The following is a 47,676-nucleotide window of genomic DNA, read 5'->3' as shown; positions in this document are numbered from 1 at the left end:
CTCAAGGAACGGACGCTTCCTTTGTACTCACCCTCTCGGGCTTTCCTCCGGGCGCTTCCCTTCGGTCTTGCGTTTCCGACTCTATCAGATCCTTTCGGGCCTGACCCCCAGTCAGCGGGGCTTGCCTTCCCGGCCGTTGGGCCGTTCCGACGTCTCAAACCTTAGCGGATCCACTCGGCGATTCCCAATCGGGCCGCCGAGTCCCAATTCGAATTGAATTCGGGCATGCCGAAATCGACCCGGGAGGGAGATCGTGCTGGTGGTTTGGTTTGCCACTTTCGCGGCGGGAGGTGCTGTCGCAGAACCGTTACGGCTCGGTGGCAACCCGAAGAACTTTACGGATCGGCCAGGGGGCTGTCAAGCGCCCCTTGTCAAGATCTTTTGTTGCGCAGGCGGGCCACGCGTCAGTCGAGGTCGCTGAGGCGTCCGCCGGCGTCCGGCTGGGCGTGCTCCACCCTGCGGAGCAGGCGGGTGAGGACCTCGCCCAGCGTGGCGCGCTCCTCCGCCGAGAGGTCCTGGAGCAGGTCCTCCTCGAAGACCGACGCGAGCCGCATCGCCTCCAGCCACTTCTCCCTGCCCTCGGCGGTCAGCTCGACGATGACGCGGACGCGGTTGGACTCGTCCCGCTCCCGGGTGACCAGACCCTCGGCGACCATGCGATCGATGCGGTGGGTCATGGCGGCCGGGGTGAGGCCAAGGCCCTTGGCGAGGTCGCTGGGGCCCATGCAATAGGGGGCGCCGGAGAGGACGAGGGCCTTGAGGACCTCCCACTCGGCGTTGCTGATGCCGAGGGCGGCGGTCTGGCGGCCGTAGGCGACGTTCATGCGGCGGTTCAGGCGGGACAGTGCCGAGACGACCTTCTCGACCTGGGGGTCGAGGTCCTGGAACTCGCGCTGGTAGGCGGCGATCTGTTCTTCGAGTGTCGGTTCGCTGATGCCCGGGGTGTCGCCCATGGGCCGAGTATGGCACGGGCCCGCTTGGCGTTGAAGTCCTTCGATGTGTAGAGTTTAGCTTCGAAGTTTAGGTTCGAAGTCTTCAGATCTGCATCTGAGAGATACGAGAGAGGTGAACGTGACCAGGGCGATGGGCGCAGCGATGCGCCGGATCCACGTGGGCAACGCACTCAGCGCGTTCGGGCTCGGTTTCACCGTCCCCTACCTGTACGTCTATGTGGCGCAGGTGCGGGGGCTGGGTGCCATGACGGCGGGGCTCGTCCTCGCCGTCTTCGCCGTGGCCGCGCTGGTCGTGCTGCCCTTTGCCGGGCGGGCGATCGTCCGGCGGGGTCCGCTGCCGGTGTTGGTCGCCGCCCTGGTCACCGCGGCGCTCGGGGCGCTGAGCCTGGGGCTCGCGGGGAGTGCCGTGTCCGTACTGCTGTCGGCGGCCGCGCTCGGTGCGGGGCAGGCCGTGATGCAGCCGGCGCTCGCGACGATGATCGTCGACTGCTCCACTGCGGAGACCCGGTCGCGGGCGTTCGCGATGCAGTTCTTCCTGCAGAACCTGGGGCTGGGGGTCGGCGGCCTCATCGGTGGTCACCTGGTCGACGCTTCGAGCGTCTCGTCCTTCACTCTGCTGTTCTCGATCGAGGCGGCGATGTTTCTGCTGCTCGTCGTGGTGATGGTGACGGTGCGGATGCCGCGGGCGCCGCGGATCGAGGGGGCGCCGGGGGCTGGGTCCGCCAAGGGGAGCTGGAAGCAGCTGCTCCAGAACCGGGCCATGGTGCAGCTGTCCGTGCTGGGCTTCGTGCTGTTCTTCGCCTGCTACGGGCAGTTCGAGTCGGGGCTCAGTGCGTACGGGGTCGAGGCGGCCGGGGTTTCCACGTCGGCACTCGGGACCGCGCTTGCGGCCAACACCGCGATGATCGTGGTGGCTCAGTTCGCCGTGCTGAAGTTCGTCGAGCGGCGGAGGCGGTCGCGGGTGATCGCGGCGGTCGGGCTCATCTGGGCCGTGGCGTGGCTTGCGGCGGGGTATGCCGGGCTCGGGCACGGTAGCCAGGAGATGGCTACGGCCGCCTTCATCTCCACGTATGCGTTGTTCGGGCTGGGTGAGGCGATGTTGTCGCCGACTGTTGCTCCGCTGGTGGCCGATCTGGCGCCGGAGGGGATGGCCGGGCAGTACAACTCGGCGTTTGCGCTGGTCAAGCAGCTTGCGTTGGCCGTGGGGCCAGCTGTGGGTGGGCCGATGGGCGCTTCGCTGCATGGGCCGTACGTGGTGACGTTTCTGTTGTTCTCGTTGGGGATCACGTATCTCGCTGTGCGGTTGGGGCGGGAGCTGAGTGCGGTGCAGGATCGGCCGTGGGTGGGGAAGAGCCGAGTGGTGGCGCAGGGGACTGCGTCGGCTGCGGGGCAGGCTCAGACACCCGCTTCGGCCTGATCGGCCTCGTCCTCAAACTCCCCCAGAAGGGGCACCCCAGACGGGCTGGACTGCCCGGACCGACGGTTCAGGCAGTCTTCGGCAGTACGAACTCGCACCACACCGCCTTCCCGCCTCCCGGTGTTCTGCGTGAGCCCCAGGCCGAGGCGATGGTTGCGACGATGGCGATGCCTCGGCCGGACTCGTCGGCCGGTTCTGCCCGGCGGCGTCTGGGGAGATGGTCGTCGCCGTCCGTCACCTCGATGATCAGGCGGCGGTCGGTGCGGCGCAGCCGCAGGCGCATGGGCGGGGTGCCGTGTTGGAGGGAGTTGGCGACCAGTTCGCTGGCCGCCAGGACGCCCAGGTCGTGCAGCTCGGGCGGGAAGCGCCAGCTGGTCAGGACACCGGAGGCGAACGCACGCGCGCGGGGGGCCGCTTCGATGCCGCCGAGGAGTTCCAGGGCGGCGTTGCGGAAGAGGTCGCCGTCGGGGCCCGTGCGGGCCGGGTGCTGAAGGACCAGGACCGCCACGTCGTCGTCGTGGTCCGCTGTGACGCCTGCGCTGCGGACGAGGCGGTCGCAGATGACCTGGGGGGTGCCCGTCGCGCCGGCCAGGGCGCGTTCCAGGGAGGCGATTCCCTCGTCCAGGTCCTCGTCCCGGCGTTCCACCAGGCCGTCGGTGTAGAGGACCGCGGTGGAACCGGGGCTCAGGGGGATCGAGCCCGACGCGTGCATCCAGCCGCCGGTGCCTAGGGGCGGGCCGGTGGGTTCGTCTGCGCGTTGAACTGCGCCGTTCTCGTCCCGGACCAGGATGGGGAGGTGGCCGGCCGACGCGTAGATCAGGCGGCCCTCGTTCGGGTCGTGGATGGCGTAGACGCAGGTGGCGATCTGGTTGGCGTCGATTTCTGTTGCCAGGCCGTCGAGGAGCTGGAGCACCTCGTGCGGGGGGAGGTCCAGGCGGGCGTAGGCCCTCACCGCCGTACGGAGTTGGCCCATGACTGCCGCCGCTCGTACTCCTCTGCCCATCACGTCGCCGATGACCAGGGCCGTGCGGCCGCCGCCGAGGGTGATCACGTCGTACCAGTCGCCGCCGACCGCGGCTTCCGTGCCGCCGGGGTGGTAGGTGGCGGCGATGCGCAGATCGTCCGGTTCCTCCAGCTCCTGCGGGAGCAGGGAGCGCTGGAGGGTGACGGCCGTTTCGCGTTGGCGGCGTTCGCTGGCGCGAAGGCGTTCGGCCGCTTCCGCGTGGTCGGTGACGTCGGTGGCGAAGATGAGGACTCCGCCGTCGCCCTCGGTGACGGGCGTGCAGGTGAAGGTGTAGGAGCGGCCGTCGGGGGCCTTGCGGGACTTGAGGGTGCGCGGCTTGCCGCTGCGCAGGACCTGGTCGAGGAGCGGGAGCAGGCCCAGTTCGGCGAGCTCGGGGAGGGCCTCGCGGGCCGGTTCGCCCGGAGGGCGTACGCCGAAGGCCGTGGCATAGGTGTCGTTGACGTACGCGAGGCGGTGGTCGGGGCCGTGGACGAGGGCGACCAGGGCCGGGACGCGGTCGAGGACCTCGCGGACCGGCAGCTCGTCCACGGCGGGGATCGGCTTGGCCTCGTCGGTGAGGTGTTCGGCGCGGGCCGCGGGGACGGCACCCGGGCCCTCTCCTCGGCGGTCCTGGGCGACCGCTGCCGCGGGTTCGGTCCGCGCTGCGGCGCGGCGCTGCGTTCCGGGGAGCCGGGCGCTCCAGCGCGTGAAGTTCACGAATCCTTGCCTCGTGTCGTCGTCTTCGGCCAGCTCCGGACCCGGCCGGGGGTCTGTGGGTGACGCCCCGGGGTTGCGGCACTGTGGGGAGAGCCTTGTGGTCGGGATCGGTTCGGGGATCAGTCTGGCAGTGCGGCCGACCTGGCCGACACCCGTCTGACGCCTGCCCGGTCGGTGGAGTTCCTGGGTCCGGTCAGGACGACCCCTTCGGGTCGTCTTCCGGGTTGAGGGGATGCTTTCCACCGGCCGCGAGTTCGAACTCCGCACGGGGATGTTCGAGTGAACCGAGGGAGACGACCTCCCTCTTGAAGAGCCCGGAGAGGATCCATTCGGCCAGGACGCGGGCCTTGCGGTTGAAGGTCGGCACCCTGCTGAGGTGGTAGACGCGGTGCATGAACCAGGCAGGGTAGCCCTTGAGCTTGCGCCCGTAGACCTGTGCGACACCCTTGTGGAAACCGAGGGACGCGACCGAACCGGCGTATTTGTGGGCGTAGGTCTCCAGCGGTTCGCCGCGCAGGGCGTGCGCGATGTTGTCGCCCAGCACCTTGGCCTGGCGCAGGGCGTGCTGCGCGTTGGGGGCGCACTCCGTGCCGGGCTCGGCGGCGGTGACGTCGGGGACCGCGGCGGCGTCTCCTGCGGCCCACGCGTGCGTGGTGCCCTCGATCGTCAGCTCGGGCGTGCCCTTCAGCCTGCCGCGCTCATTGAGTGGCAGGTCGGTCGCGGCGAGGATCGGGTGGGGTTTGACGCCGGCCGTCCAGACGACCGTACGGGTGGGAAAGCGGGCGCCGTCGCTGAGGACGGCGACGCGGTCCGCGCAGGACTCCAGGCGGGTGTGCAGGCGTACGTCGATGTTGCGGCGGCGCAGTTCGGTGACGGTGTAGCGGCCCATGTCCTCGCCGACCTCGGGCAGGATGCGGTCCGAGGCCTCGACGAGGATCCACTTCATGTCCTCGGGGCTGACGTTGTGGTAGTAGCGCGTGGCGTAGCGGGCCATGTCCTCGAGTTCGCCGAGCGCCTCGACGCCGGCGTATCCGCCGCCGACGAAGACGAAGGTGAGGGCCGCGTCGCGGATCGCGGGGTCGCGGGTGGAGGAGGCGATGTCCATCTGCTCGATGACGTGGTTGCGCAGGCCGATGGCCTCTTCGACGGTCTTGAAGCCGATGCCGTGGTCGGCGAGACCGGGGATGGGGAGGGTACGCGCGATGGAGCCGGGGGCGAGGACGAGTTCGTCGTAGGAGAGCTGTTCGCTGCCCGTGCCCTCCTCCTCGGAGGCGAGGGTGGTGAGGGTCGCGGTGCGCTTGGCGTGGTCGATGGCGGTGGCCTCGCCGATGATGACCCGGCAGCGGGGCAGGACGCGGCGCAGCGGTACGACCACATGGCGCGGGGAGATCGACCCGGCGGCCGCTTCGGGGAGGAATGGCTGATACGTCATGTACGGGTCGGGAGTGACGACCGTGATCTCGGCTTCGCCCCGTCCGAGTTCCGGTTGCAGTCTCCGCTGGAGACGCAGGGCCGTGTACATCCCGACGTAGCCGCCGCCGACAACGAGAATGCGCGCACGTTCCTTCACCATCCCATGACGCACCCGACGCTTGCGTTTGTCCACAGGCTCGACCATTTGTGTGACCGGAGATCGTCGGCGCCGCGATTTGGCCGAATTGCCGGAGTGCGGGGAAGATCCGCAGGTCAGCGAGCATGCGCTGGGGGATCACACGTGGCGCAATCCGGACGTAAACGACTCGTACTCCGATCGAGGGGCGCTCCGTGCGGAACCTGCCCCTTCTGAATTGACTCCCTCTCAACTATGTTCGTGTGTCGACGGGGTGTAGGGGGATGCGCTCATCGGGTCCGTGAGTCACACAGAACGGACTCGTTGTCCGGGCTTGTTCCGCGACGCTCCGGCTTTGCAATGACGGGGAGTCTCCGGGGGGAGACGTCATTACCGGGGGATCGCTTATGCATGTTCAGGATTCTCGATGGTCTTCCGCAACCACCATCACACCGAGTGGCGGGGTGGGCGGCACGATGAGCGCGGCTGCGAGCAACGGACGCGGGGACGCGTCGCGTACGACGCCGCTGCGCGTGGACGCACAGCGCAATCTGGAGCACGTGCTGCGTGCGGCGCGCGAGGTCTTCGGCGAGCTGGGGTACGGCGCGCCGATGGAGGACGTGGCGCGGCGCGCGCGGGTCGGCGTCGGGACGGTGTACCGGCGCTTCCCGAGCAAGGACGTCCTGGTGCGTCGGATAGCCGAGGAGGAGACCTCCCGGCTGACCGACCAGGCACGTGCGGCGCTCGGTCAGGAGGACGAGCCGTGGTCGGCGCTCTCACGCTTCCTGCGCACATCGGTGGCCTCCGGCGCGGGCCGGCTGCTGCCGCCGCAGGTGCTGCGGGTCGGCGTCGCCGAGGACGGCGGCGCGCTCGACGAGGCCCGGGTGCCGCAGCAGCGGATGCAGCCGGGCGTCGGTGAACTGCGGCTGGTGCCCGACCAGCCTGCGGCGGCGCCGGTCGACCCGGTGGACGACGCGGGGGCGGCGGCGCTGCTCGACGTGGTGGGCCAGCTCGTGGAGCGGGCGCGCGCGGCGGGCGAGCTGCGGGCCGACGTGTCGGTGTCGGACGTCCTGCTGGTGATCGCGACGGCGGCGCCCTCACTGCCGGATGCGGCGCAGCAGGCGGCGGCCTCGGCGCGGCTGCTGGACATCCTGCTGGAGGGATTGCGCTCGCGGCCTCAGGCGTGAACCGGGGGGACCCGTAACGCTGTGGCGGTGACCGTGACTGCGAAGGAGTGACTTCGAAAGAGTTACTTCGAAGGGGTGACCGTTCGAGGAAGGTGCCTGCGAGGCGGGGTGCTGCACAGCCTCGCCTCGAACACCACCGCGGTGAACGCTGGTTGAGTCTTCCCCGCAGGGGCGAGGGCCGGTACTGCCTTGCGGGAAGTCCCCACGGACGAGTGGATGTCCGTACGCGTGGGTCCTGACCAAAAGCCAATATGGCACCCTGACCCGGTGTCCGGGACTGGTAGAGCTGGCGGCGGGGGCTTTCCGCGATGAGCGTTGACGGGTGGGACGAGTCACGCGGTGACGGTGACTCGGCGACTCCTCAGGTGCCGAGTCAGGGCGGACGGGCGGACCTCCCGCCGGGCGGCGACCCCGTGGAAGGGCGCCCACAGGGCCGCTCGGAGGGCAGCGTCCCGGCCCAACGCGACCGACGCGAGGACAGCGTGCTGCCTCCGCCCCGCGAGCTGCCGTCCCCCGACCTGCCGACGCGCGAACTTCCGCCGTCGGACGCCGACCTGATCAGTCGGATGCGGTCCGGTGACGACACCGCCTACGAGGAGTTGTACCGGCGCCACGCGGGAGCGGTGCGCCGGTACGCGCGCACCTGCTGTCGCGACGCCCACACCGCGGACGACCTCACCGCCGAGGTCTTCGCCCGCATGCTCCAGGCCGTACGCCGCGGTTCCGGTCCCGAGCACGCCGTACGCGCGTATCTGCTCACCTCGATCCGGCGTGCCGCGGCGGACTGGACGAAGTCGGCGCGGCGGGAGCAACTGGTCGACGACTTCGCGGTGTTCGCCGCGCAGTCCACGCGGGTCGCCGAGGTGTCCGACGACGACACGCTCGACCTGGGCGCGGACGTGCGGGCGATGCACGAGGCCGAGCAGTCCATGGCCATGCAGGCCTTCCGGTCGCTGCCGGAGCGCTGGCAGGCCGTGCTGTGGCACACCGAGGTCGAGGACGAGTCGCCGAGCGAGGTCGCCACGCTGTTCGGGCTCGACGCCAACGGCACGCGTGTGCTCGCCAGCCGCGCCCGCGAAGGGCTCAAGCAGGCCTACCTCCAGGCTCATGTCAGCGCCAGCCTCGCCAGCGACGAGGAGTGCGCCCGTCATGCCGACCGGCTCGGCGCCTACGCCCGCGGCAGCCTGCGCACCCGTGCCGAGCGGGGCATGCGCAAGCACCTGGAGGAGTGCGCCAAGTGCCGCCTGGCCGCGTTCCAGATCAAGGAAGTCGCCGGCGGTATCCCGGCCGTCGTGCCGGTCGCGGTCATCGGCTGGTTCGGCGCCGCCGGGTACGCCAAGGCGGCCGGGCTCATCGCCGGTGGCGCAGGGGCGGGTGCGGCCGGCGCGGTTGGCGCCTCCGCGGCGGGCGGCGGTTCGTCCGGCGGGGCGAGCTCCGGAGGGGGTGCGGCGGCCTCCGAGGGGCTGGGCGCGCCGTTGAAGGCCGGGATCGCGGCCGGTGTGGTCGCCGTGGGCGCGGTGGCGGCGATCGTGCTCGCGCTCGCCGGCAACGAGACGCCGGCCGACAAGCAGGACGCCAAGCAACCCCCCGTGCCCTCCCCCATCGTCGAGGAGACACCGACGCCCAAGCCGCCGGATCGGACGGAGCCGACGGAGCCGACGGAGAAGGAGCCCGCCCCGCAACCACCGGCGATCGTCCCGGCCGACCATCCCGAGGCAACCCCGACACCGGCCTCGCCACCCACTCGCACACCCAGTCCGACGCCCACGCCCTCCCCGACACCGACTCCGACCCCCACACCGACACCCACCCCCACGCCCACTCCGACGCCTCCGCCCGCCCCGGTCGACTACCGGTGGAGCGAGCTGTCGTACGACATCACCGGCGACGGCACCGAGCCCGAGATGCGGATCGGTGAGAGCAGCTGGGTGTGGCAGCGGTACGGCGTGTCGATCGGCGACGAGCGGTACGCGAACGGGGTCACCGTGCACGGCCGGTCCTCCGTCACCATCGACCTCAACCGGGAGTGCTCCGCGTACACGGCGATGGTCGGCGTCGACGACTCGACGCTGGGGCTGGGCAAGTTCCGCTTCTCGGTGTACGCCGACGGCGTCCGGTTGTGGCGGTCCGCGGCCATCGAGGGCGGGGACCCGGCCGTGCCCGTCCATGTGAACCTCACCGGGCGGGAGACCGTCCGGCTGGTGGTAGAGCCGCACGGCGCCTTCGACACCCTGCTGTTGGCGGACTGGGCTGAGTCGAAGTTCAGCTGCGTGTAGGACCGTCCAGCCGGGGGCGCGGGCTTACGGCGCCTGCTCGGCAGGGAGCCGGAGGCCGCGCACGGCCTCGGCGAGGTCGTGCAGGACGTCGTCGTGGGTGAGGGCGATGCCGCGGGTGTACTCGGCGCTGAACCGTTCGGCGCCGAGGGCGGTACGGGCGGCGGTCTCGGCCCGCTCGGCGTGCGCGCGCTCCGGCTGGAGGCGTGGATTGCCACGGCGCCAGTGCTCCGAGGCGGCGAGCAGACGTACCGCGGGCGGGTGGTCGCCGAGGCGGGTCAGCAGGTCCGCGGCGGCGTCCGTGAGCGTCGCGGTGATCACGTCGGCACAGCGCTTCTCCACGGCCAGGCGCAGAGCGTCGACCAGCCGCGGCAGACCGTGCTCCGGGCCCGACTCCGCCGTCACCGTCAGGGCGTCGGCGACGTTCAGCATCACAACGAACTGCGGCGGTGGTGTGGCGTTCTCGGTCTCCACACGTGCCGCTTCGCACAGCTCGCGCGCACGGGCCGTGTCCTTGTCGTCCAGCGCGATCTGGGCGCGCATCAGCAGCACGAACGCCCGTGAGTCCGCCACGCCGTACCGGTCGGCCACGGCGCTCGCCTCGTCCAGCAACGTCAACGCGGCCGTACGGTCGCCCGAGCGGTAGGCGATCTCGGCCAGCCGGGCGATGAGGAACGGGGTCTCGGTGTACGCACCCACCTCGTGGGCGAGGCGCAGCGCCTCCTCGTACTGCCTCTTGGCCTCCTCGAAGCGACCGCGCACCGTGGCCGTCTCGCCGGCCGCGCTGCACACCTGGGCCCGCATCCAACGGTCACCGGCCCGGCGGCTGAGGATCCGCAGCTCCGCGAGGTCGTCGTCGACGTCGGCCATGCCGCCCTGTGAGTCGACGAGCATGTGCGTGCGGAACATCAGGATGCAGCCGACCTCCCAGTCACCGCCGTACGCACGGCAGTTGGCCAGCGCGGCATCCATGACGGGACGGGTGTCCGCCGTCTCGCCCAGGAGGTAGTGGGTCAGCGGCCAGACCATGCCGGGCATGCGGGCCGCCGCCGGGCCACCCCGCGCGAAGTGGGCCCGCACGCGCTCGATGTACTGCCTGCGTCGCGCGTCCTGCCAGTGCTCCACCGGTTCGAACTCGATGGCGAGGAACAGGTGCAGCATGCGCAGGCTCATCCGTGGCACGTGCCTCGGGTGGTGCGCCTGTTCGGCCGGGGCGGCGAGGAGGGCGTCCAGCGGGGCGGCGGTGGAAGCGGTGGGACGGGCAGCGGGAGGGGGGACGGGAGGGTCCGCGGGGGGTGCACCGAGGCCTGAGGCGTCCAGGGTGGCGCACAGGTGCAGAATCCGTTCGACCCAGGCCGCGCCCTCGACACGGTAGTTGCGCAGCCACCAGAACCAGCTCATGGCGAGGGCGATGGCCGTGGCATCCGGTTCGTCGCCTGCCGTGACGGCGTGGTCGAGGGCCGCGCGGATGTTGTCGAGCTCGGTCTCCAAACGGGAGACCCACGGGAGCTGACCGGCGGACCGCAGCAGCGGGTCAGCCTTCTCCACGAGGGCGCGCACCCACGCGCGGTGCCGGTACTCGGCCGCGAGACGCGGCTCGGGGAGCTCGGCGGCGCGCTCGACGGCGTACTCGTGGATGGTCTCCAGCATGCGGTACCGCATGCCCCCGGAGCCGTCCCGCTCGCCCGGGGTGGCCACGATCAGGGACTTGTCGACCAGTGCGCCGATGAGGTCCGCGACCGGACCGGTGCACACGGCCTCCGCCGCCTCGAGGTCCCAGCCGCCCGCGAAGACGGACACCTCACGCAGCACCGTCCGCTCCCACTCGTCGAGCAGCTCCCAGGACCAGTCGACGACCGCACGCAGGGTCTGCTGGCGGGGCAGGACCGTACGGCTGCCGGAGGTGAGGAGGCGGAAGCGGTCGTCGAGGCGGTCGGCGATCTGGCGAGGGCTGAGCAGCCGCAGCCGGGCCGCCGCCAGCTCGATGGCGAGCGGCAGTCCGTCGAGGCGGCGGCAGATCTCCGCGACGGCGTCCTGGTCTCGCTCGTCGCGCAGCACCGCCTCGGCGTCGGGGCGGACGGCCGCGGCGCGCTCCGCGAAGAGGCGGTGCGCCTGGTCGGGGAGCAGGGGCTCGACCGGGCGGACCAACTCGCCGGGGATGCCCAGGGGTTCACGGCTGGTGGCGAGGATCGTGAGGCCCGGGCAGCGGGTGAGGAGGGTCTCGGCGAGGGTGGCGGCTTCGCCGATGACATGTTCGCAGTTGTCAAGGATCAGGAGTTGGCTGCGCGGGGCGCAGTACTCGATCAGCAGGGCGACCGGGTCGTCCTGCGGGGCCGTGAGCTCGTTGGTTATGAGCACGGTCTCGCGCAGACCGAGCGCATTGACCACCGCGCCAGGCACCGCCTCCGGCCGGTCGAGCGGGGCGAGCTCGACGAGCCATGCCTGGGGGAGGCCGGCGGCGGCTTCCTCGGCGAGGCGGGTCTTTCCAGAGCCGCCCGGTCCGGTGAGCGTGACCAGTCGGGCCCTGTGCAATTCGGAACGGATGGCGTCGAGTTCGAGTTCCCGGCCCACGAAAGAGGTGAGGCGGGGGCGGAGGTTGCCGGTGCGTTCGGGGGGCTGGGGGTGGGGTGGAGATGGGGGTGGGGGTGGTGGGGATGCGATGTGCGGGGCGGGTTGCGGCTGGGGCTTTGGCACGGGGTCCGGCAGGGTCTTCGTCGCGACGTTCCGCTGGGGGCCTGTCCGGAAGTCCCGTTGAGACCCCGCCCCCGGTTCCGGGGTCGCCCGTGTCAGCAGCTCTGTGTGCAGGGCCCGGAGTTCCGGTCCTGGGTCGGTGCCCAGGCCCTCGGCCAGGGAGCGGCGGGCGGTTTCGTATGCGGCGAGGGCGTCGGCCGGGCGGTCCGTGTCGCGCAGGGCGCGGATGAGGAGGGCGTGCAGCGGTTCGTCGTACGGGTGTGCCGCGGTCAGTTCCTTCAGGTCGGGTACGGCTTGCCGGCCGAGGCCCAGTCCCAGGTCCGCCTCGATACGCGCGCGGGTCGCCTCCAGGCGCAGGGCCTCCGGGCGGGTGGCGGCGGTGCCGCGGTCGGGGAGGTCGGCGAGGGCTGGGCCGCGCCACAGGGTGAGGGCGGTGCCGAGGGTCCGGGCGGCGGTGGACGGGTCGCCCTCGGTCAGGGCGGAGGTGCCCTGGAGGACGAGGCGTTCGAATACGAAGAGGTCCACGTCGTCCGCCGTCGCCGTGAGCCGGTAGCCGCCGGGCGCGGAGGTGACGGCGTCCTTGCCGAGGGTGCGGCGCAGGCGGGCGATCAGGGCCTGGAGGGCGGCGGGGGCGTCCTGGGGCGGGGTGCCGGGCCAGATCTCGTCGATCAGGGTGTCGGGGGTGGTGAGGTGGCCGGGGCGCATTGCGAGGGCCGTGAGCAGGGCGCGGAGGCGGGGGCCGCCCACGGGTACGACGGTGCCCTGGTCGTCCTCCGCCTGGGTGACGCCCAGGATTCTGTACCGCACCGGGTCATTGTCCCTGGGGTGGGTGGTGGGGGCGCGGGTTTGTTGGTGGCGGGTGTCGTGGTTGCGGTGACCCTTCGGGTGCGGTGGCCCTTCGGGTGCGCGGGAGGGTTCTCGCCCCTGCCGCCCCTACCCTTCCCGTCCTTGAAGGGGCTCCGCCCCTTCGACCCCGGCCCCTGGGGGCTGCCGCCCCCAGACCCCCGCTGTCGGCCTGAACGGCCTCGTCCTCAAACGCCGGACGGGCTGAGATACCCGGACCGGCACCGAGGGAGTGCCGTCAGCGAGGAGCGCAGTCCCAGCGGGTGAGTGGGGGCCAGGGACGGCACAACCTCGCCCTCGAACGCCGGACAGGCTCAAGCACCTGCGCCTGCACCACTAAGACGTCATCTCATTTGGTGAGTCTGCGGTAGCAGATCAGGGTGCAGGCGATGCTGGTGAAGGCCAGGAAGTGGTCGGCTTTGCGTTCATAGCGGCGGTGTAGACGTCGGCATCCGGAGAGCCAGGACATGGTGCGTTCGATGGTCCAGCGGTGGCGGCCGAGTCGTTGCGCGGTCTCGATACCCTTGCGGGCGATGCGATGCCGGATGCCTCGTCCCGATAACCATCGCCGCAGGTGGTTGTAGTCGTAGCCCTTGTCAGCGTGGAGTTTGTCCGGTCTGCGCCGCCGGCGTCCTCGGCGAGAACGGATCGGCGGTATGCCCTTCACCAGTGGGATCAGTGCCTGACTGTCGTGTGTGTTGGCGCCCGAGATGCCGATGGACAGGGGCAGGCCGGTCCGCTCCGTGATCAAGTGGATCTTTGACCCGTACTTGCCCCGGTCTACAGGATTCGGGCCTGTCAGCTCCCCCTTTTCAAGGCCCGCATGTTCACCGAGTCGATCGCGCACCGAGACCAGTCCAACTCGCCTCGGGATCCCAGTTCGTCGAGGACCAAGCGGTGGAGTTTGCCCCACACCCGGGCCTTCGTCCACTCGGTGAATCGCCGGTGAGCCGTCGCGCCGGACGGCCCGAACGACGCGGTCGGCAACTGCTGCCACGTGCAGCCAGAGGTCGCCACGAAGACGATTGCGGCCAGCACTTCGCGGTCGCCGTGCCGACGCCGGCCGCCACCCTGGGGCCGCGACGGTGCCTCCGGCACCACGCGCTGGAACAGCTCCCACAACTCGTCCGGCACCAGCCGCTCAACGATCCTCGCCACGACCGGACAGCTTACCCAGCCAAATGAGATGACGTCTAAGTCACCCGCTGCAGAAGCCGCTCAGCCTCCCCTCACCCCTAAACCGGCCGAACCCCCGCCCCCGCCCCCAACGCCCCCCGCTGCGGCTTGATCCCCGCCGGTACCGCTCGTTGGCGTGCCGGTGTTCCCGTCCAGCAGGTGCCTCGGCGGGCCAGCAGGCGGCGTAGCCAGAGCTCCAGGGAGACCAGGTCCGCCAGGCCGTCCAGGGGTAGTGGCTCGCCCTCGGCGGCGGCGCGGAGGGCCTTGCGGACCACTCGGGCTTCCACCAGGCCCGCCTGGGCCAGGAGGGGGGTGCCGAAAAGGGTCATCAGGGAGTCGGCCGACACGCGCAGACCCGTCCTCGCGGCGACGGCCGCCGACGCGTGGGACGGGGCGCCCCAGCCGGGTGGGAGGTCGGCCACGCCGGCGCCCTCCAGGACCGTGCGCAGGATCGCGGCGCGGGCGCCGGGCTGGACGCGCAGTGCCTCCGGGAGGGCTCGGCAGGCGCGGACGACCTGGTTGTCGAGGAACGGGGCGTGCAGGCGCTGGAAGCGGATCTCGGCGGCTTGTTCCAGGACGCGCAGGTCCGACGAGTGGCGGGCCAGGGCCGCACGCGCGCGGTAGTCGCCGGGGCGTTGGCCGGGGCCCACGCCGTTGCGGCTCGTCGCCGTCTGCAGGCGAACCGATACTTCAGCCAGCGCCTCGCCGGTCAGCCAGCGTGCCGCCGGGCCCGGTCTGGCCCAGGTGAGCGCGGCGAGCGACGCCCCTACGGCACCTCCGGGTTCGTCGAAGCGGCGGTCCATCAAACGGGCGGCAAGGGTCTCGACGCCCGTGCGGTACGGCGTACGGGCCAGCTTGCGCGCCGCGCCGTACACGCGCGCGGGGACCAGCACCGAGCCGTCCGCCTTGGCCAGGGCCGCGACCGGGCGGACCAGGTGGCGCCGCTTGCGGTCCATCAGGAGGTCGGCGAGGCGGGCCGGATGGGCGTCCAGGACCTGGCGGGCGCCGTAGCCGGTGAAGTGGTCGGCGCTGCCGGACGCCAGGCGCGCGCGGTGCCTCGCGGCCGTCACCAGGCTCGGGCCGGGCTCGTCCGTCAGCGGGCCGTCCAGGTCGGCGTACGGCAGCGTCTCCTCGCCACCGGCCACCACCACGTGGTGCAGGCGCGGGTTGGCCGCCAGCGTCCCCGCTCGTTCCAGCTCGGCCTCACGGCCGCCGACCGCGAGGTCGTTGAAGGTGACCGCCAGGAGGCGTTCCCCCGCGCCCGTGCCGTGCCCCAGGACCGTGCCCGGCATGCCGGGCAGACCGGCGGCCAGCAGCGCCAGGGTGCCCGACGCGGGACCGCCGGACAGGTCGGCCCCGATGCCCGGAACCGGCATCCCGCGCGCGGCACGCCGCTCGGCCGGGCCCATGCCGGGTACGGGCCCTGGGTCTATGTCGGCGCCGGGGACATGACGGGGCGCGGACAGACGCGCGCGTACCGCCTCCACCAGGGCGTCCCGTACGGCGTCCACCGCGCTGTCGGGGTCGGCCGTCGGCGCCGCCACCGCCAGCGAGGCGACCGGCTCGTACCCGGCGATCTCGCGCGCCCCGGTGCGCAGGATCAGCGCATGCCCCGGCGGAATGCGCCGCACGCCGTCGTACGGGGTGGAGTCGTGCAGGGCCGCCGGTACGTCGGGGGCGGCCAGCAGCGCGGCGAGGTGCCCGAAGTCGAGGTTGGCCTCGATGAGGTCGGCGAGGGGCAGCGCGGCGGTCGCATAGGCCGTACCGCCCGCCCAGGGGGTGTAGAACACGGGCCGTGCGCCCGCCAGGTCGCCGCACACCATGACCCTGCGGCCGACCTTCACGACGGCCGTGTAGCTGCCCGACCAGGCCGTCAGATGCCGAAGTGCCCCTCCGCGCGCGGCGAACAGACCGAGGCGCAGCTGTTCGTCACTCGCCCCGCAGGTGCCCAGTACCGCGATCCGGGTCTGCGGGTCGGCCTTCACCACGCGCACCTCGTCGGGGCGCCAGTCGCCGACCGCCCACAGCGGATCGGGGTCGCCCCACAGGAGTTGGGAACCGACCGGGTGCACGGTCTCGCCGTCGCTTCCTGTCGCCCCCGCGGAGCCGATGCCGGCGGCCACCGCGGTGGTGCTGCTCCATCCCACCAACCACCGCATCGCCGCCTCCACAGGCTGTGGACAACCAGTGCACCGTACGAACCGGTTCACCATGCTGCCATGAAGGAGGCGTGCCGGAGCGGCGGCGGAGCCGCTCGAGATCCCGGAATTGCGCCCGTGAGGGCGCCCCCGCATCGACATGAACGCGCCGGGACGCGGTCCGAACTCCCGGGTGGAGCAAGGCGATCGGGCGACTTGGCAGAATGTCCGCGACCACTCCTGCGACGCGAATGCGCCCCCGATACGCTCCCTGAAAACGCCCTTCGCGCCCTCAACTCCCATGGTCGGAGCGGTAATCACCCGCGAGAGGCGGGGTCGCTTTTCGGCCAAATAAGCGTCGCAAGGACAGGCTCGCGCACGCTCCGTACAAGTCCTGCGCACTACTCGGCGTACTCGTCGTGCGCGCAGTCCGGGGAACGGAGTGCGCCCCCCGGACCGTTCCGCCGCCCGCGGGGATGGAGGCGGCGGAATCCCCCAGCCCACTGGATCCAGTACAGCGGGCCGACCCACGCAGAAGCCATGGAACCGCTCCCCCGGTGGCTGGAGAAGAGCGCACGGACGGGCGCACAGCCACACAGTGGGAGCACGTCACAACTGTGCGTAGGGGGTGCGCACTTGAGTGCGGACCACAATCCCGCCATCCGGAAGAATGCCCCTTAACGCTTGGGATGCGGCGAACTACGCTGGGTTTACGAATGCCGCGTGGTTATGCCAGCGCGGCAGCCGTCTGTGTCGAGGGGTGGCGCATGTCCAGGGAGCAACGCGGGCCGAACGAAAAACTCGGCGCCGTTCTCGCCCTCGCGGGAATCAGCAATGCAGGACTCGCTCGACGCGTCAACGACCTTGGCGCTCAGCGAGGCCTGACTCTTCGCTACGACAAGACATCGGTGGCGCGCTGGGTGTCGAAGGGCATGGTGCCGCAGGGTGCGGCGCCGCACCTCATCGCCGCCGCCATCGGCCAGAAGCTGGGCCGCCCGGTGCCGCTCCACGAGATCGGCCTGGCGGACGCGGACCCCGCACCCGAAGTGGGCCTCGCCTTCCCCCGGGACGTCGGACAGGCGGTGCGGTCGGCGACGGAGCTCTACCGTCTCGATCTCGCCGGGCGCCGTGCCGGTGCCGGCGGCATCTGGCAGTCGCTGGCCGGTTCGTTCGCAGTGAGCGCGTACGCAACGCCCGCCTCACGTTGGCTGATAACCCCGGCCGACACTTCGGTGGCGCGTGAGGTGAATCCGTCCGAGAGCTCCGGCGCACCGCTCAAAGTCGGCCACAGCGATGTGCAGAAGCTGCGGGAGGCCGCCGAGGACGCCAGGCGCTGGGACTCCAAGTACGGAGGCGGCGACTGGCGTTCGTCCATGGTGCCCGAGTGCTTACGGGTGGAGGCGGCGCCGCTGCTGCTCGGCTCGTACTCCGACGAGGTGGGCCGGGCGCTGTTCGGGGCGAGCGCCGAACTCACCCGCCTCGCCGGGTGGATGGCCTTCGACACCGGGCAGCAGGAGGCCGCGCAGCGGTACTACATCCAGGCCCTGCGGCTCGCCCGCGCGGCGGCCGACGTACCGCTGGGCGGATATGTCCTGGCGTCGATGTCGCTCCAGGCGACCTACCGGGGCTTCGGCGACGAGGGCGTCGACCTCGCCCAGGCCGCCCTGGAACGCAACCGTGGCCTCGCCACGGCCCGCACCATGAGCTTCTTCCGCCTCGTCGAGGCACGCGCACACGCGCGCGCGAGTGACGCGCAGGCCGCCGGCGCGGCCCTGAAGGCGTCGGAGGGCTGGCTGGAGCGGTCCAGGGAGGGGGACAACGACCCGTCATGGCTCGGGTTCTACTCCTACGACCGGTTCGCCGCGGACGCCGCCGAGTGCTACCGGGACCTGAAGGCACCGCGTCAGGTGCGGCGGTTCACGGAACAGGCGCTGTCGAAGCCGACGGAGGAGTTCGTGCGCTCGCACGGACTGCGGCTCGTCGTCTCGGCGGTCGCCGAACTGGAGTCGGGCAATCTCGACGCGGCGTGCGAGCAGGGCGTACGAGCGGTGGAGGTCGCGGGGCGGATATCGTCCGCGCGCACCACCGAGTACGTGAAGGACCTGCTGCACCGCCTGGAGCCGTACGGCGACGAGCCGCGGGTGGTCGAGCTGCGGGAGCGGGCGCGGCCATTGCTCATGGCGCCGGCCTAGACGGAGATCTCCGGCACGCGCGCGCGTGCGGAGCCTGCTGCGGCGGCTCGGAAGACCCGAGCCGCCGTCGCCTCCGCCCTGCCCGAGCCGGGCCGCTAGGACGCGCCGTTCGTGCGCCCGAAGCAGCGCTCCAGCTCGTCGAGCTTGTAGAAGGTGCTGCCCTTGGCGATCGGGCGGCAGCCGGCCTTGAAGGCGGTCTCCTTCTCGTTGTAGAGCATCCGCACCAGGTAAGTGCCGCCCTTGCGGAAGACGTCCCACTGGACGTTCGAACCGAGCGGCGCCACGGATGCGCCCCGCCAGGCGTTGTCGGCGTAGGTGTACGGCCGCTCGGCGGTCGCGCCCTTCGTGCTGCCGGGCAGGCCCATCAGCGCGGCCAGCGGGATGATCTCCTCGGCGTGGGTGAAGCGCAGCTCGGCGCCCAGGTCACCGGTGCCGGCGCGCTTGGCCTCGACCTGCTTGAAGAAGTCGTCGAGCAGGACGTCCGCCATCTTGTACGTGATGTCGCTGCCGGTGAAGCCGGGTCCCTTCTCGTAGAAGTCCTCGACGTCGCTCAGGTACCCGAACCAGGCCGTGTCCCACTTGCCGATGAACCGCTCCATGCCCCAGCCCTTGCCGCCGGGGCTCTCGTCGCTCATGGCGGGCGCGATGGCGTACAGGTTGTGGACGGCGGTGGCGGCGGCAACGCGGTCGTCGTCGGAGAGCTGGTCGACGAAGGCGCCCTCGAAGAGCTTCTTCAGTACGTCCCGGGCGGCGCGGTGGGTGGTGGGCTGGTCCGTGAGGGACTTCAGTGTGCTCGCAAGCCGCTGGTCGTTCGCGATGTAGTCCCGGTAGGCCGCGCCGCCGGCCGCCTTGTGGAAGTACAGGAGGTCGACGTCCGTGCGGGTCGGGCCGATCAGCGGCTTCAGGGCGGAGTCGGTGCCGGCGAGCGCGGCGGCGTACAGGTTCGCGCTGTCGACGGCGCGGCCCTGCCCCGAGCTGACGACGTCGATCTTCTCCTTGGCGCCGGCGATCTGCTTGAACAGCCCCGGCAGCCGCTGCGCCATCCGTACGGCCGTGTCCTGGATCTCCCGCTTACCGCGCCCGCTGAGGTCGCCGTGGCCCACGGTGCTCATGGCCTCCTGCAGCGCCTGCACCCTGGGCCCGAACTGCCTGCCCTTCGCGGTGAGCGCGCCCGCGGCCTTCGCCTTCTGCCACAGCGCGAGGACCAGGTCGGCGTCCTCGCCGTCGGTCGCGGAACGGGAGCCGTGCCGGGAGACGTTCTCCGTGAAGACGGGCGTGAAGCCGGCGGGGGGTCGCTGGTAGGTGCGGGGGTTCTGGCCGGGGACGTACGTCGCCTTGGTGCCGTAGCTGTCCTGGGTGCCGGTGTTCTTGGCGCTGTCCGTGGCCGCGGCGGCCGGGGTGGCGGCCAGAAGGGCGGCCAGGCCGAGGGCCAGGATCGGGGGGAGGCGCCTCATGGCTGTGCCGTTTCGTTCAGGGCCGCTGCATCGCACCGAAGCGGCAGACCGGATGACTGCCGCATCGTCGAAGCGGTGCATGAACTTCCCGTGGCTGGATCACGGCTGTTCGGTGGCCGGATTTCCCGCCCTTGCCAAAGGTTCCCCCTCGGAATCGCCACGCCGAGGTGCGCGAGGATCGCATCCGGGTCGGGCCGCGCCGGTCCCCCGGGTTTGAGTGCGTTGTCAGTGGCGCAGTGCATTATCGAAACCGGGAGGTGGAGCAGGTGCGGGCGATCGCTTACGACTGTGACGTGCTCGTGGTCGGCGGTGGGATCGTCGGGCTGGCCACGGCGTTCGCGATCACGCGTGCCGCGCCGGGGACGCGGGTGACCGTGCTGGAGAAGGAGCCGGGTCCGGCCCGGCATCAGACGGGGCGCAACAGCGGGGTCATCCACAGCGGGATCTACTACCGGCCGGGGTCGCTGAAGGCGCGGTACGCGGTGCGGGGTGCCGCCGAGATGGTCAAGTTCTGCGCGGAGTACGGCGTCGCGCACGCCGTCACCGGCAAGCTGATCGTCGCGACGGAGCGGGCCGAGCTGCCACGCCTGCACGCACTGGTGCAGCGCGGGCGGGAGAACGGCATTCCGGTAAGGGAGCTGGGCGTCGCGCAGATCGCGGAGTACGAGCCGCAGGTCCGGGGGCTCGCGGCCATACACGTCGGGACGACGGGCGTCTGCGACTTCGTCGGGGTCGCGCGGCAGCTGGCCGAGGCGTCCGGCGCGGAGATCCGGTACGGCGCGGAGGTCGAGCGCGTCGACCGGCGGGCGGACCTCGGGGTCGCCGTGCGCACCACGCGCGGGGACGTCGTGCGGGGACGGGTGCTGGTGAACTGCGCCGGGCTGTACTGCGACGAGGTGGCCCGGATGACGGGGGACGAGCCCGGGGTGCAGATCGTGCCGTTCCGGGGGGAGTACTACTCGCTGGCGCGGCCCGAGCTGGTGCGGGGGCTGGTGTATCCGGTGCCGGATCCGGCGTTTCCGTTCCTCGGGGTGCACCTCACGCGCGGGATCGACGGGGATGTGCACATCGGGCCCAACGCGGTGCCGGCGCTGGCACGTGAGGGGTACGGATGGGGGGTCGTCCGGCCGCGGGAGGTCGGGGCGACGGTGGCGTGGCCCGGGGTGTGGCGGATGGCGCGGCAGCACTGGCGGTACGGGGCCGGGGAGCTGCGGCGGTCGGTGTCGCGGGGGGCGTTCACGGAGGCCGTGCGGAGGTTGTTGCCTGCGGTGACCGCGGAGGATCTGGTGCCGGCTCCGGCGGGGGTGCGGGCGCAGGCGGTGTTGCGGGACGGCGCGCTGGTGGACGACTTCCTGATCCGGGAGGGGGCTCGGGCCGTGCATGTCCTGAATGCGCCGAGTCCGGCGGCGACGGCTTCGCTGCCGATCGGGCGGGAAGTGGCACGGCGGGCCTTGGCGGTACTGGGGCGCTGCGCTGAGGCTGGGGTGGGGTGATTTCGGCCTCGCCGCCCCTGCCCTTCCCGTCACTGGGGGCTGCCGCCCCCAGACCCCCGCTTCGGCCTGAACGGCCTCGTCCTCAAACGCCGGACAGGCTGGAATGCCCGGACCGGCGCCAGGCGGACCCCGCCTCTCCGGCTCCCCGTAAAATCGTTCCCACTGTGTCTGACTCCCTCAACGCCCCCGAAGCCCCCCAGCCCGGCACCCCGCATCAGTCCGAGGCCCCCGGCGAGCACGTCGGTCATCATCCCGGTGTCTCCGTTCGGCACACCCGGGCCAAGGGGGAACCCCGGTTCCCGGACGGGCCGAAGGCCGATCCGGCCGGGTCGCACTTCGAGCGGCGGATTCGGAGTTTCCAGCCGCGGCGGAGCAGGGTGACCGCGGGGCAGGCGGACGCGTTGCAGCGGCTGTGGCCGAAGTGGGGGCTCGACATCGACGGGCAGTGCGTCGTCGACCTCGCCGAGCTGTTCGGGAACGACAACCCCGTCGTGCTGGAGATCGGCTTCGGGATGGGGGAGGCGACCGGGCAGATGGCCGGTGCCGACCCCGGCACCAACATCCTCGCCGTCGACGTCCACACCCCGGGGCAGGGCAACCTCCTCAACCTCGCCGACCACAACGGGCTGAACAACGTCCGTGTCGGCAACGGCGACGCCATCATCCTGCTCCGCGAGATGCTCACCCCCGACTCGCTCGACGGGCTGCGCGTCTACTTCCCCGACCCGTGGCCCAAGAAGCGGCACCACAAGCGGCGGCTCATCCAGCCCGAGTTCCTCAGCCTCGCCGCGACCCGGCTGAAGCCCGGCGCGCTGGTGCACTGCGCCACCGACTGGGAGCCGTACGCCGAACAGATGCTCGAAGTGCTGACCGCGCACCCCGACTTCGAGAACACACAGGCGGACGGCGGTTTCTCGCCCCGTCCGGAGTTCCGGCCGCTGACCCGTTTCGAGGGCCAGGGACTGGACAAGGGTCATGTGGTGAACGACCTGCTCTTCCGCCGCGTACAGCGGTAGGAGCAGCCGGAACCACAGCACCAGCACCAGCACCAGCACCAGCACCAGCACCGACCAGACCATCGACAGCAAACCCCACCGGCGCCCGAGCCCTCCTCGCGCTGCTGCGGGCGGCGCCCCTGCCTCGTTAGGGTCAATGCCGTGGCCACCTGTCCCCCGTACCCGACGCACCCCACCGGTCCCACCGGCGGCGCACTGCGGCACGCGCACTGGTGGCAGAAGCGCTGGGTGCGTTACGGCGCGCTCAGCACCCTGCTCGCGCTGTCCGGGCTTGTCATCCTCGCCCTGGTGCGTGAGCAGACCGGCACCGAAGGGTTCCTGGTCGGGCTCGGGCTGGCCGTCCTGCCCGTACCGCTGCTGGTCGCGTCGTTCCGGTGGCTGGACCGGGTCGAACCGGGCCCCTGGCGCAATCTGCTGTTCTCCTTCGCCTGGGGTGCCTGCGCGGCGGCGCTGATAGCGATCGTCGCCAACAGTTTCGCGACCCAATGGATAGCGACCGCGACGGCCGATCCGTCGCACGCGGACACCCTCGGCGCGACCGTCATAGCGCCCGTGGTGGAGGAGATCGCGAAGGCCGCGGCCGTCCTGCTGGTCTTCCTCTTCCGCAGGCGGGACTTCACCGGCATCGTCGACGGCGTGGTGATAGCCGGCGTCACCGCCACCGGCTTCGCCTTCACCGAGAACATCCTCTACCTCGGCACCGCCTTCGGCACCGACCAGCTCTCCGGCGACCGCGGCATCGCCTCCGTCACCGCGGCGACCTTCTTCGTCCGCGTGATCATGTCGCCCTTCGCGCACCCGCTCTTCACCGTCCTGACCGGCATCGGCTTCGGCATCGCCGCACTCTCGGGCGAGCGGCAGCACATGCGGCGCGTCCTCCTCCCCCTCTCCGGGCTGCTGCTCGCCATGGGCATGCACGCCCTGTGGAACGGCTCGTCGTCCTTCGGCGAGTGGGGCTTCTTCGCGGTGTACGCGGCCTTCATGGTGCCCGCGTTCGGGCTGCTGACCTGGCTGGTGATCTGGACCAGGCAGCGCGAGCTGAGGACCGTGCGCGAGGAGCTGCCCGCCTACGTCGTCACCGGGTGGCTGTCGCCGAGCGAGCCGTACGCACTGGGCTCGATGCGGGACCGGCGGGTGGCCCGGCAGTACGCGCGCCGCCACGGCGGGCGGTCGGCGGCGCGGGCCGTGGCGCAGTACGAGGCCTACGCCACGTCGCTGGCGTTCCTACGGCACCGGGGGCGCCGCGGGCGGGCCGACGCCGACTTCGTCGTACGGGAACGGGAGTTGCTGCAAGAGCTGTGGCGACGCCGGGAGGTCGCGCGGCCGGCACTGGAGCACGCGGTGACCGCGGCACAGGCCTGGCCACCGCCACCGGCTCACGGGTACGGGGCGCCTGGTCACTGGCAGCCGCACGGGAACGGGTACGCGGGGTACGGGGCGACCACGCCCTACCCCGCGTACAACCCCTATCGGACGTGACCGAGCGGGGGCGGGGCGAATCAGGCCGACGCCGCCGTGAGCCTCTCCAGTTCCCCGTCCGTCAAAGTCAGCTCCCCCACCCCGAGCAACGCCGGAAGCTGCTCCGGCGTCCGTGCCGAGGCGATCGGGGCCGACACCGTGGGCCGGGCCGCGAGCCAGGACAAGGCCACCGTGGCCACCGGCACCTCGTGGGCGGACGCGATCTCGTCCAGCACGGCCAGCACCCTGCGGCCCCGCTCGGTCTGCGCGTGCCGGCCGGCGCCCTGGGCACGGGGGCTGTCCACAGCCGTACCGGCGCGGTACTTGCCCGTGAGGAACCCGGCGGCCAGGGCGTAGTACGGGACCGCCGCCAGGCCTTCCCGTTCGGCGAGGTCCTGGAGTTCGCCCTCGTAGGTGTCGCGGGAGACCAGGTTGTAGTGGGGCTGGAGGGCGACGTAGCGGGCCAGGCCTTCGCGGTCGGAGAAGGCGAGGGACGCCTCCAGCCGCTTCGCCGAGATGTTGGAAGCGGCGATGTGCCGCACCTTGCCCGCCTTCACCAGCTCGTCCAGCGCACCGACGATCTCCTCGACCGGCACTTCCGGCTTGTCGAAGTGGGTGTAGTAGAGGTCGATGTGGTCGGTGCCGAGGCGGCGCAGTGAGGCGTCCGCGGCCGCCTTGATGTTGGCGGCGGTGAGGCCCTGGAAGTCGGGGTGCTGGCTGACCTTCGTGGCGATCACGACGTCCGCCCGGTTGCCGCGCGCCTTCAGCCAGTTGCCGATGACGGTCTCGGACTCGCCGCCCGCGTTGCCCTCGACCCACGCCGAGTACGAGTCGGCCGTGTCGATGAAGTTGCCGCCCGCTTCGGTGTACGCGTCGAGGACGGCGAAGGACCGGGGCTTGTCGGCGGTCCAGCCGAAGACGTTGCCGCCGAGGCAGAGCGGGAAGACCTCGAGGTCGGAGGAGCCGAGCTTGCGCAGAGAAGTCATGCTCGACACCAACGTCCTTCAGGGAGGCTGATCTTCCGGTAGGGGCGCAAAATTCCCGTAAACAAGCGGACCCCGGTACTCCGGACCGGCAGCCCTGACGTCGGGGGGACGCCGTCAGGACTGCCGGGGATCAGGACAGGATCGCCGGGGAACAGGTGTGGACGGACTTCAGCCGGGAACTCCAGTAGGACAGCTGGGAACTTCAGAAGGACGGAGGCCGTAACACCTCAGGGCGTGAGTCCCTTGCCGCGCAGCCACGCCAGCGGGTCGATGCCGCTGGAGCTGCCGTCGGGGTGCACCTCGAGGTGGAGGTGGGCACCGGTCACGTTGCCCGTGGCGCCCACGCGGCCGATGACGTCACCGGTGTTGACCTTCTGGCCGACGCTCACGCTGATCGAGGACTGGTGCGCGAACCAGACCTCGGTGCCGTCGTCGAGGGTGAGCTCGGTCTTGTAGCCGTACGAGCCGTCCCAGCCGGCGAACGTGATCGTGCCGCTGTGCACGGCCTTGATCAGCGTGCCCGAGGGCGCGGCGAAGTCGAGGCCCGTGTGGTAGCCGGAGGACCAGTAGGCGCCGGCCTGCCCGAAGGTCGAGGTGAGGGTGTACGAGGAGGTCGGCAGCGTGTACTGCTTGGCCAGCTCGGCGAGGCGCTCGGCCTCGGCCTTCTGGCGGGCCTCCTCCTCGGCCTTGGCCTTCGCGGCGGCGGCCTTGGCCTCGGCTTCCTTCTCCGCCTTGGCGGCCGCGTCGGCGGCCTCCTTCTCGGCGGCGGCGACCGCGGCTGCGGCGGCCTTGGTGTCGATCTGGTCCTGCTGGTACTCGGCCTGCGCGATGATCCGGCTCCGCAGCGCCTCACCGGCGTCGGAACCGCCCTGAGCGGTCTCGTCGTAGGTCTCGCCCATGGTGCTGAGCGCGGTGGCCGCGTCCTCGGCAGGCTCGGAGGAGTCGTCCGAGATCAGGGGCAGGTCCGGCATGGTGATGGCGACCGGCGGCTTGCCGCTGTTCGCGCTGGCCATGCCGCCCGCGCCGACGGCGGCTATGACACCGACGCCGAGAACCGTGGAGCTGCGGGCGAGTCCCCCGCCGCGCTGCTTGGAGACGCGATGCCTGCCGCGAACGGGACGAAGGGACTCCGCGGTGGGGTTCCACTCCTCGAACGGGCCCTCGTCGGTGCGGTTGCGGTCGTAGCCGAAGGTGTCGGTGCTGCGCTGACTCGGCACGAACGGGGCTTGCGGGGCAGGCCGGTTGGACGCCACGTGGGCGTACTCCTTTCCTTCCTTCTCGCCTACCGGGTTAGCTGACGGGTTCGGAGCAGGAAGGTCTCCTACGCGCGTATACCGCCCGTGAGTTCACGGTGGTAGTTGCGCGATTCACCCCAAGGTGGTGGTTCCCCGGTTCCCTTTCGAGATTCGGCGCGTGCGCACGGAGCCGCCTCTTGTGACGGCTGGGACGACCGCGCTGCGTTATCGAACGTTAATAGACGCGGGGTGCGGATTCCAAGCTGTTCCACTTGATCATTAACGATTTTCGCCTGGACTTACAGGTCATGAGCGGCCTAAATCGGGCGAGTTGGCCAGAGCTCAGGCGTCACACATGTGTTGACGGTGTGTCAGTTGTTATGCGGAGGGGGGTCACCCGGTCACATCCGGTGACAAGGATCAAGGAACGGCATCACGGCCGTCGTACGGCGATGAGGGCCATGTCGTCCGCCATCCCGCCCCCGGAGTGCCGCCGCACCTCCGCCGCGAGGACGCCGAGGAGCGCGACCGGCTCCCGACGGGCGTTGGCCCGCCCCGCCAGTCCCGCCTCGGGGTCGTAGAACCGGTCGGCGTCGTCCCGTGCCTCGCTCAGGCCGTCGGTGTACAGGAGCAGCGTGGCCCCGCTCGGGCAGTCGGCCTCCTGAGCCCGGTCGGGCCAGACACCCAGCTCTCGCATGCCGAGCGGCAGCGCGGGCTCGGCGGCGGGCAGCGCGCGCACGGTGCCGTCGGCGTACAGCAACAGGGGCGATGGATGCCCGCGGTTGACGAGGCGCACGATCCCGCTGCCGTGCGGCAGCTCGGCGAGTACGGCGGTGGTGAACCCCTCGGCGGACTCGGCCCACTCGCGCCGGTCGCGCTCGCGCACCAGTGCCCGCTCCAGGCGCTGTGCGACCGCCTCTAGCGTGGCCTCCTGCTCGGCGGCCTCCCGGAAGGCCCCGATGACCACGGCGACCGCGCCCACCGCCCCGATGCCCTTGCCGCGCACGTCCCCCACGACGACCCGCAGGCCGTGCGGGCTGTCCTGCACGGCGTACAGGTCGCCGCCGATGGAGGCGCCCTCCTGCGCGGCCTCGTACCGTGCCGCGATCTGGAAGCCGCCGATCCGCTCGGCCGGCTCGGGCAGTACGGCGCGCTGAGCGGCCTCGGCGATCTCGCGGGCGGAGGCGAGGCGTTCGTCGCTGCGGCGGACGAGGACGTTGATGAGAACGGCGAGAACGGAGACGGTGACCACGGTGACCAGCTCCGTGATCACCTCCGCCTTGGGAAGTCCGCCGCGCGGGATGCGCAGCACGAGCAGTGCGGCGACGGCCACGACGCCCGTGATGACCGTGCCGCGCTGGGAGTAGAGCGGGGCCGCGACCAGGGGGGCGGCGGTGAAGAAGGGGGCGCCGGTGAAGTCCGTGGGCGTGACGTAGTCGTACACGCCTCCGGCCGTGATCAGCAGGGCGGGGAGCAGCCGGACGAACCGGCGTGCGTACGAGATCCGCCGTTGCTCCACCTCATCAGGGTTGCCGAAGCGGGGGCGCGGGGCGAGTGGTGAGGGCCGACCGGACGGGCACGGGCGTCGAGCGGAAAACACTCAGGGCCGGAACTGAATCAGTTCCGGCCCTGAGTCATCAGTAGCGGGGACAGGATTTGAACCTGCGACCTCTGGGTTATGAGCCCAGCGAGCTACCGAGCTGCTCCACCCCGCGGCGATGACTCAATAGTACGCCATCCGCAGGACAAGATGCACACGCGTTTCCCCGGCCCCGCCCTGACCGGTGTTTTCCGCACCCGTCGGGCGGGGCGGTCAGGACAGCAGATGGCTGTTCGGAGCCTTGGCCCGCCCCTCGTATTCCGGCAGGACCACGACATCCACCCCTTCCCCGGCCAGCAGCCCGCTCCCGTCGGCCCCCGCCACGAACGTGTCCGGCTCCCGCCAGGCCGTCACCACCCGCCGCACCCCCGCATCGAGGATCAACCGCGCGCAGGGCAGGGGACGGGACGCCCGACGCGTACAGGGCTCCAGGCTCGTGTACACAGTGGCGGACGTCACCCGCGGATCCCCGGCCGCGATCTTGGCCAGCGCAGCCTCCTCCGCGTGCACGACGGGATCACCGCCCTCCCGCGAGTACCCCCGCGCCAGCTCCGTGCCGTCGGCCGCCACCACGACCGCCCCGACACTGAAGGCCGTCCCCGACGGCGGGCACTGCGCCGCCAGGTCGCAGGCCACCGCCAGCCACTTCCGGTCCGCGGCGGACGGCAGGACACCCGCACCGGGTGCCGTGGGCTCGTAGCGCATCAGCACGACGTCCTCGATCCGCCGCGCCTCGACCAGTCGCAGCCGGCCGCCCTGATATCCGCCCGGCCCGAACAGCCGCGGCGCGTCCGGGTCCCCCACGAACAGCGGCGCCAGCACCAGCTGCACCTCGTCCGCCAGCCCCTGCTGCAGAAGCTGCGTGTGGATCGTGCCGCCCCCCTCGACCATCAGCCGTTCGACGCCGCGCACCTCGCGCAGGTGCCGCAGCAGGCCCCGCCAGTCCAGGTCGGCGCCCAGCGCGACCACGTCGGCCGCAACCGGCGCCCGGCGCAGACGCTCCGCGCCCTTCTCCGTCGTACAGACGATCTTCTCGCCGCCCGTGTGCCAGAAGTTCGCCGTCGGGTCCAGCTCGCCGGACGCGCTGACCGTGACCTTGAGCGGATACTCCGGCTTCCCGGCCGCCACCCGCGCGGCCCGCCGCTCGGCCGAGTTCACCAGCAGCCGCGGGTTGTCCGCCCGGATCGTGCCGGCGCCGATCAGGATCGCGTCCACGGACGCCCGTACCTCGTCGACCCGGTCGAAGTCGGCCGGGCTGGAGAGCAGCAGGCGCTCGGGGGTGGTGTCGTCGAGGTAGCCGTCCAGCGAGACCGCGGCGGACAGCAGGACGTAGGGGTACGACGGCATCGGCACGCTCCGCTTGGTTCAAGTTTGAAACAAACCTACACTGGTCACATGACGACTCGCTGGCTCACTCCCGAGGAGCAGCGCGCCTGGCGCGCCTACATCGCCTCCGCCGCCCTCGTGGAGGACGCGCTGGACCGGCAGCTCCAGCAGGAAGCCGGCATGCCCCATCTGTATTACTCCATCCTCGCCACCCTGTCCGAGGCTCCGGAGCGCCGGCTGCGCATGACCGACCTGGCGGAGGGCCTGAAGATCACCCGCAGCCGGCTCACGTACGCCGTGACGCGCCTGGAGAAGGACGGGCTGGTGCGGCGCGAGGACTGCCGCTGGGACAAGCGCGGCAGCATCGCGACCCTCACCGAGGAAGGCATGCGCGTCCTGGAGCGTGCGGCCCCGGGCCATGTGGAGACCGTGCGGGCGCTGCTGTTCGACCGGTTGACCCCGGAGCAGGTCGGGCAGCTGGAGGAGATCTTCACGGCGGTCGCCGGGGGCTTCCAGGGCGACACGGCACACGCCACCGCGGACGACGTGCCCTGGCGGCGGCGTTCCAGCAAGCCGTGCTCGTGACGCACGCCACAAGAATCCCATTGCTTCAAATTTAAAGCATGGGATAGGGTCCTGTACCGAGGAGCTGCTTCAAATCTGAAGCAGAAGGCCCACGCACGGAACCCGGAGACCCGCATGCCCGACACCACCGCCGCCGCCACCCAGCGCGCCCGCGTCCGGGTTCCGCTGCGCTTCCAGGACGGCTACGGCGTCGACGCCGAACTCGTCACCTTCCACGGCCTGTCCGACGGCCTGGAACACGTGGCCGTCGTCCTCGGCGACCCGGCCCCCGGCACCACCCCGCTGGTCCGCCTGCACTCCGAGTGCCTGACCGGCGACGTCTTCGGCTCGGCCCGCTGCGACTGCGGCCCCCAGCTGCGTGAGGCCGTCGAGCGCATCGCCGAGCGCGGCGGCGTGCTGCTGTACCTGCGCCAGGAGGGCCGCGGTATCGGCCTCTACAACAAGCTCGACGCGTACGCCCTCCAGGACCAGGGCCTCGACACCTACGCCGCGAACGCCGCGCTCGGCCTCCCGGAGGACGCCCGCGACTACACGGCGGCCGCCCAGATGCTCACCGCCCTCGGCATCGGCGAACTGGACCTGCTCTCCAACAACCCCGACAAGGCCGACCAGTTGCGCGCCCTCGGCATCAAGGTCCAGGGCCGCGTCCCGACCGGCGTCTTCGCCACCCCGGACAACGTCCGCTACCTGCGCGCGAAGGTCCTGCAGACCCAGCACACGCTCCCGCTGGGCGACCTCGCGAAGCTCAGCGCGGGCTGAGCGCAGCACAAGAAGAAGGGGCGGGCGCCCGGTACCGGACGCCCGCCCCTCAGCCGTGGTGACGACGACTACGGCGTGACCTTCTCGATGCTCACCCCGCCGACACCCGCGGTCGTCCCGCGCGTGTTCACGAGCCGTACCTCACCGAAGAGCTCACGGCCCTCGGGCACGGCCCGTGCGACGGTGACGTTCGCCGCCGCCTTCGCCGAGTCACCCGTACCGAGCTTCACCGGCGCCGACTCGTCGACGGTGACCGAGCCGAGCGCGGAGGAGAAGTAGGCGTCCCGGTAGTCGTACGCGGTCGAGCCGGACGGCACCTCGAAGCCGGCCACCTCGACGGTGTACTTGCCGGCGGCCGGGTCGGCGATGGAGACGGACTCCTCGGCGTCGCCGTCCGCGGACTGGCCGACCAGCTTGCCCTGGGCGTCGTACACCGACAGGTCGAGGTCGGCGCCCAGGTCGGAGACCTTGCCGATGGAGACGTCCAGCGAGGTGGTGCCCTCGGGCACCTCGATGGTGCTGGTGTGCGTCTCACCGCCCTTGATGGTCGGCCGCGCGGTCTTCGACGAGCCGAGCGCGCCGCCCTTGAGGTTGCCCTCGACGGCCTCCAGCTTGTTGGTCACCGTCCAGGAGGCGGCGACCGGGGTGCCGACCTTGGCCTCCGGCACGGTCACGGACTCCGGGTCGAAGGAGGCGCCGTACACGGTGGCGTTCAGCTTGAACGGGTTGTCCAGCAGCGCCGACGTACGGCGCGAGTCGACCACGATCTCCCAGACGCCGGGCACCGGTTCGGCGGACTCGGGGAGGTCCTTGGTGTCCGGGCTGTTGTCCGCGGCGGGGACACCGTAGGGGTTGATGGCGGTGAAGAACGTCCGGCTGCCCTGCTTCAGCCCGCCGAGCGTGATCTCCAGCGACTTCGTGCCCTCCGGGACGGTCACGAAGTACGACCTGAAGTTGTTGCGCTGCACCGAACCCGAGGCGGTGAAGGTGTACTTGGCCGGCGTGGAGACGACGACGGTGGTGAGGATCTGCTTGTCGACGCCGACCGTCCTCGGGTCGTCGGCCTCCAGGATCGCGCTCTTGATGCCCGCCTGCTTCGGCGCGGCCTGCACCTTGACGGTCACCGGCTTGTTCAGCGGCAGGTCGACGACCTTCGGGCCGAGGATCGAGAAGGTGCGGGCCTTGTTGTTGGCCAGGCGCAGGGTGTGCGGGAGGGAGCCGGCGGGGCCGGACGTACGGGTGACGGTGACGTCGTACGTCTTCTTCTTGCCGGCCTTCAGGCCGCCCTCGCGGTCGTACAGGCCGGTGCCGGAGCCCGGCGTCTTCAGCGCCTGGTCGAGCGCGGTGTCGACCGGGGCCTGCACCGCGTAGTCATGGGCGGTGGCGCCTGCCCTGACCGCCTTCCAGGCGTCGGCGACGTCGATGCGGCCCGCGCCCTCCTCGTATGCCTGGAGCCCCTCGATGTGGTGGGCGGTCGAGGTGAGGGCGGTGCGCAGCTTCTCGGGCGTCAGCTTGATGCCCTTCTGCTTCGCGGCGGACAGCAGCAGCGCGGACGCGCCCGCGGCCTGCGGGGACGCCATCGAGGTGCCGTTGTACATGGCGTAGCCGGCCGGGAGCTTCCAGCCCGCCTCGGCGATGGGCGCGCCCGGCATCCAGGCCGGGATGGTGCTCACCGCGGCGCCGGGGGCCACGACGGTCGGGGTGAACCCGCCGTCCTCACGCGGGCCGCGCGAGGAGAAGTTGAACAGCTGGTACTTGGTGCGCACGCCGGTGCCGTAGTTGGCGGCGAAGGTCTCCTTGGAGACGCCCGCGCCGACCGAGATGACCTTGTCGGCGAGGCCCGGGTCGCCGATGGTGTTGGCGCCGGGGCCCGAGTTGCCCGCGGACAGGACGAGCTGGACGCCGTAGGTGTCGATGAGCCGCGTGTAGAGCTCCGCACGCGCGTTGTTGCCGTCGTTCAGCGGGGGCAGGCCGCCGATGGACATGTTGACGACGTCGACGCCGCGGTTGGCGACGAGGTCGATCATGCCCTCGGTGAGCGCGACGCTGGAGCAGCCGGGGCCGAAGATGCAGGCCCGACTGGAGACGATCTTGGCGCCCGGGGCCTGCCCGTCCATCCTGCCGCCGAGCAGGCCGTTGGCGGCGGTGATGCCGGCCACGTGGCTGCCGTGCGCGCCGGCGGTGAGGCCGATGTTGACGAAGTCGGCCTTCTTTCCGGCCCAGTCGCCGCCCAGCGGGTCCATCGGGACGTCCTTGCGGACCTCCACGACGAAGTCCTGGCTCTCGGCGATGCCGGTGGCCGGGTCGTCGGTGCCGAAGCGGCCTACCTGGTGGCCGTCCTTGTACGGCTTCATCGGGGTGTCGTCGGTGAAGTCGCCGTTGTCGTTCACGTCGACGGTGACCTTGCCGGCCTTGGCGTCGTACAGGACACCCCAGTCGTCGGTCGTGTCGCCGTCGCGGTTGACGTCACCGTCGGCGTCGCCGTCCGCGGCCTTCCCCTGCTCGGTGACGTCCTCGCGGAAGGTGCTGACCTGGTACGCCCCCTCGGGCGCCTTCCAGCTCTTGCCCCCGAAGGTGAAGGACGGCCCGGAGACGGAGGTGGTCATCGCCCGCCAGGTGCCGTCGCCGTCGACGATCGGGTCGGTGGCGGTCACCCAGTCGACGATCTTGCGCTCACCGGTCGTCGTCTTCTGCAGCGCGGGGCTCGCGAGGTCGACGCCGGTGTCGAGGACACCGATGGTGACGCCGCGGCCGTCCGCCTTCGGGTTCTTCTTCACGAAGTCGACGGCGCCCGTCTCGAAGGACGGGTTGTACGGGTTCTTCGCGGGGGTGTTCTTGTCGGGGCCGGGGTAAGTCGCCGCGGAGGCGGTCGACTTGGCGCCGCTGTCGAGGCCCGGCTCCTCGAGGGGTATCTCGTCCCGTAGGTCGATGGCCTGCACGGAGGAGAGCTGCGCGGCGGCCGAGATGGCGGACTCCGCCCTGCCGGTCGGCACGGTGGCCCGCACATAGCCGAGCTTGTCGTAGGTACGGCCCACGGAGCCGCCCTTGATGGCGTCCAGCTCCGCGGCGACCTTCTCGGTCTGTCCGGGCGCGGTGGCGATCATCATCGTGACCGTCTTGTCGCGCTGCGCCTTGGCCTCGGCGAGGAGGTCGGCGTCGTCCGCACCGAGCTTGTCGTGGGCGGACTTGACGCCGGGGTCGGCCGCGGAGGCGGTGGAGCCGTCCGCGGCGAGGGCGAGGGGTAGGGGGCCGGCCGCGGAGAGCGCGGCGACGAGGCCTGCGGCCAGGGCGATGCGGGCGGCGCGTTGCGCGCCCGGTATCGGGGCCGTGTGGGGGGTGGGGGGCATGGTGATCCCTGGTGCTGAAGGAACGTAGACGTCGGCGGCCGGATCGAGCACCTTCGACCGCCGCGGTCCGGAATGTGATCCCGGATGATCGCCCAGCTTTCCTCAAGGGACCGATTTCTGTTGATAGTTCGGGGCGGGGAGATCTTCACCTGGCACAAACCCGCCAAGCGCCATCGCGGACGTTTCCGAACAGGCTGTGACATTCCTGTGAGGCGTCGGGGACGGGCGGGATGCCGGAGGTTGGGAAGGCGCGGCCCCTGCGCGGCACTGAACTCCGCCATCGCCCGGCCCTCAGCAGTTCGGCGTCTTCCTCGATGCAGCCGAGGGCGGCCGTCCGGACCTGGCCGACCCCTACGTGTCCGAGCCGAGGACGTACGGCAGCGCCGGCACGATCGCGCTCGGCAGCGTGAACATCGTGGTCCTGCGCGACCACAAGGCCCGCCAGGACAAGGACCGTGCGGACCGGGGCGACGCATGGCAGGCCACAGACAAGGTCTTCACGAAAGAGGACGGCTCCTGACTCTCTCCCCCACACACGGACGCGCTCGGAAACGTTCCGCCGCACCCTCGCCACGACCGGCCTGCCGCCCGTCACCCTGCGCAATCTGCGCCACGTCGCCGCGACGCTCACGCCCGAGCCTCAAACGAGGCAGCGCCCGACCCGACCGAAGTCGGCTCGGGCGCTGCGACATCGTCCGCTCACCCATGTTCAGAGGCGGAGCAGTCGTTGGGTGACCTCCCGGTACTGCCGCAACGCGAGATGGAGTTCGGCGGACTGCGTTTCGGGATCGTGGTCCTGCCAGCCCGCGCGGAGAGTACGCCGCTGTTCGGCGAGGACGGCCATGAGCTGAGCTGTGGCTTCGTCGAAGGCGCCTTCGGCCTCCTCCAGTGACTGAAGCGGGGTGTCGGGGAAGGTGTTGAGGGCCCGTCCGAGACGCTGGGCGATCTTGTCACGCTCGGCCGACGGGAACAGTGGTGCCGGGCCGGGGCCGCGGCTTCCCGTAACGCCCCGGGGCTGGTCTGCGGGCTGTCGAGCGCGATTCTGGTCGTACATCATCAAGTGCCGCTTCCTGTGCGTCGTGCCGGATTTCCGGAGCGGTATGGCACTGCGCCATGCCGCCAGTCAGCGTCCGGCGCCGACCCGTGTCAACGCGATGCCGCTCTCCGAACGAACGCGGTTGTCACACAGTCGGGAGTACGTGGAGAACACGAGGACCTTTCTTGTGCCGGAACTCGGACCGGCTCCGAACCGCCCCGTCGTGGTCCAGCCCTCCTGTTCCCGTGAGTCCACCAGACCACATTCCTTCCACAGCACGCCACCGTCCTCAAGGGCAGCCCGTGGCCCCGGCCCCGCGCCCTCCGCATCCAGGCCGAGGAGCCACGCAGGCGCTCCGTCCCACCATGTCAACGACGCTCACGGGTCCCGGCGTCAGCGTCGACGCGCTTCCAGGGCGACGTCATCGCCTGGGTCGCCACCCACCGCCGCCACACGCCTTCACCGACAGGCACGCTCAGCAGCAGCGACAGCTCGACGCCCGCGGCGCGCAGCGGCTGTGCCCACGCCCGCGGCGCGTCGCCGTCCCGCCCAGGCGCGGCGGCGCCCGGACTCCGCCGTACGTCACGCGGCCCGTCCACCGCCGCACGGTCCGCGGGTACGTCCTGCCAGGCGTCCTGGGCACTGGCGTACCGCGGGAACCGCTTCAGCAGATCCGCGGCCCGGAACACGAGATTCGATGCCCGCCGGTTGTGGACCACGCGCACCCGTCCGCTCCGCCCGCGGCAGTCGCGCCACGCCGCGCACAAGGGGTCCAGGACGCTGCCGTCCATGAACGTCACATCGCTCAGGTCAACGATCAGAAACAGTCGGCCGGTGCCGCGGCGGGCGTCCTCCAGGTCACGCGCGAAGGCCGGCGTGGTCGTCAGGTCCAGTTCGCCGCCGACCCGGACCACGCGGCACTCGTCGAACCGATCGGGGACGGGCGCATGTGTGCCCATCTCCTGTGTCGCTGAGGTGGCTTTTGCCTTGCGCAGGGCCTCTGTTGTCGCCCAGGTCCAGCCGCCCGACCGAGCCTGTTGAGGAGCGGACCCGCCTCCCCCACTACGTCCGGCCCCGCCCGGTGCCCCGAGGGGCAGGCACCGGAGGTCCGCTGTCCCGGGACAGGGTCAGCACGCAAGGAGCGCCCGGTCCGGGCAGCCCGACCAACTCTCCGTGGTTCAGCCAGCCCCACGACTCGTAAGCGGCTTGTCCGGCCCGGTCGGCCGGGTGCAGCAGGGCGACCCCGAGTGCGGCGTGCCGATCGGCCAGCAGACGCTGCTGCAGGCGGCGGCCGATGTCGCGGTGTTGGCCCTGGTGCTGAGCCACGACCTGGGTGAGGAGCAGGAACCCGGTACCGCCGACGAGCCGCCCGATGCACTCCTGCAGCCCTCGCTCGGACCGGCCCTCGGGGCTCACCGGAAATCCGAAGCTACATCCCACCAGCACCGTCGTCTCGGCGAGCAGCAACGCGAAGCCGGGCCGTCGCGCGCTGACGGCAAGTCGCCACAGGAAGTCGATTCGCTCTCGGTGCGCCTGCCCCGAGGAGCCCGCGACGGGTGGCACGGCCAAGTCGGCGATGTCTTCTCTCATCCCCTCTGCCTGCCAGCGGTTCAGCCGGCGCAGCCGAATACCGTCCTTGACCGCCGGCACATCCGCGCGGCCGCCGGACGCGCGTGTCCCTCCGGCCAACCCGACCGACGCAGAGGTGTCCAGCAGGTCATGGAGCAGTGCGGGTGGCACCCCGTGGGCCGGGGCCGCGAGGAGCAGGGGAGCGGATCCGGTGGCTGCGAGGAGCCGGGTGATCTGCGCGCACGGATGGTGCAGCCGCAGCGCGGCATGCACCCGCTCGGCACGGCGTGACGCCGTAAGGAACACGTCCAGGCCCTTGGCGTCGCAGGAGCCTACGGTGGTGAGATCGACGTCGATGACGGTCATGCCGTCACGCAAGCACTGGTCCAGCGCGGCCCGCAGCAGGGGCACCGTGGCCGGCCCCACCTCGCCCAGGAGCGTGACCAGGGCTCGCTCCCCCTTGTCACGCCGGTGGATGTCCAGCCGCCGCACCACCATCACCCCGCCCCTCGGCAGGGATTCACAACGACCAGGGAAGGGTGCGGAGTTGCAGTGAACGCGGCGTACATGATGCCGACCCGTCTCCGCACCGTCCGCTCCGGCGGCCCGGGGTTCGTCTCGCGCCGAGGACGCCCCGGCAAGACGGCCGGAATGCACGATGCCCTCGGTATCTCCACCGTACGCCGCCGACGGTCTCGACCCGCAGTCTCGGACGGGCTCATCGAAACCGAGCGCACCGCCTGCCGATCGGCTCATGGAGACGTCCGCAGCAGAGGGCCCACCTGTGGGCCGAAAACGAAGCAGCGCCCGAGCCAACTTAAGTCGTCTCAGGCGCTGCGCAGCAGGTCAGAGGGGTACCCCCGTCACCCGCACCGTAGGCCCTGTGGGACTCGAACCCACAACCAATGGATTAAAAGTCCACTGCTCTGCCAATTGAGCTAAGGGCCCTGGCGATGTTGCCACCCCGAGCATAGCCGCACGTGGCCGTGGATCCGATCGGGTATCGGGGTCACGGCCACGTCAGCGGTGGCGGAGGGCCGCAGAAGGAGCTCTCGCGCAGCCCGCGCGCGCCGAAGCGCTACGGATCCACCGGTTCGGGCGCCCCCGCACGGGCCGCGTCCCGGGCGATCGTGCGCTCGTGGTCGGGGTTGAGGAACCAGTGCCGGGCCGACGCGAGCCACCAGGTCGCGGCGAAACCGAGGACGACCAGGACGGCGACCGGCGCGTAGTTGAAGGTCTCCCAGGTCACCGGGGACACCTGCGGCAGCATGAACAGCACCGTGATCACGCCGACCCACGTCACCGCCACCACCCCGACGACCCCCGACCAGCGGCCCAGGTGCCACGGCCCGCGCTCGAACGCCTCCCCCTTGCGCAGCCTCAGCAGCGTCGGGATGACGTACGCGATGTAGAGGCCGATCACCGCGATCGAGGTCACCGCCGCGTATGCCGTGACGTTGATCAGATACGGCAGCCCGAGCACCAGCGCCCCGCCCGCGGCCAGCCACACCGCTGCCACCGGCGTCCGGGTGCGCGGGCTGACGGTGTGCCACACGTGCGAGAAGGGCAGGGCGCCGTCGCGCGAAAAGGCGTAGATCATACGGCTGTTGGCCGTCACGGACGCCATCCCGCAGAACAACTGCGCCCCGATGACGACCAGCAGGAGCAGCTTGCCCGCCGTCGCCCCCAGCGCGTCGAGCAGGATCTGCGCGGGCGGCGCCCCCGTCGGGGACGTGAGGGCACCCTCGTACGACTGGATCGCGAAGGTGAAGCCCAGCAGGAGAACGAAACCCGCGATCCATGACGTCCAGATCGACTGCACGATCCCCTTCGGGCCCGCCGTCGACGCGTCGTGCGTCTCCTCCGTCATGTGCGCCGAGGCGTCGTACCCGGTGAAGGTGTACTGCGCCATCAGCAGGCCCACCAGGACGACGTACACCCCGCTGCCCCAGCCGGTGTTGTTCACGAACTCGCCGAACACGAAGGACGCCGACCGGTGCTCGTCCGGTACGAAGGTCAGCGCGCCGACGATCACCGCGATGCCCAGCACGTGCCACCACACGCTGATGCTGTTCAGCAGCGCGACGATGCGCACGCCGAAGGTGTTGAGGAGGCCGTGCAGGACGAGGATGCCCGCGAAGAGCAGGATCGTGCGGCCCGGGGTCACCTCGAAACCGAACTGCAGGTTCAGGTACGCGCCCAGGAACGATGCCGCCCCGAAGTCGATGCCGGCGGTCACCGCCACCTGGCCCAGCACGTTGAACCAGCCCGTGAACCACGCCCAGGCGGCTGCCGTACGCGGCGGCGCGAGCCGGTGCGCCCAGAAGTACAGGCCGGCGGACGTCGGATACGCCGAACAGATCTCGGCCATGGCGAGGCCGACGAACAGGGTCATCAGACCCACGGCCACCCAGCCCCAGGTGATCACCGCCGGGCCGCCCGTGTTCATGCCGAACAGATACAGCGTCAGGCAGCCCGACAGGACCGAGATGATCGTGAAGGAGACCGCGTAGTTGGAGAACGCCGACATGCGGCGGGCGAGAACCTGCGTGTAGCCGAGCTGGGCCAGCCGCTCTTCGTCCGAGACCTTCCCGGAGGACCGCCCGCTCGCTATGGCGTCATCTGTCATGTCCCCAGCAATTCCCGCGCCAGGGGCATGACACACGTCACAGCTTGGCCAGAAGAGGCCCTTTGCAGCCCTGCCGGGACCGTCCCGACGCAACGCGAAGGGCCCGTACAAACCAGTCGTACGGGCCCTTCGGTGTGCACTCAGCGATGCTCACACGGCGTCAGCCGATGCGGCAGGCTCAGCCGTTGCGCTTCCAGCGCGGCTTGTCGTCGCGGCGCCCGAAGGACGAGCCGCCGCCGGTGCCACGGTGGTCGTCACGTCGGCCGTAGGGCCGCTCGTGACCGCCGGAGCGGAAGCCGGGGCGGTCGTCGCGACGGTCGCGGTTGAAGGGACGGTCGCTGCCACGGTGACCGCCACGCTCGTCACGCCGCTCGAAGGAGCGCCCGGCAGGCCGGTCGTCGCGACGGAAGCCACCGCGGTCGTTGTCGCGGCGCTCGAAGGGACGGCCGCCACGGTCACGGTCGAAAGAACGGCCGCCACGGTCGCCGCCACGGTCACCACGGTCGTCGCGACGGAAGCCGCCACGGTCGCCGTCGCGGCGCTCGAAGGAGCGGCCGCCACGGTCACGGTCGAAAGAACGGCCGCCACGGTCGCCGCCACGGTCACCACGGTCGTCGCGACGGAAGCCGCCACGGTCGCCGTCCCGGTCCCGACGCTCGAAGCCACGGTCGCCGCGGTCACGGTCGCGGTTGAACCCGCCACGGTCGTTGTCACGGCGCTCGAAGGAACGGCCGCCACGGTCACGGTCGAAGGAACGGTCACGGTCGCGGTTGAACCCGCCCCGGTCGTCCCGCCGCTCGCGACGCTCGTACGGCGCCGAGGCCTCCGTACGCTCGGCCCGGTCGACATCCTGCGCCGCAGGCTGCTCGGGCACGGCCACCTCGACGGCCTCGACCGCCGCGGCCTGCGCCTCGGCCACCGCGGCCTCGGGGTCCTCACCGCGCTCGCGCGCCGCGCGGGCGACGAGCCGGTCGGACTCCTCACGCAGCTCGACGGCACGCCGCTGGGCCCGCTCCAGCTGCTTGGTGAGCTGAGCCACGTCACGCTCGGCCTGCTGAGCGGCGTTGCCCGCCGACTCCGCCTGGACCTCGGTCATCGAACGGGCTCCGGTGATCTCGGCGACCTCCGGGTCGAAGGCGTTGCCGCCCTGGATGATGTGGCGCGAGGCGTCGACGCCCGCGTCCTCCATCAGCCGGAAGATCTGGCGCCGCTGGTGCGGCAGGGAGAGGGAGACGACCGTACCGGTCCGCCCCGCACGCGCCGTACGGCCCGCGCGGTGCAGGTAGTCCTTGTGGTCACCGGCCGGGTCCACGTTCAGCACGAGGTCGATGCCGTCGACGTGGATACCGCGCGCGGCGACATCGGTGGCGACGAGGACGTTGACGTAACCGTCCTTGAAGTCGGCCAGCGTCCGGGTGCGCGCACCCTGCGTCATACCGCCGTGCAGCGCGTCCGCCTTCGCACCGGCGTCGCGCAGCTGCTCGGCGACACGGTCGGCGCCCAGCTGGGTGCGGACGAAGATGATGGTGCGGCCCTTGCGGGACGCGATCGCGGCGGTGACCGGCGCCTTGTCCTTGGGCTTCACGATCAGGATGTGGTGCGACATGGTCGTCACGGCACCCTGCGCGGCGTCGACCTCGTGCAGGACCGGGTCCTTCAGGTACCGGTCGACGAGGGTCTTGATCTCGTTCTCCATGGTCGCGGAGAAGAGCATGCGCTGACCGCCGGCCGGGACCTGGTCGAGCAGCTCGGTGACCTCGGGCAGGAAGCCCAGGTCGGACATCTGGTCGGCCTCGTCGAGAACGGCGACCTCGACGTCCTGCAGCGAGCAGGCGCCACGGCTGATGATGTCGCGCAGTCGGCCGGGGGTGGCCACCAGCACGTCCACGCCGCGCTCCAGGGCGTAGATCTGGTTCCCCATCGACGTACCGCCGCAGACGACCTTCATCTTCAGGCCGAGCTGGTCGCCGTAGGGCTGGAGAGCGTCCGCGACCTGCATCGCGAGCTCACGGGTCGGGGTGAGGATGACGGCACGCGGACGGTGCTTCTCGGTGCGGCCGCCGGAGAGGCGGGCCAGCGCCGGGAGACCGAACGACAGCGTCTTGCCGGAGCCGGTACGACCGCGCCCCAGGATGTCCTTGCCGGCCAGGGCGTCCGGGATGGTCGCGGCCTGGATCGGGAAGGGGGTGGTCACGCCGTTCTGCGCGAGCTTGCGCACGACGCCCTCGGGGAGACCGAGGTCGCCGAAGGTGACCGTGGGGGTCTCCTCGACAGACTCGTTCTCGCCGTTCTCGGGCACGACGACGTGATCAGTACTGGAAATGGACATGCGTATGCGAAACCTTCCGGAGTCTCGTCGGCACGCGCCCGTCAACTCCGTGATTCGCACACGACCGCCTCTATGCGGTCCGCCACGGCAAGGGAGAGTACGCGCCACACGGCGCGCTCTGCAGTGGCGCCGGGCAAATGGGATCAAACGATCTACCACCATACGCACCCCCAGCCCCCCAACGCAAACCGGCCGTCACCCCTGTAGGCAACGTCACTCGCCCCGGTCGTGGGCACCCTCACGTGCCCTGCCCCCTCGGCTCCCGCGGCCCTACCTCACGCAGGCGCCCCCGCAGCCGGCGCCGGCTCCCGCTGCGCCAACTGCGGCCCCGTCTCCTCATGGGCCGACGACGAAGGCTCGGCCGCCGTGGGCGTCGGCGTATCGGACGTCGGCTGCTCCGTCGGCGTCGGCTCCGGATCCGCCGTCCGGGTGGGCGTCGGCTCAGCGGTACGCGTAGGACCCGGCTTCTCGCTCTGCCCCGGCTTCACCGGCGGCCTGCCCCCGGCGGGAGCGGACGCACTCGCATCCGCTGACGGCGAGACCGACGGAGAACCCGACCCGGCGCCCTTGTCCGCGTCCTTGCCCTTGCCCTTCCCCTTCGCCCGCTTGCCGTCATCCGCGTGCGCCCCGAACCCGGCCCCGCCCCCCGACACCGCAGAACCGCCGTCGGGCGCCTCACCACCCCGCTGCCCCGCCGAATGCGACGGCTTGGCACCCCCGCCACCACCGTCGTCACCCACACTCATACAGCCGGCGGCAGCGGCGACGGCCATCGCCGTGGCAGCCAGACGGACAGGTACGTACAAAGGGCGCACGGGAGCCACCTCCAGGGGCGGGCGAGAAAGTCAACCTGCCCAACTCCCGCCGCCCACAAGAGGACACGCGCCCTTACCGCTGCGACACAACCCCGGCACCGAAAGGCCCCGGAGCCACCTCACCCGTACCCGAGCGCGTGCAACCGCTCGTCGTCGATCCCGAAGTGATGCGCGATCTCATGCACCACCGTCACTTCGGTCTCGGCCACGACCTCCTCCCGCGACGCGCACATCCGCAGCGTCGGTCCCCGGTAGATCGTGATCCGGTCCGGCAGGACCCCGGCGTACCACTCCCCGCGATCGGTCAGCGGAGTCCCCTCGTACAACCCGAGCAGCTCGGGATCGTCCGCCGGCGGTTCGTCCTCGACGAACACCGCGACGTTGTCCATCAGCCGCGTCAACTCCGGCGGAATCCGGTCCAGCGCCTCGGCGACCAGTTCCTCGAACTCCTCGCGCGTCATCTCCAGCACACGCCCATTGTCAGGCACGAACCAGTCAAGAAGGAGCCGCCAACGGCCCCGCATATCCACCACGGCACTTGGGCATACGGGACCAATGGCCCGCGTCCCCGCCGTGTTCAGGAAAGCTGTCGGACACCTCCCCAGGGCCCCGCGCGCCCTCGCCCGCCGCTACGCCACCCGCCGCCCAGGCCCCACCCCCGAACTCGTCACCCAGCCGCACCCCTGGTCACGCGCCGTCGGCCTGGTCGCCGTCGTCCTCATCGGCACCTGGCTCGGCCTGCTGATCGTCGGCAACGTCCGCGCCCCCGTCGGCCCCATGAACACGACGATGACCCTGCGCCCCTCCCTCACCGGCGGCACAAAGATCAACGTCTCCCCCCTCGGCGCCCTCCAACTCGACAGCCACATCGCCCCGGTCCGCCTGGACGTCAACGTCGACCAACTCGATCCCGTCCGCTCCCAGGCCCTCGTGGACCACCCCGAACGCCTCTCCGGCCTCCAGGACGAAGTCACCCAGGACGTCACCCACGGCACCGTCGACCTGGCCCTGCGCAGCTGCGTCGCCGTCGTCACCGGCGCCACCGCCCTCGGCCTCGCCGTCTACCGGCGCCCCCGCCGCGCCCTCGCCGCCGGCGGCCTCGCCCTCACCCTCCTGGCCGCCTCCGGTGGCACCGCCTACGCCACCTGGAACCCGGAGTCGGTCCTGGAACCGAAGTTCTCGGGCCTGCTGTCCTCCGCCCCGTCCCTGGTCGGCAACGCCCGCAGCATCGTCACCGAATTCGACGTCTACCAAAAGGAGTTGGCCCGCCTGGTCACGAACGTGACCAAGCTCTACGACGCCACCTCCACGCTCCCCGCCTACGCGCCGGACCCCACCACCATCCGCGTCCTGCACGTCTCCGACATCCACCTCAACCCGGCGAGCTGGAAGATCATCGCCTCGCTCGTCGACCAGTACAAGGTCAACGTCATCGTCGACTCCGGCGACACCATGGACCACGGCACCGCCGCCGAGAACGGCTTCCTCGACCCCATCGAGGACCTCGGCGCCCCCTACGTCTGGGTCCGCGGCAACCACGACTCGCGCCTCACCCAGCGCTACCTCGAGGACCTCAAGAACGTCCACGTCCTCGACGACGGCAAGGCGAAGACCATCGCCGGCCTGCGCTTCGCCGGCATCGGCGACCCCCAGTTCACCCCCGACCGCTCCCAGATCCCGGGCGGCGACGCCGCCAACGAACTGGCGGGCGCCCGCCTGGCCACCTCGCTCCGCGACCAGAAGACCGCCGGCACCCCCGTCGACGTCGCCGTCGCCCACGAACCCGTGGCCGCCCGCGAGACCGACGGCGAGGTCCCCCTCGCCCTGGCCGGCCACGTCCACCACCAGGAGATGGAGCTCCTCCCCTACGGCACCCGCCTGCGCATCGAAGGCTCCACCGGCGGCAGCGGCCTGCGCGCGATCGAGGGCAAGCACCCCGACCCCATCCAGACCTCGATCCTCTACTTCGACCGCGACACCCGCCGCCTCCAGGCCTGGGACGAGATCGAACTCGGCGGCCTCGGCCTCACGACCGCGGAGGTGAGGCGCCACCTGGTGGAGGAGAACCAACCGGGCGCCACCGAATCCGAGACGGCGTCCCCCGCCCCCACCCCGTAAACCGTTTTGGCGATACCTCCCGCCATCCCATATGCTTCTCACGTCCCCGACGCGCTGAGAAGCGCCCAGGCGGGCCGATAGCCCTCATCGTCTAGCGGCCTAGGACGCCGCCCTTTCAAGGCGGTAGCACGGGTTCGAATCCCGTTGGGGGCACGCAGTACGGTGTGCGACACTGTCGTACGCATCGCAAGGTCCTGTGGAGCAGTTTGGAGTGCTCGCCACCCTGTCAAGGTGGAGGCCGCGGGTTCAAATCCCGTCAGGACCGCAGTGAGGCTTCGCAAGAGCCCTCACGGCTGGGTAGCTCAGTTGGTACGAGCGATCGCCTGAAAAGCGATAGGTCGCCGGTTCGACCCCGGCCCCAGCCACCGCAGAAAGCCCCCGCCGATCACTCGGCGGGGGCTTTCGCACATCCCGCCCCAACCGCCACGGACAAAAGCGTTCGCCACGGATTTCGGTGGGATGAGATCCTGGACCGCGTATGTCTACGCACCCCGCCCCCGCCATGGGCGCCCTCGCCCCCCGTCTGACCGAGTTGTCCCTGCGTGATGCGCAGCGGCTCGGGCGGCGGCTCGAAGGTGCGCGCAAGATCCGCAAGCCCGAGGCTCGGGCCGCCGTGCTCGCCGAGATCGAGACGGAGATCGCCAAGGGCGAGGAGCGGATCGCCGGCCGGCGCGCCCGTGTCCCTGCGGTCACGTATCCCGGGCAGCTGCCGGTCAGCCAGAAGAAGGACGACATCGCGGCCGCCATCCGCGATCACCAGGTCGTGATCGTCGCCGGTGAGACCGGGTCCGGCAAGACCACGCAGATCCCCAAGATCTGCATGGAGCTGGGGCGCGGGGTGCGCGGCATGATCGGGCACACCCAGCCCCGTCGTATCGCCGCCCGGACCGTCGCGGAGCGCGTGGCCGAGGAGCTCGACACGCCGCTCGGCGAGGCCGTCGGCTGGAAGGTGCGGTTCACCGACCAGGTGAATCCGGAAGCGACCTTCGTCAAGCTCATGACGGACGGCATCCTGCTGGCCGAGATCCAGACCGACCGCGAGCTGCGCGCCTACGACACGATCATCATCGACGAGGCCCACGAGCGGTCCCTGAACATCGACTTCCTGCTCGGGTATCTGGCACAGCTGCTGCCGAAGCGGCCCGATCTGAAGGTCGTCATCACCTCGGCCACCATCGATCCGGAGCGGTTCTCCCGGCACTTCGGTGAAGCGCCGATCATCGAGGTCAGCGGCCGGACGTATCCGGTGGAGGTGCGCTACCGGCCGCTCCTGGAGGAGGACTCCGAGGACGCCGACCGCGACCAGATCACCGCGATCACGGACGCCGTCGAGGAGCTGATGGGTGAGGGGAAGGGCGACATCCTCGTCTTTCTCTCCGGGGAGCGGGAGATCCGGGACACGGCCGACGCGCTCACCAAGAAGCAGTACCGGTTCGTCGAGGTCCTGCCGCTCTACGCCCGTCTCTCCCACGCCGAGCAGCACCGCGTCTTCCAGCCCCACACCGGTCGCAGGATCGTTCTGGCGACCAACGTCGCCGAGACCTCGCTCACGGTGCCGGGCATCAAGTACGTCATCGACCCCGGTTTCGCCCGGATCAGCCGGTACAGCCATCGCACCAAGGTGCAGCGGCTGCCCATCGAGCCGGTCTCCCAGGCCAGCGCCAACCAGCGCAAGGGCCGCTGCGGCCGGACGAGCGACGGTATCTGCATCCGGCTGTACTCCGAGGACGACTTCGTAGCCCGCCCGGAGTTCACGGATGCGGAGATCCTCCGTACGAATCTGGCGTCCGTCATCCTGCAGATGACCGCGGCCGGCCTGGGCGACATCGAGAAGTTCCCGTTCATCGACCCGCCGGACCACCGCAACATCCGCGACGGCGTGCAGCTCCTGCAAGAGCTCGGTGCGCTGGACCCGATGCAGAAGGACGCACGCAAGCGGCTCACGGACATGGGCCGCAAGCTCGCTCAGCTGCCCGTCGACCCGCGGCTGGCCCGGATGGTCCTGGAGGCCGACAAGAACGGCTGTGTCCGCGAGGTCATGGTCATAGCTGCGGCCCTGTCCATCCAGGATCCGCGCGAGCGCCCGGCCGACAAGCAGGCCCAGGCCGACCAGCAGCACGCCCGCTTCCGGGACGAGACGAGCGACTTCCTCGCGTATCTGAACCTGTGGCGGTACGTCCGTGAGCAGCAGCGCGAGCGCGGCTCGTCGTCGTTCCGGCGGATGTGCAAGCAGGAGTACCTGAACTTCCTGCGCATTCGCGAATGGCAGGACATCTACACACAGCTGCGCACGGTCGCCAAGCAGATGGGCATCCACCTCAACGAGGACGACGCCCCCGCCGACCGCGTGCATGTCTCCCTGCTCGCCGGCCTGCTCTCGCACATCGGCATGAAGGACGTGAAGGACGGCGCGAAGAACGAGTACCTGGGTGCCCGCAGCGCCAAGTTCGCGGTCTTCCCCGGGTCGGCCCTCTTCAAGAAGCCCCCGCGCTTCGTGATGTCCGCCGAGCTCGTGGAGACATCGCGCCTGTGGGCCCGCGTCAACGCCAAGATCGAGCCCGAGTGGGTCGAGCCACTGGCGGAGCACCTGCTCAAGCGCACGTACTCGGAGCCGCACTGGGAGAAGGACCAGGCTGCGGTGATGGCGTACGAGAAGGTCACGCTGTACGGCGTCCCGATCATCGCCCAGCGCAAGGTCAACTACGGCCGTATCGACCCGGAGGCCAGCCGGGAGCTGTTCATCCGCAACGCCCTGGTCGAGGGCGACTGGCGCACGCATCACAAGTTCTTCGCCGACAACCGCAAACTCCTCAGCGAGGTCGAGGAGCTGGAGCACCGCGCGCGGCGCCGGGACATCGTCGTGGACGACGACACCCTGTTCGACTTCTACGACCAGCGGGTGCCCGATCACGTGGTGTCCGGCGCCCACTTCGACTCCTGGTGGAAGCACAAGCGGCACGAGGAACCCGAGTACCTGGACTTCGAGCGCGAGATGCTCATCCGGGAGTCGGCTGAGGCGGTCACCAAGGCCGACTATCCCGACGCGTGGCGGCAGGGGCAGCTGAAGTTCCGTGTCACGTACCAGTTCGAGCCGGGCGCGGACGCGGACGGTGTGACGGTCCACGTCCCGCTCCAGGTCCTCAACCAGGTCACGGACGACGGCTTCGACTGGCAGATCCCGGGTCTGCGGGAGGAGTTGGTGACGGAGCTGATCCGCTCCCTCCCCAAGCCGATCCGCCGCCACTACGTGCCGGCGCCGAACTTCGCGAAGCGGTTCCTGGACGCGGCGGTCCCGCTGCAGGAACCCCTGACGATGACCATGGCGCGCGAGCTGAAGCGCATGGTCGGAGTGCCCTTCACCGCCGACGACTTCGACTGGTCGAAGGTCCCCGACCATCTGCGCATCACGTTCCGGATCATCGACGAGCGGCGCCGCAAGCTGGCGGAGGACAAGGACCTGGAGACCCTGAGGCTCCGTCTGAAGCCGAAGGCGAGACAGGCCCTCTCGCAGGCCGCGGCGGCCACCGCCTCCCGCCAGGGCGGTGAGTCCCTGGAACGCAAGGGCCTGACCGACTGGACCATCGGCTCGCTGACCCGCGTCTTCGAGACCCGCCGCGCCGGCCAGCCGGTCAAGGCGTACCCGGCGCTGGTGGACGACGGCGACACGGTCTCGGTCCGGCTCTTCGACACGGAGGCGGAACAGGCGGAGGCGATGTGGAAGGGCACCCGCCGCCTGATCCTGCGCAACATTCCGGTCAATCCGGCGAAGTTCGCGTCCGAGA

Annotated in this window: 30 protein-coding genes, 5 tRNA genes, 1 pseudogene and 1 riboswitch (1 of these 37 only partly in view); of the genes and pseudogenes, 15 read left to right on the top strand and 21 right to left on the bottom strand. The window is 70.9% G+C overall.

Annotation, left to right across the window (positions count from 1 at the left end):
- Window positions 1-404 precede the first annotated feature (404 nt).
- Window positions 405-953 (bottom strand): MarR family winged helix-turn-helix transcriptional regulator, encoded by a 549-nt coding sequence (locus tag ACZ7M7_RS29140; RefSeq protein ID WP_369271988.1) that lies wholly within the window; start codon window positions 951-953, stop codon window positions 405-407.
- 142 nt (window positions 954-1,095) lie between these two features.
- Between ACZ7M7_RS29140 and ACZ7M7_RS29135 the strand changes: the two genes are divergently transcribed.
- Window positions 1,096-2,370, top strand: a complete 1,275-nt coding sequence (locus ACZ7M7_RS29135) for an MFS transporter (RefSeq protein ID WP_383617170.1) — start codon at window positions 1,096-1,098, stop codon at window positions 2,368-2,370.
- Between the two features lie 67 nt (window positions 2,371-2,437).
- On the opposite strand, the gene ACZ7M7_RS29130 is transcribed toward ACZ7M7_RS29135, so the two are convergent.
- Together ACZ7M7_RS29130 and ACZ7M7_RS29125 are read right to left on the bottom strand one after the other, a co-directional pair.
- A complete protein-coding gene (locus ACZ7M7_RS29130) occupies window positions 2,438-4,090 on the bottom strand; it encodes an ATP-binding SpoIIE family protein phosphatase (RefSeq protein ID WP_472121691.1) in 1,653 nt (550 codons plus the stop codon).
- Window positions 4,091-4,283: 193 nt separating this feature from the next.
- The gene (locus ACZ7M7_RS29125) at window positions 4,284-5,663 is read right to left on the bottom strand and encodes an NAD(P)/FAD-dependent oxidoreductase (RefSeq protein WP_383617158.1); all 1,380 of its coding nucleotides are present in this window, start codon (window positions 5,661-5,663) and stop codon (window positions 4,284-4,286) included.
- A gap of 383 nt (window positions 5,664-6,046) precedes the next feature.
- Between ACZ7M7_RS29125 and ACZ7M7_RS29120 the strand changes: the two genes are divergently transcribed.
- Both ACZ7M7_RS29120 and ACZ7M7_RS29115 read left to right on the top strand, forming a co-directional pair.
- Window positions 6,047-6,826: a TetR/AcrR family transcriptional regulator gene (locus ACZ7M7_RS29120; RefSeq protein ID WP_453827232.1), complete on the top strand. Its 780-nt coding sequence runs from the start codon at window positions 6,047-6,049 to the stop codon at window positions 6,824-6,826.
- A gap of 308 nt (window positions 6,827-7,134) precedes the next feature.
- On the top strand, window positions 7,135-9,102 hold the full coding sequence (locus tag ACZ7M7_RS29115; protein ID WP_472121687.1) for a sigma-70 family RNA polymerase sigma factor: 1,968 nt from the start codon (window positions 7,135-7,137) through the stop codon (window positions 9,100-9,102).
- 24 nt (window positions 9,103-9,126) lie between these two features.
- Here the strand turns inward: ACZ7M7_RS29115 and ACZ7M7_RS29110 are convergent, their stop codons facing one another.
- From ACZ7M7_RS29110 to ACZ7M7_RS29100, 3 genes are all read right to left on the bottom strand, one after another.
- Window positions 9,127-12,597, bottom strand: coding sequence for an AfsR/SARP family transcriptional regulator (locus ACZ7M7_RS29110; protein WP_472121684.1), 3,471 nt, complete (start codon window positions 12,595-12,597; stop codon window positions 9,127-9,129).
- Between the two features lie 385 nt (window positions 12,598-12,982).
- A protein-coding gene (locus ACZ7M7_RS29105; protein WP_472121735.1) for an IS5 family transposase occupies window positions 12,983-13,782 on the bottom strand; the annotation gives its coding sequence in 2 pieces (ribosomal slippage) (window positions 12,983-13,444 and window positions 13,447-13,782; 798 coding nt in all).
- A gap of 86 nt (window positions 13,783-13,868) precedes the next feature.
- Window positions 13,869-15,968 (bottom strand): asparagine synthase-related protein, encoded by a 2,100-nt coding sequence (locus ACZ7M7_RS29100; protein WP_472121681.1) that lies wholly within the window; start codon window positions 15,966-15,968, stop codon window positions 13,869-13,871.
- Between the two features lie 746 nt (window positions 15,969-16,714).
- Here ACZ7M7_RS29100 and ACZ7M7_RS29095 point away from each other — a divergent pair.
- The gene (locus ACZ7M7_RS29095) at window positions 16,715-18,139 is read left to right on the top strand and encodes an MFS transporter (protein ID WP_383617042.1); all 1,425 of its coding nucleotides are present in this window, start codon (window positions 16,715-16,717) and stop codon (window positions 18,137-18,139) included.
- 95 nt (window positions 18,140-18,234) lie between these two features.
- Here the strand turns inward: ACZ7M7_RS29095 and ACZ7M7_RS29090 are convergent, their stop codons facing one another.
- Window positions 18,235-19,593 (bottom strand): histidine-type phosphatase, encoded by a 1,359-nt coding sequence (locus ACZ7M7_RS29090; protein ID WP_472121677.1) that lies wholly within the window; start codon window positions 19,591-19,593, stop codon window positions 18,235-18,237.
- A 266-nt stretch (window positions 19,594-19,859) separates the two neighbouring features.
- Between ACZ7M7_RS29090 and lhgO the strand changes: the two genes are divergently transcribed.
- The 3 genes from lhgO to ACZ7M7_RS29075 all read left to right on the top strand — a co-directional run bounded on the left by lhgO (window position 19,860) and on the right by ACZ7M7_RS29075 (window position 23,581).
- Complete coding sequence (gene lhgO, locus ACZ7M7_RS29085) at window positions 19,860-21,086, top strand: L-2-hydroxyglutarate oxidase (protein WP_472121675.1); 1,227 nt, start codon at window positions 19,860-19,862, stop codon at window positions 21,084-21,086.
- 164 nt (window positions 21,087-21,250) lie between these two features.
- The gene (trmB, locus tag ACZ7M7_RS29080) at window positions 21,251-22,102 is read left to right on the top strand and encodes a tRNA (guanosine(46)-N7)-methyltransferase TrmB (protein WP_472121672.1); all 852 of its coding nucleotides are present in this window, start codon (window positions 21,251-21,253) and stop codon (window positions 22,100-22,102) included.
- 141 nt (window positions 22,103-22,243) lie between these two features.
- Window positions 22,244-23,581 carry a PrsW family intramembrane metalloprotease gene (locus ACZ7M7_RS29075; protein WP_472121669.1) on the top strand — a complete coding sequence of 446 codons (1,338 nt, stop codon included), beginning with the start codon at window positions 22,244-22,246 and terminating at the stop codon, window positions 23,579-23,581.
- A 20-nt stretch (window positions 23,582-23,601) separates the two neighbouring features.
- Here ACZ7M7_RS29075 and ACZ7M7_RS29070 read toward each other — a convergent pair whose 3' ends face one another.
- The 5 genes from ACZ7M7_RS29070 to ACZ7M7_RS29050 all read right to left on the bottom strand — a co-directional run bounded on the left by ACZ7M7_RS29070 (window position 23,602) and on the right by ACZ7M7_RS29050 (window position 28,728).
- Window positions 23,602-24,546, bottom strand: a complete 945-nt coding sequence (locus ACZ7M7_RS29070; protein WP_472121666.1) for an aldo/keto reductase — start codon at window positions 24,544-24,546, stop codon at window positions 23,602-23,604.
- Between the two features lie 227 nt (window positions 24,547-24,773).
- The gene (locus ACZ7M7_RS29065) at window positions 24,774-25,799 is read right to left on the bottom strand and encodes a M23 family metallopeptidase (protein WP_472121664.1); all 1,026 of its coding nucleotides are present in this window, start codon (window positions 25,797-25,799) and stop codon (window positions 24,774-24,776) included.
- A gap of 11 nt (window positions 25,800-25,810) precedes the next feature.
- Window positions 25,811-25,968, bottom strand: a riboswitch (cyclic di-AMP (ydaO/yuaA leader).
- Between the two features lie 246 nt (window positions 25,969-26,214).
- A complete protein-coding gene (locus tag ACZ7M7_RS29060) occupies window positions 26,215-27,300 on the bottom strand; it encodes a PP2C family protein-serine/threonine phosphatase (protein WP_472121661.1) in 1,086 nt (361 codons plus the stop codon).
- Between the two features lie 122 nt (window positions 27,301-27,422).
- A tRNA-Met gene (locus tag ACZ7M7_RS29055) sits at window positions 27,423-27,496 on the bottom strand.
- 98 nt (window positions 27,497-27,594) lie between these two features.
- Window positions 27,595-28,728: a dihydrofolate reductase family protein gene (locus ACZ7M7_RS29050; protein WP_472121658.1), complete on the bottom strand. Its 1,134-nt coding sequence runs from the start codon at window positions 28,726-28,728 to the stop codon at window positions 27,595-27,597.
- Window positions 28,729-28,776: 48 nt separating this feature from the next.
- Here ACZ7M7_RS29050 and ACZ7M7_RS29045 point away from each other — a divergent pair, with 48 nt between their 5' ends.
- Both ACZ7M7_RS29045 and ACZ7M7_RS29040 read left to right on the top strand, forming a co-directional pair.
- A complete protein-coding gene (locus tag ACZ7M7_RS29045; protein WP_383617015.1) occupies window positions 28,777-29,292 on the top strand; it encodes a MarR family winged helix-turn-helix transcriptional regulator in 516 nt (171 codons plus the stop codon).
- A 114-nt stretch (window positions 29,293-29,406) separates the two neighbouring features.
- On the top strand, window positions 29,407-30,051 hold the full coding sequence (locus tag ACZ7M7_RS29040) for a GTP cyclohydrolase II (RefSeq protein ID WP_472121655.1): 645 nt from the start codon (window positions 29,407-29,409) through the stop codon (window positions 30,049-30,051).
- 68 nt (window positions 30,052-30,119) lie between these two features.
- Here the strand turns inward: ACZ7M7_RS29040 and ACZ7M7_RS29035 are convergent, their stop codons facing one another.
- Window positions 30,120-33,398 (bottom strand): S8 family serine peptidase, encoded by a 3,279-nt coding sequence (locus ACZ7M7_RS29035; protein ID WP_472121652.1) that lies wholly within the window; start codon window positions 33,396-33,398, stop codon window positions 30,120-30,122.
- A gap of 289 nt (window positions 33,399-33,687) precedes the next feature.
- On the opposite strand from ACZ7M7_RS29035, the pseudogene ACZ7M7_RS29030 reads away from it, so the two are divergent.
- Window positions 33,688-34,030 (top strand): annotated as a pseudogene (locus ACZ7M7_RS29030) (site-specific integrase); the annotation flags it as partial.
- A gap of 77 nt (window positions 34,031-34,107) precedes the next feature.
- On the opposite strand, the gene ACZ7M7_RS29025 reads toward ACZ7M7_RS29030, so the two are convergent.
- The 8 genes from ACZ7M7_RS29025 to ACZ7M7_RS28990 all read right to left on the bottom strand — a co-directional run bounded on the left by ACZ7M7_RS29025 (window position 34,108) and on the right by ACZ7M7_RS28990 (window position 42,246).
- Entirely contained in the window at window positions 34,108-34,455 is a 348-nt protein-coding gene (locus ACZ7M7_RS29025; protein WP_383607970.1) for a hypothetical protein, read from the bottom strand.
- A gap of 347 nt (window positions 34,456-34,802) precedes the next feature.
- A complete protein-coding gene (locus ACZ7M7_RS29020; protein ID WP_472121649.1) occupies window positions 34,803-35,393 on the bottom strand; it encodes an STAS domain-containing protein in 591 nt (196 codons plus the stop codon).
- A 103-nt stretch (window positions 35,394-35,496) separates the two neighbouring features.
- Window positions 35,497-36,501: an STAS domain-containing protein gene (locus ACZ7M7_RS29015; RefSeq protein WP_472121646.1), complete on the bottom strand. Its 1,005-nt coding sequence runs from the start codon at window positions 36,499-36,501 to the stop codon at window positions 35,497-35,499.
- 377 nt (window positions 36,502-36,878) lie between these two features.
- Window positions 36,879-36,951, bottom strand: a tRNA-Lys gene (locus ACZ7M7_RS29010).
- Between the two features lie 130 nt (window positions 36,952-37,081).
- Window positions 37,082-38,632 (bottom strand): amino acid permease, encoded by a 1,551-nt coding sequence (locus ACZ7M7_RS29005; protein WP_472121643.1) that lies wholly within the window; start codon window positions 38,630-38,632, stop codon window positions 37,082-37,084.
- 178 nt (window positions 38,633-38,810) lie between these two features.
- The gene (locus ACZ7M7_RS29000; RefSeq protein WP_451167756.1) at window positions 38,811-40,961 is read right to left on the bottom strand and encodes a DEAD/DEAH box helicase; all 2,151 of its coding nucleotides are present in this window, start codon (window positions 40,959-40,961) and stop codon (window positions 38,811-38,813) included.
- A 275-nt stretch (window positions 40,962-41,236) separates the two neighbouring features.
- The gene (locus tag ACZ7M7_RS28995) at window positions 41,237-41,776 is read right to left on the bottom strand and encodes a hypothetical protein (protein WP_472121640.1); all 540 of its coding nucleotides are present in this window, start codon (window positions 41,774-41,776) and stop codon (window positions 41,237-41,239) included.
- Window positions 41,777-41,895: 119 nt separating this feature from the next.
- The gene (locus ACZ7M7_RS28990; protein ID WP_383607980.1) at window positions 41,896-42,246 is read right to left on the bottom strand and encodes a metallopeptidase family protein; all 351 of its coding nucleotides are present in this window, start codon (window positions 42,244-42,246) and stop codon (window positions 41,896-41,898) included.
- Window positions 42,247-42,331: 85 nt separating this feature from the next.
- On the opposite strand from ACZ7M7_RS28990, the gene ACZ7M7_RS28985 reads away from it, so the two are divergent.
- The 5 genes from ACZ7M7_RS28985 to hrpA form a co-directional block, all read left to right on the top strand.
- Window positions 42,332-43,894, top strand: coding sequence for a metallophosphoesterase family protein (locus ACZ7M7_RS28985; protein ID WP_472121637.1), 1,563 nt, complete (start codon window positions 42,332-42,334; stop codon window positions 43,892-43,894).
- Between the two features lie 80 nt (window positions 43,895-43,974).
- A tRNA-Glu gene (locus ACZ7M7_RS28980) sits at window positions 43,975-44,047 on the top strand.
- Window positions 44,048-44,084: 37 nt separating this feature from the next.
- Window positions 44,085-44,159: transfer RNA gene (locus ACZ7M7_RS28975), tRNA-Asp, on the top strand.
- A 26-nt stretch (window positions 44,160-44,185) separates the two neighbouring features.
- A tRNA-Phe gene (locus ACZ7M7_RS28970) sits at window positions 44,186-44,259 on the top strand.
- 113 nt (window positions 44,260-44,372) lie between these two features.
- Window positions 44,373-47,676: the 5' portion of an ATP-dependent RNA helicase HrpA gene (hrpA, locus tag ACZ7M7_RS28965; RefSeq protein WP_472121634.1), read on the top strand. Its footprint extends 641 nt past the window's final position; only the first 3,304 of its 3,945 coding nucleotides appear in the window; the start codon lies at window positions 44,373-44,375; its stop codon lies beyond the right edge, outside the window.

It is taken from the genome of Streptomyces sp. NPDC111606 (assembly GCF_055656945.1).
The sequence above is the reverse complement of the archived record's forward strand: the minus strand, read 5'-3'. Positions and strand labels throughout refer to the sequence as shown.

Excerpts from the sequence above, each read along its gene's own strand:
- ACZ7M7_RS28985 (WP_472121637.1), top strand. The coding sequence starts at position 42,332 with ATGGCCCGCGTCCCCGCCGTGTTCAGGAAAGCTGTCGGACACCTCCCC.
- ACZ7M7_RS29070 (WP_472121666.1), bottom strand. The coding sequence starts at position 24,546 with ATGACTTCTCTGCGCAAGCTCGGCTCCTCCGACCTCGAGGTCTTCCCG.
- ACZ7M7_RS29135 (WP_383617170.1), top strand. The coding sequence starts at position 1,096 with ATGCGCCGGATCCACGTGGGCAACGCACTCAGCGCGTTCGGGCTCGGT.
- ACZ7M7_RS29120 (WP_453827232.1), top strand. The coding sequence starts at position 6,047 with ATGCATGTTCAGGATTCTCGATGGTCTTCCGCAACCACCATCACACCG.
- ACZ7M7_RS29020 (WP_472121649.1), bottom strand. The coding sequence starts at position 35,393 with ATGGGCACACATGCGCCCGTCCCCGATCGGTTCGACGAGTGCCGCGTG.
- ACZ7M7_RS29040 (WP_472121655.1), top strand. The coding sequence starts at position 29,407 with ATGCCCGACACCACCGCCGCCGCCACCCAGCGCGCCCGCGTCCGGGTT.
- ACZ7M7_RS29015 (WP_472121646.1), bottom strand. The coding sequence starts at position 36,501 with ATGGTGGTGCGGCGGCTGGACATCCACCGGCGTGACAAGGGGGAGCGA.
- ACZ7M7_RS29050 (WP_472121658.1), bottom strand. The coding sequence starts at position 28,728 with ATGCCGTCGTACCCCTACGTCCTGCTGTCCGCCGCGGTCTCGCTGGAC.
- ACZ7M7_RS29125 (WP_383617158.1), bottom strand. The coding sequence starts at position 5,663 with ATGGTGAAGGAACGTGCGCGCATTCTCGTTGTCGGCGGCGGCTACGTC.
- ACZ7M7_RS29100 (WP_472121681.1), bottom strand. The coding sequence starts at position 15,968 with ATGCGGTGGTTGGTGGGATGGAGCAGCACCACCGCGGTGGCCGCCGGC.
- ACZ7M7_RS29005 (WP_472121643.1), bottom strand. The coding sequence starts at position 38,632 with ATGACAGATGACGCCATAGCGAGCGGGCGGTCCTCCGGGAAGGTCTCG.
- ACZ7M7_RS29035 (WP_472121652.1), bottom strand. The coding sequence starts at position 33,398 with ATGCCCCCCACCCCCCACACGGCCCCGATACCGGGCGCGCAACGCGCC.
- ACZ7M7_RS29000 (WP_451167756.1), bottom strand. The coding sequence starts at position 40,961 with ATGTCCATTTCCAGTACTGATCACGTCGTCGTGCCCGAGAACGGCGAG.
- ACZ7M7_RS29115 (WP_472121687.1), top strand. The coding sequence starts at position 7,135 with ATGAGCGTTGACGGGTGGGACGAGTCACGCGGTGACGGTGACTCGGCG.
- ACZ7M7_RS29045 (WP_383617015.1), top strand. The coding sequence starts at position 28,777 with ATGACGACTCGCTGGCTCACTCCCGAGGAGCAGCGCGCCTGGCGCGCC.
- ACZ7M7_RS29095 (WP_383617042.1), top strand. The coding sequence starts at position 16,715 with ATGTCCAGGGAGCAACGCGGGCCGAACGAAAAACTCGGCGCCGTTCTC.
- ACZ7M7_RS29140 (WP_369271988.1), bottom strand. The coding sequence starts at position 953 with ATGGGCGACACCCCGGGCATCAGCGAACCGACACTCGAAGAACAGATC.
- ACZ7M7_RS29090 (WP_472121677.1), bottom strand. The coding sequence starts at position 19,593 with ATGAGGCGCCTCCCCCCGATCCTGGCCCTCGGCCTGGCCGCCCTTCTG.
- ACZ7M7_RS29025 (WP_383607970.1), bottom strand. The coding sequence starts at position 34,455 with ATGATGTACGACCAGAATCGCGCTCGACAGCCCGCAGACCAGCCCCGG.